General features: G+C 71.5%; 37 protein-coding genes. 10 read left to right on the plus strand and 27 right to left on the minus strand.

Annotated elements, in window-relative coordinates:
• Positions 1-1270: heavy metal translocating P-type ATPase (locus BZL64_RS01080; RefSeq protein WP_107430179.1), on the minus strand; the 1270-nt coding region annotated here is incomplete at its 3' end.
• A gap of 56 nt (positions 1271-1326) precedes the next feature.
• Here BZL64_RS01080 and BZL64_RS01085 point away from each other — a divergent pair.
• A complete protein-coding gene (locus BZL64_RS01085; protein WP_086765028.1) occupies positions 1327-1683 on the plus strand; it encodes an ArsR/SmtB family transcription factor in 357 nt (118 codons plus the stop codon).
• A gap of 92 nt (positions 1684-1775) precedes the next feature.
• On the opposite strand, the gene BZL64_RS01090 is transcribed toward BZL64_RS01085, so the two are convergent.
• The 12 genes from BZL64_RS01090 to BZL64_RS01145 form a co-directional block, all read right to left on the minus strand.
• Positions 1776-2168, minus strand: a complete 393-nt coding sequence (locus tag BZL64_RS01090; RefSeq protein WP_244205133.1) for a DUF7144 family membrane protein — start codon at positions 2166-2168, stop codon at positions 1776-1778.
• Positions 2169-2437: 269 nt separating this feature from the next.
• Positions 2438-3850, minus strand: a complete 1413-nt coding sequence (gene lpdA / locus BZL64_RS01095; RefSeq protein WP_086765031.1) for a dihydrolipoyl dehydrogenase — start codon at positions 3848-3850, stop codon at positions 2438-2440.
• A 154-nt stretch (positions 3851-4004) separates the two neighbouring features.
• Positions 4005-7907 (minus strand): glycoside hydrolase family 2 TIM barrel-domain containing protein, encoded by a 3903-nt coding sequence (locus BZL64_RS01100; protein ID WP_086765033.1) that lies wholly within the window; start codon positions 7905-7907, stop codon positions 4005-4007.
• A 162-nt stretch (positions 7908-8069) separates the two neighbouring features.
• Complete coding sequence (locus BZL64_RS01105; RefSeq protein ID WP_086765036.1) at positions 8070-12311, minus strand: bifunctional nitrate reductase/sulfite reductase flavoprotein subunit alpha; 4242 nt, start codon at positions 12309-12311, stop codon at positions 8070-8072.
• Positions 12312-12684: 373 nt separating this feature from the next.
• Positions 12685-13194: an O-acetyl-ADP-ribose deacetylase gene (locus tag BZL64_RS01110; RefSeq protein ID WP_086765039.1), complete on the minus strand. Its 510-nt coding sequence runs from the start codon at positions 13192-13194 to the stop codon at positions 12685-12687.
• Between the two features lie 107 nt (positions 13195-13301).
• Positions 13302-14714 carry a phytoene desaturase family protein gene (locus tag BZL64_RS01115; RefSeq protein ID WP_086765042.1) on the minus strand — a complete coding sequence of 471 codons (1413 nt, stop codon included), beginning with the start codon at positions 14712-14714 and terminating at the stop codon, positions 13302-13304.
• A gap of 172 nt (positions 14715-14886) precedes the next feature.
• Positions 14887-15735: an inositol monophosphatase family protein gene (locus BZL64_RS01120; RefSeq protein WP_086765045.1), complete on the minus strand. Its 849-nt coding sequence runs from the start codon at positions 15733-15735 to the stop codon at positions 14887-14889.
• Between the two features lie 106 nt (positions 15736-15841).
• Entirely contained in the window at positions 15842-17668 is a 1827-nt protein-coding gene (locus BZL64_RS01125; RefSeq protein ID WP_086765048.1) for a gamma-glutamyltransferase family protein, read from the minus strand.
• A gap of 54 nt (positions 17669-17722) precedes the next feature.
• A complete protein-coding gene (locus BZL64_RS01130; RefSeq protein ID WP_086765051.1) occupies positions 17723-18697 on the minus strand; it encodes an ArsR/SmtB family transcription factor in 975 nt (324 codons plus the stop codon).
• 150 nt (positions 18698-18847) lie between these two features.
• Positions 18848-19603 carry an N-acetylmuramoyl-L-alanine amidase gene (locus BZL64_RS01135; RefSeq protein WP_086765054.1) on the minus strand — a complete coding sequence of 252 codons (756 nt, stop codon included), beginning with the start codon at positions 19601-19603 and terminating at the stop codon, positions 18848-18850.
• A 114-nt stretch (positions 19604-19717) separates the two neighbouring features.
• Positions 19718-20116, minus strand: a complete 399-nt coding sequence (locus BZL64_RS01140) for a peptidoglycan-binding domain-containing protein (protein ID WP_158101490.1) — start codon at positions 20114-20116, stop codon at positions 19718-19720.
• Between the two features lie 300 nt (positions 20117-20416).
• A complete protein-coding gene (locus BZL64_RS01145) occupies positions 20417-20797 on the minus strand; it encodes a peptidase inhibitor family I36 protein (protein WP_086765060.1) in 381 nt (126 codons plus the stop codon).
• Between the two features lie 230 nt (positions 20798-21027).
• On the opposite strand from BZL64_RS01145, the gene BZL64_RS01150 reads away from it, so the two are divergent.
• The 4 genes from BZL64_RS01150 to BZL64_RS01165 all read left to right on the plus strand — a co-directional run bounded on the left by BZL64_RS01150 (position 21028) and on the right by BZL64_RS01165 (position 23882).
• A complete protein-coding gene (locus BZL64_RS01150) occupies positions 21028-22011 on the plus strand; it encodes an ArsR/SmtB family transcription factor (RefSeq protein WP_244205132.1) in 984 nt (327 codons plus the stop codon).
• Positions 22012-22168: 157 nt separating this feature from the next.
• The gene (locus BZL64_RS01155) at positions 22169-22363 is read left to right on the plus strand and encodes a DUF2795 domain-containing protein (RefSeq protein ID WP_086765066.1); all 195 of its coding nucleotides are present in this window, start codon (positions 22169-22171) and stop codon (positions 22361-22363) included.
• A 211-nt stretch (positions 22364-22574) separates the two neighbouring features.
• Entirely contained in the window at positions 22575-22991 is a 417-nt protein-coding gene (locus BZL64_RS01160) for an SRPBCC family protein (RefSeq protein WP_086765069.1), read from the plus strand.
• 225 nt (positions 22992-23216) lie between these two features.
• Positions 23217-23882, plus strand: a complete 666-nt coding sequence (locus BZL64_RS01165) for a hypothetical protein (protein WP_086765072.1) — start codon at positions 23217-23219, stop codon at positions 23880-23882.
• 78 nt (positions 23883-23960) lie between these two features.
• Here BZL64_RS01165 and BZL64_RS01170 read toward each other — a convergent pair whose 3' ends face one another.
• The 8 genes from BZL64_RS01170 to BZL64_RS01205 all read right to left on the minus strand — a co-directional run bounded on the left by BZL64_RS01170 (position 23961) and on the right by BZL64_RS01205 (position 34810).
• Positions 23961-25487 (minus strand): NCS1 family nucleobase:cation symporter-1, encoded by a 1527-nt coding sequence (locus tag BZL64_RS01170; RefSeq protein WP_086765075.1) that lies wholly within the window; start codon positions 25485-25487, stop codon positions 23961-23963.
• Between the two features lie 160 nt (positions 25488-25647).
• Entirely contained in the window at positions 25648-26667 is a 1020-nt protein-coding gene (locus tag BZL64_RS01175; protein WP_086765078.1) for a TIGR03842 family LLM class F420-dependent oxidoreductase, read from the minus strand.
• A gap of 11 nt (positions 26668-26678) precedes the next feature.
• Entirely contained in the window at positions 26679-28079 is a 1401-nt protein-coding gene (gene hydA / locus BZL64_RS01180; protein WP_086765081.1) for a dihydropyrimidinase, read from the minus strand.
• Positions 28080-28230: 151 nt separating this feature from the next.
• A complete protein-coding gene (locus BZL64_RS01185) occupies positions 28231-29073 on the minus strand; it encodes a nitrilase-related carbon-nitrogen hydrolase (protein ID WP_086765084.1) in 843 nt (280 codons plus the stop codon).
• Positions 29074-29341: 268 nt separating this feature from the next.
• On the minus strand, positions 29342-30928 hold the full coding sequence (locus tag BZL64_RS01190; protein ID WP_086765087.1) for a PucR family transcriptional regulator: 1587 nt from the start codon (positions 30926-30928) through the stop codon (positions 29342-29344).
• Between the two features lie 58 nt (positions 30929-30986).
• Complete coding sequence (locus BZL64_RS01195) at positions 30987-32270, minus strand: aspartate aminotransferase family protein (RefSeq protein ID WP_086765090.1); 1284 nt, start codon at positions 32268-32270, stop codon at positions 30987-30989.
• Positions 32267-33109, minus strand: a complete 843-nt coding sequence (locus BZL64_RS01200; RefSeq protein WP_086765091.1) for a nitrilase-related carbon-nitrogen hydrolase — start codon at positions 33107-33109, stop codon at positions 32267-32269. The genes BZL64_RS01195 and BZL64_RS01200 overlap by 4 nt, the downstream gene beginning before the upstream one ends.
• 183 nt (positions 33110-33292) lie before the next feature.
• Entirely contained in the window at positions 33293-34810 is a 1518-nt protein-coding gene (locus tag BZL64_RS01205) for a hypothetical protein (RefSeq protein WP_086765094.1), read from the minus strand.
• Positions 34811-35096: 286 nt separating this feature from the next.
• Here BZL64_RS01205 and BZL64_RS01210 point away from each other — a divergent pair, with 286 nt between their 5' ends.
• Positions 35097-37643 (plus strand): ATP-dependent Clp protease ATP-binding subunit, encoded by a 2547-nt coding sequence (locus BZL64_RS01210; protein ID WP_086765097.1) that lies wholly within the window; start codon positions 35097-35099, stop codon positions 37641-37643.
• 12 nt (positions 37644-37655) lie between these two features.
• Here BZL64_RS01210 and ggt read toward each other — a convergent pair whose 3' ends face one another.
• Positions 37656-39455: a gamma-glutamyltransferase gene (gene ggt, locus BZL64_RS01215; protein ID WP_086765100.1), complete on the minus strand. Its 1800-nt coding sequence runs from the start codon at positions 39453-39455 to the stop codon at positions 37656-37658.
• 143 nt (positions 39456-39598) lie between these two features.
• On the opposite strand from ggt, the gene BZL64_RS01220 reads away from it, so the two are divergent.
• Complete coding sequence (locus tag BZL64_RS01220) at positions 39599-40360, plus strand: hypothetical protein (RefSeq protein ID WP_086765103.1); 762 nt, start codon at positions 39599-39601, stop codon at positions 40358-40360.
• A 176-nt stretch (positions 40361-40536) separates the two neighbouring features.
• Positions 40537-42105, plus strand: coding sequence for a CocE/NonD family hydrolase (locus tag BZL64_RS01225; RefSeq protein WP_086765123.1), 1569 nt, complete (start codon positions 40537-40539; stop codon positions 42103-42105).
• Positions 42106-42219: 114 nt separating this feature from the next.
• Here the strand turns inward: BZL64_RS01225 and BZL64_RS01230 are convergent, their stop codons facing one another.
• The 5 genes from BZL64_RS01230 to pcaDC all read right to left on the minus strand — a co-directional run bounded on the left by BZL64_RS01230 (position 42220) and on the right by pcaDC (position 46617).
• Complete coding sequence (locus tag BZL64_RS01230; protein WP_086765106.1) at positions 42220-42963, minus strand: amino acid ABC transporter ATP-binding protein; 744 nt, start codon at positions 42961-42963, stop codon at positions 42220-42222.
• A gap of 159 nt (positions 42964-43122) precedes the next feature.
• On the minus strand, positions 43123-43545 hold the full coding sequence (locus BZL64_RS01235; protein WP_086765109.1) for a DUF6278 family protein: 423 nt from the start codon (positions 43543-43545) through the stop codon (positions 43123-43125).
• A 248-nt stretch (positions 43546-43793) separates the two neighbouring features.
• Entirely contained in the window at positions 43794-44573 is a 780-nt protein-coding gene (locus BZL64_RS01240) for an exodeoxyribonuclease III (RefSeq protein ID WP_086765112.1), read from the minus strand.
• 39 nt (positions 44574-44612) lie between these two features.
• Entirely contained in the window at positions 44613-45248 is a 636-nt protein-coding gene (locus BZL64_RS01245; RefSeq protein WP_086765125.1) for an MBL fold metallo-hydrolase, read from the minus strand.
• A gap of 67 nt (positions 45249-45315) precedes the next feature.
• Complete coding sequence (gene pcaDC, locus BZL64_RS01250) at positions 45316-46617, minus strand: bifunctional 3-oxoadipate enol-lactonase/4-carboxymuconolactone decarboxylase PcaDC (protein ID WP_086765128.1); 1302 nt, start codon at positions 46615-46617, stop codon at positions 45316-45318.
• A 291-nt stretch (positions 46618-46908) separates the two neighbouring features.
• Between pcaDC and BZL64_RS01255 the strand changes: the two genes are divergently transcribed.
• Positions 46909-48594 (plus strand): ribonuclease J, encoded by a 1686-nt coding sequence (locus tag BZL64_RS01255; protein ID WP_086765114.1) that lies wholly within the window; start codon positions 46909-46911, stop codon positions 48592-48594.
• A gap of 70 nt (positions 48595-48664) precedes the next feature.
• A partial coding sequence (locus BZL64_RS01260) for a spermidine synthase (RefSeq protein ID WP_086765117.1) occupies positions 48665-49213 on the plus strand: 549 nt, incomplete at its 3' end.

A 49213-nucleotide genomic window follows, 5' to 3' on the forward strand; every position in this document is an offset into this window, starting at 1 on the left:
CCTCCACCACGCATCCCCCGACCACCGCGCTGACCCCCCGCCCCGGCGTCGCCGCGAATCCGGTCGCCGGGGCGATCCGCAGCCCGCGGGCCCGTGCCGCCCCCACGACCGCTCGGGCCAGTGGGTGTTCGCTGGGGTGCTCGGCGGCCGCGGCGAGGGCGAGGAGGGCGTCGGCGTCGAGGCCGGAGCCTGGCAGCGGGCTCACGTCGGTGACCTCGGGGGCGCCCTCGGTCAGGGTGCCCGTCTTGTCGAGGGCGGCGGTGTCGATCTCACCGAGGCGTTCCATCGCGACGGCCGACTTGACCAGGACACCGTGCCGGCCGGCGGTGGCGATCGCGGACAGGAGCGGCGGCATGGTGGCGAGGACCACCGCGCACGGGGACGCGACGATCATGAAGGTCATCGCGCGGAGCAGGGCGTCCGTGAGGCTCTCGCCGAAGGCGAGCGGCACGGCGAAGACGGCGAGGGTGGCGGCCACGATCCCGACGGCGTAGCGCTGTTCGATCTTCTCGATGAACAGCTGGGTCGGCGCCTTGGTGCGGGAGGCGTCCTCGACGAGCGTCACGATGCGGGCGATGACGGAGTCCGCGGGGTCGCGTCCGACGCGGACACGGAGGGCGCCGGTGCCGTTGAGGGTGCCGGCGAAGACATCGTCACCCGGGCGCTTGACGACGGGGAGAGGCTCGCCGGTGATGGTCGCCTGGTCGGCCTCGCTGACACCGTCGACGACACGGCCGTCGGCGCCGATACGTTCGCCCGGACGGACCAACAGCAGGTCACCCACCGCGAGTTCGGCGGCCGGGACGGTCTCCTCGCCATGGTCGGTGAGACGCGTCGCGGTGTCGGGGGCGAGATCGAGGAGGCCGCGCACGGAGTCGGCGGTGCGCGCGGTGGCCAGCGCCTCCAGGGCACCGGAGGTGGCGAAGATGACGATCAGCAGGGCGCCGTCGAGGACCTGACCGATGGCGGCCGCGCCGAGCGCGGCGACGATCATCAGCAGGTCGACGTCGAGGGTCTTCTCGCGCAGCGCCCGCAGGCCTTCGAGTGCCGGTTCCCAGCCGCCGGCCACATAGGCGACCGCATACAGGATTCCGTACATCGGCGACGGTGCGCCGGCGAGGTCGAACCCGAGGCCGGCCAGGAAGGCGACGGTGGCCACGAGGGCCCAACGGGCTTCCGGAAGGGCGAGGACGCGGGTGCGGCGACGAGGTGGCGGTGGGCCCGTGGCGGTGAACGGCGAGGCGAAAGTCGTGGACACCCGCCTCACCATACAGGAACACATGAAGACTCGTTCATTCGTTCAATTCCGCTGAGTAGGATGCCCCCATGGGTCATGGAGCCGTCACCACCACAACCACCGACCGTGTGCGCCTGGACGCGGACAACGTGGCCAAGGTGGCCACCACCCTCCAGGCCCTTTCCACCCCCTCCCGGCTGCTGATCCTCGCCCGCCTGCGCGAAGGGCCGCTCCCCGCGACCGAGTTGGCCGCCGCGGTCGGCATGGAGCAGTCCGCGTGCTCGCACCAGCTGCGGCTGCTGCGCAACCTGGGCCTCGTGGTCGGCGAGCGGCGCGGCCGTTCGGTCGTCTACGCACTGCACGACCACCACGTCGCGGAACTCCTCGACCAGGCCGTCTACCACGTGGAACACCTGCGACTGGGCGTCAGCGACACCTCCGAGTAACGGGTTGACCCATGACGGGGTGACCCATCACATTCACCGAGCACGGCCCGGCGGCGTCCCTCCCCCGTCGCGCGGCTCCGGCCGCCAGGTCGTCAGGTCGTCAGGGCCCGGATGACGAGCACGTCGATCGCCATCACCACGACCGACCACACCGGCTCGTACGGCAGGAAGAGGAACTGGGCGACGAGGCTGAGCGAGGCGAGGAGGATGCCGGGGAGACGGGCCCCGTCCGCGCCCCTGAGGAGGCCCACGCCGGTACCGGCGGCCAGGACGCCCAGGGTGAGGTGGATCCAGCCCCAGCCGGTGAGGCCCAGCCCGTAGACGTACGAGCCGACCCGGGCGTAGATGTCGTCCTGCGCGATCGCCGCGACGCCCTGGAGAAGGGCGAGGAAGCCGCTGCACAGCATCAGCGTGCCGGCGAAGGCGACACCGCCGGTGATCCTGGCGCCCGATCCGGCCGGCGGGCGCGGTCCGCCGGGCGGCACCGACCAGGCCGTCCCGATCTCCCCGTGCGCGCTGCCGTGGGAACGCGTATCCGCGGACCGTCCGTGCGGCAGCCGTTCGTGTCCGGCCCGCTCGGCGTCCGGGCCGCCGGCACCGCCCGTGCCGCCCGTGCCGCCCGAGGGGGCGCCGCAGTCCGCCATGGTGCTCTCCCTCGTCCGCCGGCGGGTCCCCGGATGTCAGGACATCCCGGCCGTACGGCGGGGGCGAGCGCGGCGGGGCCGTCCGGGTGAACGGTCCCGCCACCGGCCGCTCACATGTTGATCATGTGTCCGGCCAGGCCGTGCACGGCTTCCTTGACGGCCTCGCTCAGGGTCGGGTGGGCGTGGACGTTGCGGGCGACCTCGTGGACGGTGAGGTCCCACTGCTGGGCCAGGGTCAGCTCGGGCAGCAGCTCGGTGACGTCGGGCCCGATGAGGTGGCCGCCGAGCAGTTCCCCGTACTTGGCGTCGCTGATCAGCTTCACGAAACCGGTGGTGTCGCCGAGACCGTGCGACTTGCCGTTGGCGGTGAAGGGGAACTTGGCGACCTTGACGTCATGACCGAGGTCGCGGGCCTGGGCCTCGGTGTAGCCGAAGCTGGCGATCTGGGGCTGGCAGAAGGTGGCACGCGGAATCATCGCGTAGTCGAGTTCCATGGTTTCCGCGCCGGCGAGGGTTTCGGCGGCGATGATGCCCATCGCCTCGGCGGCGTGCGCGAGCATCAGCTTGGCGGTGACGTCGCCGATGGCGTAGATGTGCGGGACGGAGGTGCGGCAGTGGCCGTCCACGTCGACGGCGCCGCGCTCGGTGACCGTCACGCCGGTGTTCTCCAGGCCGTAACCGGTGACGTTCGGCGCGAAGCCGATGGCCTGGAGGACCTTGTCTGCCTCCAGGACCTGCTGGGAGCCGTCCTTGCCGGTGACGGTGACCCGGACCTGCGGGCCGGACTCGTCGATCGTCTCGACGCGGGTCGAGGTGAGCACGTCGATGCCCAGCCGGCGGTACTGCTTGGCCAGTTCGGCGGAGACCTCGGCGTCCTCCAGCGGTGCCATCCGGTCCAGGAACTCGACGATCGTGACCTTCACGCCGTAGTTGTGCAGGACGTAGGCGAACTCGATGCCGATCGCGCCGGCCCCCGCGATGATGATCGACCGCGGCAGGTCCTCGGCGAGGATCTGCTCCTCGTACGTCACCACGCGTGCGCTGCGCTTGGTGCCCGGCAGCAGCCTGGGCGTGGCGCCGGTGGCGATGATGCAGTGCTCGAACCCGATGGTGCGGGTCTCCCCGTCGTAACCGGTCACCTGAAGGTTGTGCGCGTCGAGGAACGTGCCGCGGCCGTCGAACTCGGTGATCTTGTTCTTCTTCATCAGGAAGTGGACGCCCTTGACGCGGCCGTCGGCGACCTTGCGGCTGCGGCGGTAGGCCTCGCCGTAGTCGAAGGAGACCTCGCCGTCGACCTTGATCCCGAACGTCTTCGCCTCACGGGTGAAGATGTGCGCGAGTTCGGCGTTGCGCAGCAGGGCCTTGGTCGGGATGCAGCCGACGTTCAGACAGACGCCGCCCCAGTACTTCTCCTCCACGACGGCGACGCGTTTTCCCAGCTGGGCGGCGCGCACGGCGGCGACGTAGCCGCCGGGCCCGGCGCCGAGTACGACGACATCGAAGCGCTCGTCCTGCTCCACCATGGGACGTTCCTCTTCCTCGGTTGGCGTTACCCGTTCCGTGGTGGATTGTTCCGCTCCACCGCGCCCACCGCCACAGAGATCATCACGGTGTGTCCGAGATCGCCCTGGGAAGGGGCCCGCCGGCGGCTGCTCCGGCGGACCCCTCCCGATACGGCTACTCCGTCGCCGTAGGCCGCCGCGAGGCCGCCATCGCGCCGGTGACGCGCTTCAGCGGACGCAGCCGGTAGCTGTAGGCGTAGTCCCGGTCGGCGAACAGCTTGTACTCGTCGTGGGTGTGTGCCCCCCAGCTGTTGTCGCCGCCGACGCCCATCTGCCGGTGGTTCAGCCGCAGTACGACCTCGGGGCGCGGGGTGAGCTGGTAGTCGTGGCGGGCGCCGACGGACAGGTCTTCGGGCGTGAAGTGGGAGGCGTTGACCTCCAGCAGGGGCTCGCCGGTGGCGAGCAGGCCGACGCCGTCACGGTCGGTGAGGGCGACCCAGCGCACGTCGGTCCTGTTGCCGTTCTCCTGCGGGCGGATGTACGGCGTCCACTGCCCGGTGACCGTCCCCGAGTGGAGTCCCACGTCGGTGCCGTTGTTGCGGTCCCAGTGGTTCTCCTCGGGCCCGCGCCCGTAGTAGTGCACGTGCTCCAGGCGGGCCGGCAGAAACAGGATGCTCCCGACCTCCGGGAGGTACGGCAGGTTCGCGGCACCCGGGTGCAGAGTGTGGTCGACCTTGATCTCGGCGTTTCCGAAAACGGTGTAGGTGGTGGAGTACGTCGACGGTGTCGTGGTCGGCAGTGTGCCGGTGACCTTGATCTCGACGGCCCGGTCGCGCAGGGCGTGCACGCTCACACCGGTGACCGTGCGCAGGGTGCCCGCGTCGCGCCAGGTCCGGTTGCGGGTGTGCTGGCCGTTTCCGTGGTCGTTGTCGGTGGGCGCCCGCCAGAAGTTGGGCGCGGGACCCGAGGTGATGAGACGGGTGCCGCCGGCCTCGTAGGAGGTGATGACGCCGGTGCGTTTGTCGACGGTGACGGAGAAGTCCCGGCCGGTGACGGTGACCGTCGTGTCGCCTTCCTCGTGGCTGAGGGCGGGAACGTTGCGCAGGGGTACGGGAGTCACGGCCGGGCTGCCCGCGTCGAGCGGGAGCTGCTGCCGTGCCACCTCGAAGCCGGCCTCGGCCCAGAGGGTGGACTCCTTGAGGGTGAAGGACAGTTCGAGGAAGTACTCGGTGCCCGGCGCCGGGGCGGTGGGCAGCTTGAGGGGGAGGGTGATGTTCTTGGCGGACAGCGGCGGGACGTCGAGCTGGCCGCGGGTCAGCCCGCCCTTCCGGACGACCTTCCCGTCGGCGACGAGCGACCAACTGCCGTTGAAGGCGCGGAGGTTGGTGAAGAGGTGTTCGTTGGTCAGGGTGATGGCGCCTGGTGAGCCGCCGGGCACGGGTGCGGCGTTGACGGCCTGGTGGACACGCTTGACCTCGGCGGCCTTCCCGGTGTGGCCGCGGTCGGCGGTGAGGAGGCCGTCGGCGACGAAGCTGCCGTCGTTGGGGAGGTCGCCCCAGTCGCCACCGTAGGCGAGGAAGGTCTTCTCGCGCGGTTGCTTCTCGTCGACGGCGACGGTGGCCGCGTCGAACCAGAACCGCACGCCCTCGTCGCCGGGACCGCGGCCGTCGTCGGCGAGTTCGGCCGCGGTCAGCGCGCGGGCGTAGACGCGGGCGCGGCGGATGGTGCCGCTGAACTCGCGGGTGTGGTTGTCGGTGTCGTTGCCGAGCGCGAGCGGCGCGGTGTTGGGGGCGGGGCGGCGGGTGGTGGTGCGGGTGGCCCGTTGCAGGCCGTCGACGTACAGGGTGAGGGAGCCGGCGTCCGCGTCGAAGACGCCCGCGACGTGGTGTTCCCGGCCGGTCCAGTCCTCGGGGACCGCCCAGGTCGCGGAGACCCACTGGCCGCCGCCGTGGATGAAGAACTCCAGCGTCCGGTCGCTCTGCTTCAGCGCGTACTGGGTGTCGCCCTTGGCGATGATCGGCTGGTGGTAACCGGTGTAGCGGGGGGTCACCCAGGCTTCCAGGGTGAGGGAGCCGGTGAGGTCGAGGCGGGGGTCGCGGGCGAAGACGGTGGCTCCTGCGACGCCCCGGTCGCGGTCGAAGGTGCCGCTGGAGGCCATGAGTTCGCCCCGCAGCCGGGCGGGCCCGGTCTCGGTGAGCAAGGTGCGCGCGGGGGTCGGCCAGTTGAGGGACTGGTCGACGAAGTCCCAGATCCAGCCGCCCTGGAGGACGTCGTGGCGGCGGACGAGGTCCCAGTACTTCTTGAAGTTTCCGGTGGAGTTCCCCATCGCGTGGCTGTACTCGATCATGACGTACGGCCGGGTGTCGGAGGTGTCCTTCGCCCGCTGCTCGACCCGTTGGGGGGTGTCGTACATCTCGGAGCGGATGTCGCTGATGCCGGGCCGGTCGTCGCCCTCGTACTGGATGACGCGGGTGGGGTCGTAGGAGCGGATCCAGTCGTGCATGGCGGTGAAGGTGCTGCCGCCGCCGGCCTCGTTGCCGAGGGACCAGATGACCACCGAGGCGTGGTTCTTGTCGCGGTGGACCATGTTCTGGGCGCGGGCCACGCAGGCGGCCGTCCAGTCCGGGTGGTCGCCGGGATACTCGGAGCGGATGCCGTGGGTCTCCAGGTTGGTCTCGTCGACGAGGTAGAGGCCGTACTCGTCGGCGAGTTCGTACCACTGCGTGTTGTTCGGGTAGTGCGAGGTGCGGACGGAGTTCATGTTCAGCCGCTTGATGATCTTGATGTCCTGGATCATGTCGGCGCGGGTGAGGGCGGTGCCGCGGGCGGGGTGCATCTCGTGCCGGTTGGTGCCTCGGAAGGAGACGGGGCGGCCGTTGATGCGCATCAGCCCGTCCCGGAGAGCGAACTCGCGCAGGCCGACGCGGTGGGAAAGGGTTTCGATCACCTTTCCCGCGGGATCACGCAGTTGCAGGACGGCGGTGTAGAGGTAGGGGTCCTCGGCGGACCAGAGGCGAGGTGAGGGCACGGCCTTCACGGCCCGCACGGACACCTCTCCACCGGGGTTGACGTCGACGGCCTGCCGGAGCGGCCGGGGCCAGACGGGATGCCCGTCGGCGTCATACAGAAGCGTGTCGACGGTATACCGTCCACCGGATCCGCCCGCGTAGTCCCGCACGCTCGCCGTCACCGCGAGTTCCGCGGTGGTGTGGTCGGCGCCCAGCGGGGTGTCGAGCTTGAAGTCGCGCAGGTGGACGGCCGGGGTGGAGAACAGGTGGACCGAGCGGAAGATGCCGCTCAGCCGGATCATGTCCTGGTCCTCCAGCCAGTCGCCGTCGGAGTAGCGGTAGACCTCGACCGCGATCTGGTTGGTGCCCGGCTTCAGATGCTCGGTGATGTCGTACTCGGCGGGGGTGAAGGAGTCCTCGTGGTAGCCCACGAGGTGACCGTTGATCCACACGTAGTGCGCCGACTTGACGCCCTCGAAGTGCAGGAACGTCCGCCGCCCGGCCCAGTTCCGCGGGACGGTGAAGGTCCGCCGGTACTGGCCGACGGGGTTGTAGCGGGTGGGCGCGGCGGGTGGCTGCGGGTCCTCGCCGTGCCCATTGGGACCCCAGTACGGGTAGGTGATGTTGAGGTAGATCGGGCGGTCGTACCCGTGCAGTTGCCAGACGGACGGCACGGGGAGGGTGTCCCAGGCGCTGTCGTCGAGGTCGGTGCGGTGGAAGTCGGCGTCACGGTCGTCGGGGCGGTCGGTGTGCGCGAACTTCCAGGTCCCGTCCAGGCTGAGCCGGTACGGGGAGCGGGTGCGGTCGGCGGCGAGGGCCTGGGCGAGGTTCGCGTACGGCATGAGGGTGGCGTGGGGCGGTTCGGTGCCGAGCCGGAAGACGTCGAGGTGACCGTTCCATTCCGGGGTCGCCTCCGCGGCGGCGGCGCGTCGGCCGGCGACGGGACCGGAGAGGGCGAGCGCGCCGACCACGGCGGCGGATCCTTCGAGGAGACGACGACGGCTGACGACCACCCGCTGGGGGTGGTCCGGCCGGTCCATGGACGACACGTGCGGGTGCGACATGACCATGACCTTCCTCGGGGCGAACCGTGCGGCTGCACGGGACGGAGGGTGCGTCAGATCTTGTCCGTTACTGTTGAGAAACCGAACAGGGGCGCGCCGATATTGGCCGAATATCAACTCAACTCGGCGCAACGCGACTTGACGGCGATCACGGCGGGTGACCAACCGTCAGTAGACATCCCGCACATACCGTTTGTCGGCGGACAGTTGCTTGACGTAGGCCGCCGCTTCGGTCTCCCCCAGGCCGCCGTGCACGACGGCGATGTCACGCAGGGCCCGGTCGACGTCCCTGGCCATACGGGAGGCGTCCCCGCAGACGTAGAAGTGGGCCCCGTCCCGCAGCCAGGACCACAGCTGCGAGCCGTGCTCGCGCATCCTGTCCTGCACATAGATCTTGGCACGCTGGTCACGGGAGAAGGCGGTGTCCAGACGTTCCAGGGTGCCGTCGGCGAGCAGGGCGGTCAGCTCCTCCTCGTAGGAGAAATCGGTTGCCCGCCGTTGCTCGCCGAAGAACAGCCAGTTCGGGGCCCGGTGGCCGCGCGCCCGGCGCTCCTCCAGGAAACCGACAAAGGGCGCCACCCCGGTGCCGGGGCCCACCATCACCATCGGGGTCGCCGGATCGGCGGGCGGCCGGAAGTGCGGTGAGCGCTGTACGTGCACCGCAACCCCGGTGCCCGGCTCCGCATCGGCGAGGAACGGCGAACAGACACCCTGCCGGGGGCGGCCGGCCAGGTTCTCGTAACGCACCACGGAAACGGTGAGCGAGACGAGGTGCGGGTCGGTGAGCGGGCTCGACGATATGGAGTACAGACGCGGCTGGAGCCGGCCCAGCACCTCGGCCCACTCCTGCGCACCGGCCCGCACCCCGAACTCGGCGGCCACGTCCACGGCCTGTCGCCCCCAGGACCACTTCGCCAGCTCGCCCTTGTTGTCCGGGCGCAGCAGCTTGCGCAGTTCACGCGGGTCGCGGATGCGGTCGGCGGTGAAACGCAGCAGGGCGGAGGTGATCCGGGTGATGTCGAGGTGGCGCAGCAGCGCGTCGTCGAGGGCGAGTTCACCGACACCGTTCAGCCGTACCCGCGCCCCGGCGTCGAGACCGGTCACCGCAAGCCATTCCGCCACCAGTTCGGGCGAGTTGAGGGGACGGACACCGAGGGCGTCGCCGGCCTCGTAGACGAAGGGGGTCTCGCTGTCGCGGGTGTCGAAGGTGAAACGGCGTACCTCCTTGCCGGAACCGGGCAGACTCAGCAACCGGTTGCCGACCAGGCGGGCGGTCACGGTGGCGGAGCGCCCGGACCGCCGCGCGCCCGCGCCCGCGTCGGCGGGCTGCGAAAGCGTGGCCGGTGCGGCGGGCAGGACGGGGGAGAGCTGCACGGCCGCCGCCACGGGCCGTACCGGCTCCCCGGCTCCCGCCGCTCCCCCGCCGTCCTCGGGCTCCGTCTCCTTGAGCGCGATGAGCACCTGGTCCAGCCAGGCGTCCGCCTGCGGCTCGTAGTCCGGCTCGCAGTCCGTGCGGGGGGCCAGCCGTACGGCGCCCAGCTCGTCCATGCGGTGGTCGAGCCGGCGTCCGTGTCCGCAGAAGTCGTCGTAGGAGGAGTCGCCGAGGGCGAGGACGGCGTAGCGCCGGCCGGTCAGGCGCCCGGCGTCGAGGCCGGCCAGGCCGTCCCAGAAGCCGGCGCCGTTGTCCGGGGCGTCGCCGTCGCCGAAGGTGCTGGTGATCAGGAGGAGATCGGCGTCGGAGGGCAGCGCGGCGGGGTCGGCCTCGTCCATGGCGACGACGGAGGCGGTGTGGCCGCCCGCGGCGATCCGGTCGGCGGTGGCGGCGGCGACCTCCTCGGCGTTGCCGGTCTGCGAGGCCCACAGGATCACCACCCGGCGTCGCTCGGGCCTCACCGACGCGCTGCCCGTGCGGGTGTCGGTACGGGTGCCGGTGCCCGCCGCGGTACGGGAGTACATCCCCGCGAGGGTGCCGTTGACCCAGAAGGCGTGGTCGGGGCTGAAGGGCGCGTCCGGCGGCAGGACCGGCACGCCGGGGGCGCCGGCCGGTATCCCGGCGAGGAACCCGACCAGATACCGCCGTTCCGGCTCGGTGAGGACGGGTGGCGGGGCCGGTTCCAGACCGAACACGGCGGCGGCAGCGGCGGCGGGGCCGGAGACGGAGAGGGCGGACGCCGCCGTGGCGGAGCGGACCGCGGTCGGTTCCACGGCCGGCGTCCGCGCCGGGGAGGCGCCGGGCAGCTGCACGCTCACCGGCGTCGACACCCGGCTCAGCGACACCGCGCACACCTTCAGCTCCGGCTGGAAGGACAGCGGGTCGACGGCGTCGCTGGTCACGGCGTTGACGCTGAGGTACTCGCCGAACAGGTCGTTCCAGTGGAAGGGCGCGAAGCAGGAGCCGGGCAGGACCCGGTCGGTGACGACGGCGGGCAGCACGGCCCGGCCGCGCCGCGAGGCGACCTCGACCGAGTCGCCGTCGGCGATGCCGAGCCCGGCCGCGTCCTCGGGGTGCACCTCGACGAAGGGGCCCGGATCGAGCTTGTTGAGCTTGGCCACCTTCGCCGTCTTGGTCAGCGTGTGCCACTGGTGCTGGAGGCGGCCGGTGTTGAGGACGAACGGGTAGTCGTCGTCGGGCATCTCGGCGGACGGGACATGGGGGCGGGCGTGGAAGACGGCACGGCCGCTCGGGGTGGGGAAGGTGAGCGAGCCGTCCTCGTCGACGTACCGGACGGGGTTGCGGTCGGGGCCGTCGGCGGTGGCGGCCGGCCACTGCACGGGGGTGGCGCGCAGCCGCTCGTACGTCACTCCGCGCAGGTCGTAGCCGGTCTGCGGGTTGTGGAAGCGCTTGATCTCCTCGAAGATCTGCTCGGCGCTGTCGTAGGAGAAACCGTTCTCGTAACCCATGGCGCGGGCGACGGCCGCGATCAGCCGCCAGTCGGCCGTGGCCTCGCCGGGCGGGTCGGCGGCGGGCCGGGCGAGGGTGAGGTTGCGTTCGCTGTTGACCAGGACGCCCTCGGACTCGGTCCACAGCGCGGCGGGCAGGACGACGTCGGCGTAGGCGTTCGTCTCGGTTTCGGAGAAGATGTCCTGCGCGACGACGAACTCTGCGGCCTCCAGGCCCTCGATGACCGTGCGGCGGTTGGCGACGGAGGCGACGGGGTTGGTGCAGATGATCCAGCAGGCCTTGATGTCGCCGTCGGCCATCTTCCGGAACATCTCGACGGTGCCCTTGCCGACGCCGTCGGCGCGGATCGTGCCGGGCTCCAGCCCCCACACTTTCTCGACGAACGCCCGGTCGGCGTCGACCAGCACGGACCGCTGTCCGGGCAGGCCGGGCCCCATGTAGCCCATCTCCCGGCCGCCCATGGCGTTGGGCTGGCCGGTGAGGGAGAAGGGGCCGCTGCCGGGGCGGCAGATCTTGCCGGTGGCGAGGTGGAGGTTGACCAGCGCGTTGGTGTTCCAGGTGCCGTGCGTGGACTGGTTGAGGCCCATCGTCCAGCAGCTGGTCCACTCCCCCGCCTCGCCGATCAGCCGGGCCGCCTCGCGCAGGTCGGCCTCGGGGATGCCGGTGATGTCGCAGACGGTTGCCGGCGGGTAGTCGGCGAGGAACTCCGGCATCGCCTCCCAGCCCTCGGTGTACGCGGCCACGAAGGCGGGGTCGGTGTGTCCGTTCTCGTGCAGGAGGTGGAGGAGACCGTTGAGCAGGGCGAGGTCGGTGCCCGGCCTGACCTGGAGGAACAGGTCGGCCTTGGCGGCGGTGGCGGTGCGGCGCGGGTCGACGACGATCAGCCTGGCGCCCGCCTTCACCCGGTCCATCATCCGCAGGAAGAGGATGGGGTGGCAGTCGGCCATGTTGGAACCGATGACGAGGAAGACGTCCGCCCTGTCGAGGTCCTCGTACGAGCCCGGCGGACCGTCCGCGCCCAGAGACAGCTTGTAACCGGTTCCCGCGCTTGCCATGCACAGCCGTGAGTTGGACTCGATCTGGTTGCTGCGCAGGTAGCCCTTGACGAGTTTGTTCGCGAGGTACTGCGCTTCCAGGCTCATCTGGCCGGACACGTAGAGGGCGACCGCGTCGGGGCCGTGCTCGTCGACGATTGCCCGCAGCCGGCGGGCGGTCTCGGCGACCGCCTCGTCGACGGGTGCCGGCCGGGGTTCCTCGCCGCGGTCGCGGCGGACCAGGGCGGTGGTGAGCCGGCCCGGTGCGGCGAGCAGGTCGGCGGTGGTGGCGCCCTTGGTGCACAGCCTGCCGAGGTTCGCCGGGTGCTCCTTGTCGCCGGACGCCTTCAGGACCGTGCGGCGTCCGTCCGGGCCGCGGCCGATGTCGAGGACGAGGCCGCAGCCGACACCGCAGTACGAGCAGACCGTACGCACCTTCGTCGTGCTGTCGGTCCGCGGGTCCGGCAGGGCCACGGGCGCCCCCTTCCTTCTGACGATCGGCCTGGTGAGAGCCACTGCGAGCCTTCTGCGACGGTACGAACCGTGCATTACACAGGTGTCTCCCGGACCGGCCGCCGGGAGTTAATCCCGGCGCACAGCGGTCGCAGGGCGCATGTGAGCGGGTGGCCGTACGGCGGCCTGCACGGGCCTCCTCGCCGGGTGCGCCGGACTCGGTCCGCGCGAGCCCGGCACGCGCTCGGGGCGCCGTACCGAGTCACCGCAAGGGTACGCACCACGGCCGGTGGCGAGCCCGCGGCGCGGACGATCATGGTCCGCACGTGGATCAGGTACGCGGAGCGGGGCGACACCGGCCGCGGGAGGCGAGGCCCCGGGGAGCGGCCTCCCGTCAGACCGGGCGTGCGGCGAACGCCGTGTACGCCTGCTCGTCGAAGAGGACGAACCTGATCTCCTCGACGGCCGTCGGCGTCGCCCGTACGGTCTCCACGGCGATCCGTGCGGCGTCGTCCATGGGCCAGCCGTAGATGCCGGCGGACACGGCGGGGAAGGCGACCGTGCGGGCCCCCAGCTCGTCGGCGACCCGCAGCGACTCGCGGTAGCAGGAGGCCAGCAGCTCCGAGCGGTCCTCCTCGGCGCTGTGGCGGGGGCCTACGGTGTGGATCACCCAGCGGGCGGGAAGCCGGCCGGCGGTGGTGGCGACCGCCTGGCCGGTGCGCAGGCCCTTGCCGTAGTGGGAGGCGCGCAGCTTTCGGCAGTCGTCGAGGATGGCAGGTCCGCCGCGTCGGTGGATGGCGCCGTCGACCCCGCCGCCACCCAGCAATGAGGAGTTCGCGGCGTTGACGACGGCGTCCACGGCCTGCGCGGTGATGTCGCCCCGCACGAAGGTGATGGCGGTCATGACGGTTGCCTCTCTCGGCGAACCAGGGTTTGCGGCGCTGCGGCCCCGCGGCCCTGTGCCCGCGTTCCTGTGTGCCCGTGTGCCTGTGTTCCCTTGTGACGCCGCCGCTACGGCTGCTGCCGCAGTTTCCGCCAGACCGCCTTCGCCGCGTTGTGTCCCGACATGCCGTGGACGCCGGGGCCGGGCGGGGTGGCCGAGGAGCAGATGAAGACGGCCGGATGCGGGGTGGAGTACGGGTGGAGGGAGAGCCTGGGCCGCAGCAGGAGCTGGAGGCCGGAGGCCGCGCCGGTGCCGATGTCGCCGCCGACGTAGTTGGCGTTGCGGGCGGCGAGTTCGGCGGGGCCGGCGACGGCGCGGGCCAGGACGCGGTCGCGGAACCCCGGTGCGAAGCGCTCCAGTTGGCGTTCCATGGTGTCGGTGAGGTCGCCGGTCCAGCCGTTGGGCACATGGGCGTACGCCCAGAAGACGTGCTTGCCGGCCGGGGCGCGGGTGGGGTCGACGACACCCGGCTGCACCGTGATCATGAAGGGTTTCTCCGGTGGGCGGCCCTCTCGCGATGCGGCGCGCAGGGCGGCGCCGATCTCCGCGCTGTCGGCGCCGACCTGGACCGTGGTGGCACGGCGGGCCTCCTCGGCGGTCCAGGGGACCGGGCCGTCGAGCGCGTAGTCGATCTTGTAGACGCCGGCGCCGTACCGGTAGCGCTCGTAGAAGCGGCCGAGGCCGGCGATGCGGGCGAGGGCCGTGGGCGAGGTGTCGAAGACGTAGGCGCGGGCCGGCGGCAGGTCGTCGAGGCGCTTGACCTCGTAGTCGGTGTGCAGGGCGCCGCCCAGGTCCTTCAGGTAGGCGGCCAGGGCGTCCGAGATGGCCTGGGAGCCGCCGCGGGCCACCGGCCAGCCGCGGGCGTGCCCGGCGAGCGCGAAGACGAGGCCGACCGCGCCGGTGGCGAGGCCGCCGAGGGGGGCCATGACGTGGGCGACGAGTCCGGCGAAGAGGGTCTTGGCCTTCTCGTCGCGAAAGCGGCGGGTCAGCCAGGTGGACGGGGGCAGTCCGACGAGGCCGAACCGGGCGAGGGTGACCGGGTCGCGGGGCAGCGCTGTCAGCGGCAGGGACATGAAGTCGCGGGCCAGTACGTCCCACTTGGGCAGGAAGGGTTCGACGAGCCTGCGGTACGCCCCCGCGTCACGGGGGCCGAAGGAGGCGGCCGTCTCGGCGACCGAACGGGACAGCACGGCCGCACTGCCGTCGGGGAAGGGATGTGCCATGGCCAGCTCGGAGTGCAGCCATTCGAGGCCGTACCGCTCCAGGGGCAGGGCGCGGAAGGCGGGTGAGTTGATGCCCAGGGGGTGGGCGGCTGAGCACGGGTCGTGGCGGAAGCCGGGGAGGGTGAGTTCCTCGGTGCGGGCGCCCCCGCCCACCGTGTCCCTGGCCTCGAAGAGAGCCACGGAGAAGCCGCGGCGGGCCAGCTCCACGGCGGCGGTCAGGCCGTTCGGCCCCGCTCCCACCACGACGACATCGAGCATCGACGACACCTGGACCCCTTCGTCAGCCGGCGGCCTCCGGGCTCAGGATATGCCGGGGGTAGGACACGGTCGGCGGCGCGGTGGAACGTGGGCGTGGGACGCGCCCCCCGGAGCACGGTGTGGGCGTCGGACGTGCCGTGGGGCACGGGGTTGGGCGTGAACGGGGGCGCGGTCAGGGGCGGGTGCCGGACAGGAGGCCGGTCACCAGCCGTGCCGTCGCCGCGTCCCGGGCGGCCGTGAACGGCAGGGTGTTGTCGCCCGTGATCCTGAACGGCTCGCCGGTGAGGGTGAGATGGGCGCCGCCCGCCTCCTCGACCAGCAGCAGCCCCGCCGCGTGGTCCCAGGCCGCCTCCCAGGAGAAGGCGGTGGCGTCCAACGCGCCCCTGGCTACGGCGAGATACTCCAGGCCCGCCGAGCCGCACGGGCGCGGGGCGACGCCGTCCGTCCACACGCCGAGCAGGGCGCGCTTCTGGTCGTCGGTGGTGTAGTCGGGGTGGGAGGTCGCCACCGTGAGGTCGCGGCCCGGCGCGGGCGGACCGGCGAACAGCCGCTCGCCGTCCAGGAAGGCGCCGCCACCGCGCACGGCTGTGGCGAGTTGGTCGCGGGCGGGGGCGTAGGTCCAGGAGGCCCGCACGACCCCGTGCAGGGCGAGCGCGACCAGGGTGCAGAAGCCCTCGTCGCCGTGCACGAACTGCCGTGTGCCGTCGACCGGGTCGACGATCCACACCGGGGCGTCGCCCTGTATCGCCTGGTAGGTGGCCGGGTTGGCGTGCACCGCTTCCTCCCCGACGACGACCGAGCCGGGCAGCAGGGCGGCGAGGGCCTCGGTGAGATACAGCTCCGCGTTGCGGTCGGCGTCGGTGACCAGGTCGTGCGGGCCGGCCTTCTGATCCACCTCGTGCGCGGCGAGCTGCCGGAAGCGCGGCATGATCTCCGCGGCGGCGGCCTTGCGGACCGCTTCCTCCACGTCAGCGGCGTGGCGGGCGAGAAACTCGTCGATGGTTTCCGTATTTCCGATCATGTCTCCATGAGAACACGCCCCACTGACAATCCCCTCCCCGCCGGTGCACACCGGGTGGAATCGGGATGAAGAGGAGACGGAAGCCCCCCTTCCGGGCTCCCTTTCCTCAGCGTCCGACCGCGTACCCCTGCATCCCCCGTGGGTTCGCCGCCGCGGAGAGGATTCCCGTCTCCGGGTCGCGGGCGACCGCGCACAGGCGGCCCTCGGACCACGCGTCGGCGACGGTCACCTCGTGGCCGCGCCCGCGCAGCTCCTCGATGACGGCACGGGGCATGCGGGACTCCACGGTCACGCTGCCCGGCCGCATGCCGCGCGGGTAGAAGGAGCCGGGGAAGGCGTCGTTGTGCCAGTTCGGTGCGTCGATCGCGCCTTGCAGGTCGAGGCCGCCCCGCACACGCGCGCGTGCGGCGACGGCGAGGAAGAAGTGCAGCTGCCACTGGTCCTGCTGGTCGCCGCCGGGGGTGCCGAAGGCGAGGACCGGGATGCCGTCGCGCAGGGCGAGCGACGGCGTGAGGGTGGTGCGGGGGCGGCGGCCGGGGGTGAGGGAGTTCGGCAGGCCCTCCTCCAGCCAGGTCATCTGCAGCCGGGTGCCGAGCGGGAAGCCCAGTTCGGGCACGACCGGGTTGGACTGGAGCCAGCCGCCGCTGGGCGTGGCCGCGACCATGTTGCCCCAGCGGTCGACGACGTCGAGATGGCAGGTGTCGCCGCGGGTGGCCCCGTCCGCGGCGGTCTCGGGCTCGCCCGGCACCGGCGACGTCGGCCGCTTCGCGACGGTCGGCTCACCGGCGCCCATCGGGCTGGAACCGGGCTCGTCCGTGGCCACCACGCGCGCGTGGGCGCTCAGCCGGGGCTCGCGTCCGCCAGGACTGCCCGGCCGCAGCTCGTAGGACGCCCGGTCGCCGATCAGCGCGCGCCGGCCGGCGTTGTACGGCGCCGAGAGCAGCTCGGCGAGCGGAACCGGGGCCGCGTCGCCGTACCAGGCCTCACGGTCGGCCATGGCGAGCTTGCAGCCCTCCACGAGGAGGTGGACGTGGTCGGCGGAGCCGTGTTCGGGCAGCTCGGGCGGGAGGAGGGCGAGCTGCTGGAGGAGGACCGGGCCCTGGCTCCAGGGGCCCGCCTTGCAGACGGTCCAGCCGTTGTGGTCGTACGTCGCCGGCGCCTCGTAGGTCGCGGACCAGGCGGCGAGGTCGGCGGCCGTGAGCGTGCCGGTGTGGTGCGTGCCGCTGGTGTCCAGGGTGGGTCGCTGTGCCTGGCGGACGAGTGCGTCGGCGATGAATCCGGTCCGCCAGACCTCTCGTGCGGCCTCGATACGTGCCTCCCGTCCCCCCGCGCCGGCGGTCTCGGCGAGGAGCCGCTTCCAGGTGGCGGCGAGAGCGGGGTTGCGCAGCAGGCGGCCGGGGCGGGGTGCTTCGCCGCCGGGCAGGTAGAGGTCCGCCGAGGACGTCCACTCGGTCTCGAACAGCTCGCGTACGGTCTCGACGGTGGCGCCGATGTTCTCCACGGGCGGGTGCCCGTGCTCGGCGTAGCCGATGGCGTACTTCAGGACGTCGTCGAGGGGCTTGGTGCCGTGGTCGCGGAGCAGCAGCATCCAGGCGTCGAAGGCGCCGGGGACGGCCGCCGCCAGGGGGCCGGTGCCGGGGACCAGGTCCAGTCCGAGGCCCCGGTAGTGGGCGACGGTCGCGCCGGCCGGGGCGACGCCCTGCCCGCACAGCACCCGCACCTCGCCGCCCGCGGGGGCGACCAGGACGGGGACCTCGCCGGCGGGGCCGTTGAGGTGGGGTTCGACGACGTGCAGCACGAAGGCTCCGGCCACGGCGGCGTCGTAGGCGTTGCCGCCGTCCTCCAGGACGGCCATCGCCGCCTGTGAGGCCAGCCAGTGGGTGGAGGACACCATGCCGAAGGTGCCCTGGAGGGTGGGTCTGGTCGTGAACACAGGCCTCTGTCTCCTTCTCCCGTTGCCCCGAAGGCACCTCGCTCGCCGCGAAGGCTATCGAGGGTGAGGGCGGAGCAGGGCCGCGCCGGCCGGCGTGAGGGTGTGCAGGACCGTGTTGGCGTGGCGCTGGCTCTCGATGAGGCCGGCGTCGCGCAGGACGGTCGTGTGGTGGGTCGCGGTGGCCGGGGAGACACTGACCGCACGGGCGAGTTCCGCGTTGGTGGCGCCGTTGGCGACGACGTTCAGTACGGCGGCACGGGTGCGCCCGAGCAGCGCGGTCAGCGGCGCGTCGGTCCGGTCGGGCGACGGCCGGGGATCCGGGCGGCTCACGGGGTACACGAGGACCGGCGGCAGGCCGGGGTCGGCGAGGGAGACCGGGGTGCGCCAGCAGAAGTACGACGGGACGAACAGCAGGCCCCGGCCGTCGAGATGGAGATCGCGGGTCTGGCGGTAGTCGACCTCCAGGACAGGAGGGCGCCAGCGCATGACCGGCGGCAGGCTGCGGAGCATGCTGTCGGTACCGCCGTCGAGGAACGCCCGCGCCAGCCGGCCGCGTTCGGCGTCGACGCAGGCCTGCATACGGTCACGGTAGGGAGCGACGACAGCGTCGTCGTAGGCCCGCAGGACGCGCACCAGGTCTTCGCGGGCGGCCTTGTCCACCAGGGCGAAGACGGCTGACGGCGCGTCGGTGACCTGGACCAGCCGCCGGAGTTCGTGCCGGACCCGGGTGGGCGGCGTGGCCAGGATCGCCGCGAGTCCGTGTTCCAGGCCCTCCTCAGCCTCGGGCGGGGTCAGGAAGTCGGGAAAGTAGGCCGCGCGGGGGTACAGCGTCGACAGGTCGAGCAGGGCCGTACCGAGCCGGTGGCCGGACAGGGCGGCACGAGCCTCCCGGTACCAGCCGGCGTGCGCCCGGCGTCCGCTCTGGGTCTGGAAGCGGTGCAGGCTGAGGGCGATCTCCCACAAGGGGTCGGGCGCCGCCGCGATCCTGGTGCGTACAAGATCGTCCGGTCTGAAATGGATGCGCAACATCTGTTCCCCCGGTCCCCCCGGAAGCAGCGGCCTCCTGCGGGCGGCTGCGTCACCGGCTTCGACCATGCCGGACGGTCTCGGCGACGGACAACCTCAAGACCGGCCATGTACGGCCATGTACACGCTAAGGGAACATACGGGCGCGAAGGATCACTGGGCGATCAGGCCGGCGACGGCGGCGCGGATCGCGGCCAGTTGGGAGTACAGCGTGCCGCCGGGACAGTCGGTGGCCGCCCAGTCGCGGTGTCCGGAGATGGAGTGCCCGTCCCACATGACGCCGCTGACCGGATTGACGTAGATCGTCTTCTCGCGCTGAGGATCGATGGAATGCCGCACGGAGAGTTCCGCGAGCAGTTGGACGAGCGCGGTACGCGCGGCGGCCGTCGGCGCGGTGCCGGCCAGGTTCCCCAGCAGGGCGATCCCGACGTTTCCGGCGTTGTACCCGCCGATGTGGGCACCGGTGACGAGCCGTCCCGCGGCGTCGTGTGCGGCGTTCCCGTCGGTGCCGGACCAGCGCCCCTCGTACACCAGTCCGCCTGCGTCGACGAGGTAGTTGTACCCGATGTCGCCCCATCCCTGGGCGACCGCCTGATCGCGGTAGATGGTGCGGACTCTGGACGCGGGGTCGGCCTCGCCGTTGGGGCTGCCGGTGTGGTGAACGGACAGGGTCTGCACGGGGTGGTACTCGGGTGACCAGGTCTCGGTGCCGTCGGCACCGAAGCGGAGGCGCTCGTCCGCACCCCACGCCTGTCGCGACACCAGTACGTAGCCGGCCGCGGCCGGCGACACGGCGTCGGCCGGTGAGGAGGCGGCGGCCGTGGCAGGACGGGACGCGGCCCCGGTCACGGCGGCGGCGCCCAGGACCCCCAGCAGTGTGCGCCGGGACAACGATGCTCCGGAATTCATGTCAGCCCTTCTGTCGCGGTGGTGCCTTCCGTGCGAACGGGACGCGCGTCCCACGCGGTCGGGCCGCGGTGGACGCGCGTCGCCGTCGCCGTCGTCGTCGTTCTTCCGTTCAGGTCACAGGTTGAGACTGCACGCGTAGTTCGGGCTGTTCGCCCAGTAGCGCAGGCTGTTCCAGGTGTTGGGGCCGACGTACCCGTCGACGGTGAGACCGCCGGCGCAGGACTGGAATCGCCGGGCCGCGGTGTTGGACTGCGGTCCGAACATGCCGTCGACCGTCAGGTTGTCGCCCGACATGGAGAGGTTGAGATAACACTGGGCGAGCTTGACGGCGGACGGGTTCGACGTGTCGACGGACCCCTGACTGACCGTGGGCGGGGGCCAGCTCGTGCCCCAGTAGGAGCCGCAGACACCGTCGATGGTGGGTGCGGCGCTCGCGGTCTGCAGACCGCCGATGCCCCCGGCCAGCAGCATGGCCACGGCGGTGACGAGCACCGCGATCCGGTTCCTTCTCATACGCATGTCACTCCAAGGCTCAGTCCGCATACGCGGAGCCGTTCTGGCGCGTGCCCCGATGCTCTCGGCCGGGCGCGGCCCCTGTCACGCTCGTTCGAAGGTGGCGAAAAGACGCAGGCGGAGGCGCGGGACGACGCAGGAAAGGGATGCTCCGCTTCCCTGCGAGCGCCTCCCTGCGACCGCCTCCCTGCGACCGCCTCCCTGCGACCGCCTCCCTGCGACCGCCTCCCTGCGACCGCCTCCCTGCGACGGCCGCCTTGCGACGGCCACCTTGCGACCGCTGGGGGCGGCGACGAGGGATCAGCACTCGCCGCGCCACCGCACGGACAGCGCGGTGATCGCGCCGTCGGGTGCGTTCCACTTGTACGCCCCCGGTCCGGGGTTGAAGTGCATGCACCGTGAGCCGGCGACACCGTTGTCGCTGTAGCCGAACTGGACATGGTCCACGCCCGGGTCGACAAGGCCGTTGTTGAACACGGAGCCGACCGCGTAGTAGGTGCCCGACCAGTTGCCGACGGTGCGGAACACCAGGCTTCCGGTCTGGTTGGGGCCCGAGTAGGCACAGAAGTAGCCCCTCGGGCAGTTGGGCGGGCTGGCCTCCGCCGACGCCGTGGGCGCCGTGGCGAGGGTGGCGCCGAAGGCCGCCGTGGCCGCCAGGGTGACGATGAGACGCTTGCGCATGATTCTTCCCCCAGTCGTGTGCGAGTGGTCGCTCAAGTGGTGTGTGCCGAGCAGCTGTTGCCGCGGCGCGTGGGCAACCGCGCGACACGAGAGTGGCCGTTCGCCGGACCGCCGCGCGAGGTGATTCGAGTACGGCCGAATGACGCCGTTCATCCGGTGTGTACCGCTGCGAAACTGTGCGGGAAGGCAGGTGCCTGCGCAGGGGGGACACGGGGATCATGGGGCTCCGGGTGCACTTCACAGCCGCCGATCTGGCGTGCGTGCGGATGGCCCAGGGGCCCGACCCGGCATGGGAGACCGTGCTGAGCGCGCATCTGCTGAGGAAGACCGAGGGCCGGGGCGCGTTCGACGTCTGGCGCAGGCAGGCCAGGGTCCGGTTGCGGCACCTGCCCCCTCGGCAGCTCCGGCTGATCCGTCAGCTGGCTCCGCCGTTCGGTCCGACTCCCGACTTCCTCACCCCCGTACAGGCGGGACCCGATCTCGACTCCGGTATCGAGACGATCCTGTCGACGCCGAAGCACCGGCTGCGCGCCGAACTCTCGGTCCTGGAGGACGGACCCGGCGTCGCCCGGGACCTGTTCGACGGCACACCGTCCGCCGTCGCCGAACTGGGCGAGGCGCTGCGCGGCTACCACCGTGCTGCGGTCGCCCCGAGCTGGTCACAGATCCACGCCCTGGTCGACGCCGAACGGGCGGAAGGGTCCCGCGGCCTCCTCGACCAGGGCGTCGACGGGCTGCTGCACAGCCTCAGGCCCACGTTCCGCTGGTCCCCTCCGGTGCTGGAGGCGGACTATCCGTACGACCGTGACCTGTACCTGAACGGGCGCGGTGTCCTGCTGATTCCGTCCATGTTCTGCTGGCGCACACCCGTCACGTATGTCGACCCGGAGCTGCCTCCCGTGCTGGTCTATCCGGTCGCCCCCGGAATCGGCTGGTGGACCACCCCCTCCGGGACACCGGACACCAAGCCGGGAGACGCGCTCGCCCGGCTCCTCGGAGCGACCAGGGCGGCCGCTCTGCGGGTCATCGAGGACGGCTGCAACACCGCGGAACTCGCCCGCCGCATCGGCGTCAGCCCACCCACCGCCAGCCAGCACGCCGCCGTGCTGCGCGAGGCGCGCCTCATCGCCTCGGTCCGGCGCGGCAACAGAATGCTCCACACCCTCACCCCCCTCGGGACCGGGCTGCTGCACACGCACGCGAACGCGTCCTGAAGGGCGGCGACGGCGCGTGCGGCACGCTTGCGGCGCCCTGCCGCTGCCGACCGCCGCACTGCCGCCCGACCGCCGGGCCGATTTCCGCTCCGGCCGGTGGGTACCCGAGGCATCCACGCGCGGGTCCGCCTGCGCCGACGTACGTCAGGAGGCTGCCATGGCCGACATGAGCCCGATCGATGTGCAGAAGGCACTGAAGGGCGCCGACTACCCCGCCAGCCGCGACGACCTCGTCTCGCTGGCCCGCAGCAACGGCGCCGACGAGAAGGTCGTCGACAAGCTGTCGCACGCGGGGACGAAGAAGTTCGACGGTCCCAACGACGTGCAGAAGGCCATCTTCGGCAACGCCTAGCGGCAACGACCGAGCGGCGACGACCGAGCGGCGACGACCGACGGCCACCGCATCGACACGCCCGCCGAGGCCGCGGACCGCCCAGCGGCTCGCCGCGCGGCCCCGGCGGGACGGCGTCGCGGTGGCGCGGCGTCGCCCGGCCTCGCGTCCGCGCCGGCCGGCCCGGACGCGCGATCCGCCGTACCGACACGAGCCGAGGACGGTACCGACCATGACCGAGTACGAACGTTCCCGCACCATGCCCGCGCCCCCCGAGCGCGTCTTCGACCGGGCAGCCGACCTCGGCCGGATGGACGCCTGGCTGCCGGACGCCCTGCATGTCGACGCCGCCGGGGACCTGCCCGCCGTCACGGTGCACGAGGACCGCACCGACGAGGACACCGCGGCCCTGCTGCGCCCGCGGCGCGAGCAGATGCGGCTGGAATGGGGCACCCGGGAGGGGGGCGGCTACACGGGCTGGCTCCAGGTGGCCGGCATCGGCGGCGACACCAGCGAGGTGACCGTGCATCTGTCGTTCTTCGACACCGGGCACGACCCGGGCGAGAAGGCGGTGAGCGAGGCCCTGGACACCAGCCTGCGACGTCTGGAGGAACAGGTACGGCCGCCCGCGCACGGCGCTGGCGCCTGAACGCCGGCCGAGACACCGGTCGGCCGGTGTCTCGGCCTGTGCCTCGGCCCGTAGCGGCCACCGCGGGCGGGGCGTGCCGCCCGCCCTGGCGGGAAATCCGCGCTCTCCTGTCACCGCGCCACCACGGAGCGAGTTCGCCCTTTCGCCCCACAGGCAGTCGTGTGAAACTGGCGTCCCCGTCCGCATCGTGGACCTCGTCCGCACCGTCCCCCACGAAAGTGCGCCGTGCGTTCTCTCCCACTGCCGCTCGCCCTCACCGCGCGACTGACCCCGGTGATCGTGCTCGCCTGCGCGGGCTGGGCGATGTCGTCCGGTCCGACCGACCCAGCGAAGGACACCGCGGCCAAGGACACGCAGAAACCCCGTTCCGAGTCGTCCGCGCCGTCCTCGACGGCGGTGACGAAGACGTACGGCGCCGCCCCCGCACCGTGCACGAGTGTGGCCGCCAAGACGGTGAGTTCGCTGGTGCCGGCCGCGAAGACAGCCGGCAAGGAGATCCCGTCGACGGACACCTCCCTGCGCCGCACCTGCTCCTGGAACGCCCTCAAGGGGTACGACTACCGGTGGCTGGACATCTCGTTCGAGCTGGCGGAGTCCGACGACGACGCGGCGGCCTCGTTCAAGGACCGCACCACGGAGAAGGCCGGCGGCGGAGCCGTTCCGGGGCTCGGGGACGAGGCCTACTCGGTGGTGAACCTGACCACGGAGGACAAGCAGCAGACCCGTGAGGGCACCGTCCTCGCGCGTGTCGCGAACGCGCTTGTCGTCGTCACCTACAACGGCAGCGACTTCGAGTCGAAGAAGGCTCCCGGCACCGACGAGATCAACAAGGGCGCGATCAAGGCGGCGAAGGAAGCGGTCGCCTCGCTGAAGGCCGCCGCGGTCAACTGAGGCCGCCCAGAAACCCGAACGAGGGCGCCGGCGGGGTTCTTCCACCCGCCGCCGCCCTCACCCGTGATCCCGCCCGCGTCACACGGCGGTCCTGTCACGTCCTCTCAGCAGCATCAACGCCAGGTAGAGCGCCATCGAGGTGCCCAGGCCCACCGCCCAGCCGTAGTCGGCCAGCGGCTCCAGCGCCGCGACGGGACGGCCGTCGATCAGCGGCTTGAAGCTCGCGCCGCCGACGGCGAGGACACCGCCCACCACGAAGGCCACGACCGCCCGCCAGTTCCAGCCGGCGTTGTACCAGTAACGGCCGCCCGTCCGGTACAGGTCGGTCAGGTCGAGCTTGCCGCGGCGCAGGATCCAGTAGTCGGCGATGAGGATGCCGGCGACCGTGCCGAGGAGCCCGCCGACCAGGCCGAGCCAGGTGAAGATGTAGCCCTCCGGGTCGGAATACAGCTTCCACGGGAAGATCAGCACGCCGAGGACGCAGGTGACGAGCGCACCGGTGCGGAAACTGATCTTCCGGGGCGCGATGTTGGAGAAGTCGAAGGCGGGCGAGACCAGGTTGGCGGCGATGTTGACGGACAGGGTCGCCACCAGCACGGTCACCAGCGCGAACAGCAGGCCCACGACGTTGTCCGTCTTCGCCGCGAGCTGTACCGGGTCCCAGATCGTCTCGCCGTACACGGCCTGCGAACCCGAGGTGACCATCACCGACAGCAGCGCGAACAATGTCATGGTCGTGGGCAGACCGAGGGCCTGTCCCCAGGTCTGCGCCTTCTGCGACTTTCCGTACCGGGTGAAGTCGGGGATGTTCAGCGACAGCGTCGACCAGAAGCCGATCATGCCCATGAGGGACGGCCAGAACAGCTTCCAGAAGTCGGCACCCCAGCCGAGCTTGGAGGGCTGGTCGAGCAACGGGCCGAAACCGCCCGCCTTGTTGCTCATCCAGATCAGCATCACGAGCGCGCCGACGAGGACGAAGGGCGCCGCCCAGTTCTCGAAGCGGCGGATCGTCTCCATGCCCCGGTAGATGATCGCCACCTGAAGCGCCCAGAAGATCGCGAAGGACAGCCACATGGTCCAGGGGTGGCCGCCGAACTCACCGGCCTCGCTCCAGCCGTTGCCGATCAGCTTTCCGGCCAGGAAGAAGATCGCCTCGCCGCCGATCCAGGTCTGGATGCCGAACCAGCCACAGGCCACCAACGCCCGTACGACAGCGGGGAGGTTGGCGCCGCGGATGCCGAAGGAGGCACGGGCGAAGACCGGGAAGGGGATGCCGTACTTCGGTCCCGCGTGCCCGGTGAGCAGCATCGGCACCAGCACGATCAGGTTGGCGAGGGCGATGGTGAACACCGCCTGCTTCCAGTCCATGCCGACGGCGATCAGACCGGAGGCGAGGGTCCACGAGGCCGTGTTGTGGGCCATGCCGACCCAGAGCGCGGAGAAGTTGTACGTGGTCCAGGTGCGCTTCTCGACGGGGACCGGCAGCAGGTCCTCGTTGGCGTAGGGGCCGCTGGGCAGCGGCGAACCAGGGGCAATCTCCACCCGGCCGTCGGCGAGGGTGACTTGAGAGGTCGGCGGTATGGCCGGGGAAGCGGTGTCGGTCATGGGCAGGCCAATCGAACGAGGGTGGGACGGGAGAGGCCGTGCGGGCGGTGCCGAGGGGGGTGCGCGGGGAGGGCGCCCTGGGCCCCCTTCCCGAGAACGGCGGGAAGGGGGAGCATGGGAGGCGTCGGCGACCGGCGGTGAGCCGGGCTCCGTTGCCGGTTCAGCCGTTGAGCGCGGGAATCACCGTGGTGCCGTAGGCGTCGATGGTGGCCTCCTGCGCGTCGTGCATGTCGTAGACGGCGAACTGGTCGACGCCCAGCCCACGCAGCGCGTTCAGCTTCTCGATGTGCTTCTCGACCGGCCCGATGAGGCAGAACCGGTCGACGATCTCGTCGGGCACGAACTGGGTGTCCGGGTTGTCGGCGCGGCCGTGGTGCGAGTAGTCGTAGCCCTCGCGCGCCTTGATGTAGTCGGTGAGTTCGTCCGGTACGGCGGCGGAGTGCTCTCCGTACTTGGAGACCAGGTCGGCCACGTGGTTGCCGACCATGCCGCCGAACCAGCGGCACTGGTCCCGGGCGTGGGCGAGCGCCTCGGGCGAGTCGTCCTCGGTGACGTACGCCGGGGCGGCGACGCAGATCTTCACCTCGCCGGGGTCACGCCCGGCGGCGACGGCGGCGTCTTTGACGGCCTTGACCATGTACTCGGTGAGGTACAGGTCGGCGAGCTGGAGGATGAAGCCGTCGGCCTCCTCGCCGGTCATCTTCAGCGCCTTGGGCCCGTACGCGGCCATCCAGACCGGGAGTTCGGCGCCCGGCTTGATCCACGGGAACCTGATCACCGTGCCGCCGAGGTCGGCCTCGTCACCGCGGCCGAGGGCGCGGATGACCTTCATTGCCTCGCTGATCCGGGCCAGGGTGTTGGGCTTGCGGCCCGCGACCCGCATCGCGGAGTCGCCGCGGCCGATGCCGCACACGGTGCGGTTGCCGAACATGTCGTTGAGGGTGGCGAAGGTGGAGGCGGTGACCTCCCAGGTGCGGGTGCCCGGGTTGGTGACCATCGGGCCGACCGTCAGCTTGCTGGTGCTCGACAGGATCTGACTGTAGATCACGAACGGCTCCTGCCAGAGCACGGCCGAGTCGAAGGTCCATCCGTAGGTGAAGCCGTTGCGCTCGGCCCGCTGCATCAGGCTGATGACCTTCGAGGCCGGCGGGTCGGTCTGCAGGACGAGTCCGAAGTCCATTGGCGCCACTCCTAGTTGAGGTACTGACAGGTGGAGCGCGGGGTGTAGACACCGTGACCGGCGCGCCCGGTGTACTCCCGCTCGGTGATGACGGGTACGCCGCGCGAGAGGACCGTCTCGACGCGGCCGGTGATCCGCTTGCCCTCGTACGCCGAGTAGTCGACGTTCATGTGGTGGGTGTCGGCGGAGACGGTCTGCTCGGCGTGCGGGTCGTAGATGACGACGTCCGCGTCGGCGCCCGGGGTGATGGTGCCCTTCTTCGGGTACATGCCGAACATGCGCGCAGGGGTGGCGCACGCGATCTCGATCCAGCGGCGGCGCGAGATGTGTCCGTCGACGACGGCCTGGTGGAGAAGGTCCATACGGTTCTCGACGCCCGGCAGACCGTTGGGGATCTTGGAGAAGTCGCCCCAGCCCAGTTCCTTCTGGCCCACGAAGCAGAAGGGGCAGTGGTCCGTCGACACCACCTGGAGGTCGTTGGTCCGCAGGCCCTGCCACAGCTTGGCCTGGTGCTCCCTGGGGCGCAGCGGCGTGCTGCACACGTACTTGGAGCCCTCGAAGCCGGGCTCGGCCAGGTTGTCGGTGGACAGGAACAGGTACTGCGGACAGGTCTCGCCGAAGACGTTCAGTCCCTCGTCCCGCGCCCTGGCCAGTTCCGCGACCGCTTCCATCGCCGATACGTGCACCACGTAGAGGGGCGCTCCGGCGACCTGCGCGAGCTTGATGGCGCGGTGGGTGGCCTCGGCCTCCAGCAGTGCCTTGCGTACCTCGCCGTGGTAGCGGGGGTCGGTCTCACCGCGGGCCAGCGCCTGCTCGACCAGGACGTCGATGGCGATCCCGTTCTCCGCGTGCATCATGATCAGGCCGCCGTTCTCGGCGGAGCGCTGCATGGCGCGCAGGATCTGGCCGTCGTCGCTGTAGAAGACGCCCGGATAGGCCATGAACTGCTTGAAGGAGGTCACGCCCTCCTCCACCAGCAGGTCCATCTCCTTGAGCGTCTCCTGGTTCACATCGGAGACGATCATGTGGAAGGCGTAGTCGATGGCACAGTTGCCCTCGGCCTTGGCGTGCCAGGCGTCCAGGCCCTCGCGCAGAGTGTGGCCGACGCTCTGTACGGCGAAGTCGACGATCGTCGTCGTACCGCCCCAGGCGGCGGCGCGCGTGCCGGTCTCGAAGGTGTCGGAGGCGAAGGTGCCGCCGAACGGCAGCTCCATGTGGGTGTGGGCGTCGACCCCGCCCGGGATGACGTACTTCCCGGTGGCGTCGATGGCCTTCTCGGCGGTCCAGGCCTCGGCGGCCGGGGTACCGGAGGCGGCGAGGGCGGCGATACGGCCGTCCTCGATCAGGACGTCGGCGTGGATCTCGTCGGACGCGGTGATGACGAGGCCACCACGGATGACGGTTCGGCTCATGCGTTGACGCTCCGCTGGGTTGTGGTCGGCAGATACGGGTCGTGAGCGGGTCGCGTCCCGGCGCGGGGCCGCACCGGGCTCACGGGGACCCCGCCCCGCGCCCCCTGACGAGGGCTTCGCCCCGCAGGGGGGACGCGGGGAGCCGCACCGGTCAGGGCGCGGTCAGCGGGGGGTAGGCGTCGGGACGGCGGTCCCGGTAGAACTGCCAGCGGTCGCGGACCTCGCGCAGCTTGGCCATGTCCAGGTCGCGGACGACGAGTTCGCTCTCCTTGTCGCTCGCCACCTCGCCGACGAACTGGGCCTCCGGGTCCACGAAGTACGAGGTTCCGTAGAAGTCGTTCTCGCCCAGTTCCTCGACGCCGACCCGGTTGATCGCGCCGATGAAGTACTCGTTGGCGACGGCCGCCGCCGGCTGCTCCAGCTGCCACAGATAGGCGGACAGGCCGCGGGAGGTGGCCGACGGGTTGAAGACGATCTCGGCGCCTTCCAGGCCCAGGGCGCGCCAGCCCTCGGGGAAGTGGCGGTCGTAGCAGATGTAGACGCCGATCCTGCCGACGGCGGTGTCGAAGACGGGCCAGCCCACGTTGCCGGGACGGAAGTAGAACTTCTCCCAGAAACCCTTCACCTGCGGGATGTGGTGCTTGCGGTACTTGCCGAGGTAGCTGCCGTCCGCGTCGATCACCGCGGCGGTGTTGTAGAGGACGCCCGGCTGCTCCTCCTCGTACATCGGCAGCACCAGGACGATGCCGTGCTCCCTGGCGAGTGCCTGGAAGCGCTTGACGATCGGTCCGTCGGGGACCTGCTCGGCGTACTCGTAGAACGCCGGGTCCTGGACCTGGCAGAAGTACGGTCCGTAGAACAGTTCCTGGAAGCACAGGACCTGTGCACCCTGGGCGGCCGCGTCGCGCACCGCCTGCTCGTGCACCTGGATCATCGACTCCTTGTCGCCGGTCCACGCGGTCTGGAAGACGGCGGCTCGGATCACTCTGCTCATCGGGACCTCCGGTCGCTGGGTGTGCGAGGAGCCTAGGAAGTCCGAAAGCGGGCTTTGAGGTGCACCGTGTCACGTCTGGGGGCGTTGGACGTGCCACGGTGTCACGACTTCGTCGACGCATGTTTCACCACCGTTTTCCCAGGTCGTCGCATGTTTCACTCCTGTTGCGCACCGGACGTGCCGACCGGATTCCCCGTGTGGTGTGCGACGCTCTCCGGCCCGTCGCCGGCCGGCGCCGTGCCGTCGGCGCCGGCCGCACCGGCGCGCCTCATGCCTGTTGCGCGTCGTGCGCGAGGAGGGCGATGTGCACCGACGCGGCCTGTTCGAAGTCGTCGAGGTCCACCCCGAGCCGGCCCTGGATCGCCTCGAGCCGCCGGTACAGCGCGGGCCGTGAGACGTGGTGGAGCTGGGCGGTGCGGGACTTGTTGCGGCCGGTGGCGAGGTAGGTGCGCAGGACGGCCAGCAGATCCTCTCCGGCCGCGGACAGCAGCCCGTCCAGTTCCCGCTCGGCGAAGGCCTGCACATGCGGGTCGTCCCTCAACAGCCGTATCAGGCCCCGCAGATGGACGTCCTTGAGGCGGACGACGGCCGGGAGGTCGAGGACCGGGGAGGAGTCGGCGACGGCGTCCGCGACGTGCTGGGCCTCGCGCAGTCCCGCGGGTACGTCGTCCCAGGCGACGCGGGGCGCGGCGGCGGCCACGACGGTGCCGCTCTCCCCGGACTCGGTGCGCAGCCGGGCGGCGAAGTGCGCGGTGAGCGCGTCGGCGTCCTGGTCCCGGGCGAGGCTGAGCAGCACCGCGGTGGCCCCGTCGGCGAGTTCGGCGACCAGCCCGGCCATGCCCAGCAGGCGGAGCATTCTCTCCAGTTGGGCGCAGTCGCCGTCCCGGACGACCAGCGGGACGAAGGTGCGCCGGTTGACCGGCAGTCCGGCGGCCCGCGCGCGGGGCAGCAGTTGGCGGGCCGCCACGACGCCGGAGACCAGGTCGGTGAGCAGGCCCTGAGTGGACTGCTCCTCCCAGGAGTGGGCGGTGGCGCCGCCGAGCATGCGGTGCAGGACGAGGGCCTCGGCGGCCCGGTCGGCGAGCAGCCGCCCGCCCGCGGTGTCGCCGCGGTAGCCGCAGAGCATGATCTGGCCCCAGCGTTCACCGCGTCCGCCCAGTTCGGCGCGGATCCAGCCGTCGCCCTCGCTGCCGCCCGCCTGGCGGGCGATGCGTTCCCAGTCACGCAGCACGTCGTCGACCGCGGACCGCTCCCCGGCCGTGGCCAGGACCCGGTGGGCGAGGTTGGTGACGACGACGGGACAGCCGGTGTGGTGGGCGATCTCGTCGAGCAGGTGCTGCAGGGGCGCACCGGTGGTGATGAGTCCGGTGAGCGCGGTGCGTACGGCCTCGGAGAGGCTGACGGCGGCGAACTTGCGCCGCACGAGCCGCGACTGGACCTCCTCGGTCAGTTCCGCGAAGGGGAAGGGGCGGTGCAGGACGACCATGGGCAGTCCGCACCGCTCGGCGGCGCGCCGCATCGTGTCCGGCGGGGCGGGGAAGGCCCGGCCGAGGCCCAGGACGACGGCGGCGGCCTCCGCGCGGTGCAGCGAGCGGATGTACTCGGCCTGCGCGTTCTCGTCGCCGGCGAGCAGTACTCCGGTGGTGAGGACCATCTCGCCGCCGCTGAGCATCACGCCGACGTCGGCGGCCTCGGCGACGTGCACCCAGCGCACGGGCCTGTCGAGCTGGGCCGCGCCGGCCACCACCTCGGGTTCCCCGGCCAGCACGCGTTCCAGCGCGAGGACCTGACGGACCGACAGGGCCGGCTCCAGGGGCTCGACGGGCCCCCGGTACTCCCGGATGGTGGTGGTCATGGCGTGGTTCCCTTGCTCGGGCGCCGCGTGCGCTCAGGCACCGCGGTGCGCTCAGGCGTTACTGCGTGCTTCTGAGCGCGCTTTCGAGGATCGCGGCGCCCTCCTCGGCCTCCGCGACGGTCAGGGACAGGGGCGGGGCGACACGCAGGGCGCTGGTGCTGTGGCCGCCGCCCTTGCCGATCAGCAGTCCCCCGGCGCGGGCGGCCTCCAGGACTGCGGCGGCCCGGTCGGGGTCGGCCTCGTCGGTGCCGGGCCTGGTCAGCTCGACGCCGATCATCAGCCCGCGCCCGCGTACCTCCCGTACGCCCGGGTCCTGGGCGGCGACGGCCCGCAGCCGTTCGATGAGGAGTCCGCCGACCCGCCGGGCGTTGCCCTGGAGGTCGTGCTCCAGCAGGTGGGAGAGGTTGGCGAGGCCGGCGGCCATGGTGACCTGGGTGCCGCCGAAGGTGGAGATGCTGTTGGCGTCCAGGCAGTTCATGATCTCGGAGCGGGCGACGACCCCGCCGATGGACATGCCGTTGCCGATGCCCTTGGCGAAGGTGACGATGTCGGGCGGGCCGTTGCGGTCGTGTGCCTGCCAACCCCAGAAGTGGTCGCCGGTGCGGCCCCAGCCGGTCTGCACCTCGTCGGCGATCCACAGGATCCCGTGTGCGTTCAGCACTTCTCGGAATGCCGCATACAGTCCGTCCGGCGGGGACGTGAAGCCGCCGACACCCTGGACCGGCTCGGCGATCAGGGCGGCGGGCGGGCGGGTGTGGCCGAGCAGGTCCTTCAGGTCCTCGACGCAGGCCGCGATGAACGCGCTGTCGTCGAGTGACGCGTACGGACCGCGGGTGCGCACGCCTCCGTGGACGTACAGCGTCTGGAGCGGGGACAGGGAGGTGGGTGACCAGCCGCGGTTGCCGGTGATGCCGACGGCGCTGAAGGAACGGCCGTGGTAGCTGTTGCGCATCGCCAGGATCGTGTTGCTGCGCCGGTGGGCGGTGGCGAGCAGCAGCGCGGTGTCGTTGGCCTCGGTGCCGGAGGTGGTGAAGAAGACGCGGGCGTCCGGGATGGCGCTCAGGTGGGCGATGCGCTCGGCGAGTTCGACCATCGGGCGGTTGAGGTAGAGCGTGGAGGAATGGATGATCCGTCCGGCCTGCTCGCTCACCGCCTTCGTGACCTCGGGCAGCGCGTGCGCGGTCATGGTCGTGAGGATGCCGCCGAAGAAGTCCAGGTACTTGTTTCCCTGGGCGTCCCATACGTGGCGGCCCTCGCCGTGGGTGATCTCCAGCGGCCGGTCGTAGTAGAGGGCGAGCCAGTCCGGCAGGACCCGGCGGTGACGGGCGTAGAGGTCGTTCACGGCTGGACCAGCCCTTCGTAGGCGTCGGGGCGGCGGTCGCGGTAGAAGGCCCAGGTCTGCCGTACCTCCTCGACCAGGTCGAGGTCGAGGTCGCGGACGAGGAGTTCCTCGTCCTTGTCGCCGGCCGTCCCGCCGACGAACTGTCCGCGCGGGTCCACGAAGTAGGACGTGCCGTAGAAGTCGTTGTCGCCGTATTCCTCGACGCCGACCCGGTTGATGGCGGCGACGAAGTACTCGTTGGCGACGGCGGCGGCGGGCTGTTCGAGCTGCCAGAGGTGGGAGGAGAGCCCCCGGTGGGTGGCCGACGGGTTGTAGACCAGCTGGGCGCCGTTGAGGCCGAGCTGGCGCCAGCCCTCCGGGAAGTGGCGGTCGTAGCAGATGTAGACGCCGACCTTGCCGACGGCCGTGTCGAAGACCGGCCAGCCGAGGTTGCCCGGCTTGAAGTAGTACTTCTCCCAGAATCCCTTCACCTGCGGGATGTGGTGCTTGCGGTACTTGCCGAGGTAGCTGCCGTCGGCGTCGATCACGGCGGCGGTGTTGTAGTAGAAACCGGACTGCTCGATCTCGAAGACGGGGACGACGATCACCATGCCCGTCTCGCGGGCCAGCTCCTGCATACGGCGCACGGTCGGTCCGTCGGGGACCGGCTCGGCCCAGCGGTAGTGCTCCGGCTCCTGGACCTGACAGAAGTACGGGGCGTTGAAGACCTCCTGGAACCCGATGATCTTCGCGCCCTGCCGGGCCGCCTCGCGGGCGTGCTCCTCGTGTTTCGCCACCATGGACTCGGTGTCGCCGGTCCAGGTGGCCTGGACCAGAGCGGCACGTACGACGTTGGCCATGAGCTGCTCCTTCGACGGGAAACGTCAGGGCCCTCTACGCCCGTAGACACTGGTCGTAGAGGGACGAACGTAAGCCTCGGGGACGGGCTTGCCAAGACCATCGTCGTTAACCCGCTGAGTCGATCGCGTTTCACACTCCGGTGGGTGAGCCGCGGGCGGACGGCCTACGCGCGGGCGTGCGGGTCAGGTGGTGAAGCCTGCGACGCGCAGCGCGTGGACCAGGTCCCAGTGGCGCTCGTCCGAGACGCCGCGGGCGGCCTCCAGCAGCAGCGGGACCAGGAGCTGCGGGTCGGGGGCGACGCTGCGGGCCGCCTCCTCGGGGGTGCGGACGCGGACGTAGGCGTCGAGCAGCGCGCGCACCTCGCGGCGGCGTCCGTCGGCCACCAGGGCGCCGACGGCCTCCCCGATCTCCTCGGCCGGGCGGGCGACGCCCTGGCGCAGGATCTGTTCCCCGTCGGCGGTGCGGCCCGCCTCTGCCAGGGCGTCCGCCGCGGCGACGAGACGGTCGGCGGGCAGCGAGGCGGCCTCCCACAGCAGGGTCGTCCAGTCGGCGGTGAGACCCGAACGCTGCAGGCCGGCGGCGAGCAGCGGGATGCGCGCGGCGGGCCAGTAGGCGAACTCGACGAGCAGCGCGTGCGCCTCGCCGCTGCGGCCCTCGCTGCGGAGCCTGACCAGCCGCTCCACCGCTTCGGCGGTCTCGCGCCGGTCCGCCGCGTCCATCGGCGGGGCCGAAGGCTCCGGCCGCTGCCGCGGTTCCTCGGCGGCCCCGGCGAAGCGGGCACCGCGCGGCGTACGGCGCGTGCTCGGCGCGGGCGCAGGCAGCGCCACGGCCTCGTCGACGGGCGGTACGGCGAGGGGGGCGGCCTCCTCCTCGGCCATCCCGGCGAACCGCGCACCGCCCCGACGGCGCTTGCGCTGCTTGGGCACGGAGGCGGGGGCGGCGTCGTCAGGGGCGTGCCGGCCGGCGTCTTCCGGGTTCCGGGCGTCCGGGGCGGTCGCCGCCGCCTCGGCGTACGGGGATGCCGGGGACGTACGGGTGTCGGCGTACGGGGAGACCTGGGGGGTGTGCGGGTCGCCGTGGGCGGGAGCCGTGGCCGGCCGGGCGTAACCGTGTGCGGCTGTTTCCGCCCGCTGGACCGGCACGACTCCCTCGGTCCGGCCGCCACCACCGGCACCTTCACCGGCACCACCAGCCAGCCGGTCCAACTCGGCGATGCGATAACGGAGTTCGGCGCAGCGAGCGGTGGCACGTTCGTGGTCGTCGTGGGCCCAGGCGAGGTCGAGGCGGATGGCCTCGGCCTCCTCGCGGGTGGTCGCGGCGGCGAGCAGGCGGCCCAGTTCGGCCTGCCGGTCGACGGCGTAGCGCTGCTCGCGGAGCATGACGTCGAGACGGTCCCCGAGGGCGTCACGGGCGCCGGGTCCGGCGTCGTGGGCGGCGAGGGCGGCGATGTGCAGGGGCCGGGCCCGTTGCGCCTGCTGAGCGGCGACGGGGGTGCCGTAGTTCGCGGCGAGGTCCTGGAGCAGGGCCTCCACCACGTCCCAGGGCGGCACCTCACGGCCGTCGAGGCAGGCCCGCATCCCGTCCGGGTCGCGCTGCCAGAAGACCGCGCACCAACCGGCACCCTGATCCAGGCGCGCCAGCAGTCCGTCCAGGTAGTTCGCGAACTCCCGCAGTTGCCCTGGGAGTTGATCCAAAGCCATCGCCCAACTCCTGCCGACCGGAACACTCCGGTCCGTAGAAAACACCATACGTGTTACGGCGCGGATACAGGGAGTTTTCCTCGGGGACGCGAGGGTCTCCCGACGCCGTCCCGGCGGATGAGCGGAACCGGATTTCCGGCCCTCGCCCGCCTCCGCCCGGCTCCGCCGGCCCATGGCCGGACGCGTGCGGACATGCCACCCCAAAAGGAACGTGTCATCGTGGTGTAGCCCGACCCGGACAGGAAACCCGTCCGCACCGGCAACGCAGTCGAGGGAACGGAATGCCATGACCAGCGGCTACATCGGCCCTGAGGGCGACCCCTTCGGTGAATTCCTGGCGCGCTTCTTCGGCGGGCCCCGCCCCGGCCCCCGCCAGATCAACATCGGCCAGCTCCTCAGCCAGCCGGCGAGGGAGCTGGTCCGCGGCGCCGCCCAGTACGCCGCCGAGCACGGCAGCCGCGATCTGGACACCGAGCACCTGCTGCGGGCCGCCCTCACGGCGGAGCCGACCCGCAGCCTGCTCAGCCGGGCCGGCGCGGACCCCGACTCCCTCGCGACGGAGATCGACGAGCGCTCCGGCCCGGCGCAGCACCCGCCGGGCGAGGTGCCGCCGCCCACCTCGCTGTCGCTGACGCCGGCCGCCAAACGGGCCCTGCTGGACGCCCACGACCTGGCGCGCTCGCGCGGGGCGGGCTATATCGGCCCCGAGCACGTGCTGAGCGCCCTGGCGGCGAACCCGGACTCCGCGGCCGGGCACATCCTCAACGCGGCCCGCTTCGCGCCGCCCGCGGGCCCCTCCGAGCCCGCGGACACGCTGCCGCCGCAGACCGGCCAGGAGCGGCAGCGGCCCAGCTCCACGCCGACGCTGGACAAGTACGGCCGCGATCTCACCGACCTGGCGCGCAAGGGCCGTATCGACCCGGTGATCGGCCGGGACGACGAGATCGAGCAGACGATCGAGGTGCTGTCGCGGCGCGGCAAGAACAACCCCGTGCTGATCGGTGACGCGGGTGTGGGCAAGACCGCCATCGTGGAGGGGCTGGCGCAGCGCATCGCGGACGGTGACGTGCCGGACGTGCTGACCGGCCGCCGGGTCGTCGCCCTGGACCTGTCCGGAGTGGTTGCGGGAACCCGTTACCGAGGCGACTTCGAGGAGCGCCTCAACGCGATCGTGAACGAGATCCGCGAGCACTCCGGCGAACTCATCGTCTTCATCGACGAGTTGCACACGGTGGTCGGTGCGGGCGGCGGCGGCGAGGGTGGCTCGATGGACGCCGGGAACATCCTCAAGCCGGCGCTGGCCCGCGGTGAGCTGCACATCGTGGGTGCCAGCACCCTGGAGGAGTACCGCAGGATCGAGAAGGACGCGGCGCTGGCCCGGCGGTTCCAGCCGATCCTGGTGCCCGAGCCGTCGGCCCCGGACGCGATCGAGATCCTGCGCGGTCTGCGCGACCGGTACGAGGCCCACCACCAGGTCCGCTACACCGACGAGGCGCTGGTGGCGGCGGTGGGGCTGTCCGACCGCTATCTCACCGACCGGCGGCTGCCCGACAAGGCCATCGACCTGATCGACCAGGCGGGCGCCCGGGTGCGTCTCGGCGCCCGCACCAAGGGCACCGACGTACGGGCCATGGAGCGCGAGGTCGAGCAGCTGACCCGCGACAAGGACCAGGCCGTCGCCGACGAGCAGTACGAGCAGGCCACCCAACTGCGGGACCGGATCGTGGAGTTGAAGGGGCGGATCGCGGACGCGGCCGGGGACGGCGAGGCCGACGAGGGCCAGCATCTGGAGGTCACCGCGGAGGCCATCGCCGAGGTCGTCTCCCGCCAGACCGGCATCCCCGTCGCGAGCCTCACCCAGGAGGAGAAGGACCGGCTGCTCGGCCTGGAACAGCATCTGCACGAGCGGGTCGTCGGGCAGGACGAGGCCGTGCGGGTCGTCTCGGACGCCGTGCTGCGCTCGCGCGCCGGACTGTCGAGCCCGGACCGGCCGATCGGCAGTTTCCTGTTCCTGGGCCCGACCGGGGTGGGCAAGACCGAGCTGGCCCGCGCGCTCGCCGAGGCGCTGTTCGGCAGCGAGGAGCGCATGGTCCGCCTGGACATGAGCGAGTACCAGGAGCGGCACACGGTGAGCCGCCTGGTGGGCGCACCGCCCGGCTACGTGGGCCATGAGGAGGCCGGCCAGCTCACCGAGGCGGTCCGCCGTCACCCGTACTCGCTGCTGCTGCTCGACGAGGTGGAGAAAGCGCATCCGGACGTCTTCAACATCCTGCTGCAGGTGCTCGACGACGGGCGGCTGACCGACGCGCAGGGCCGCACGGTCGACTTCACCAACACGGTGATCGTGATGACCAGCAACCTGGGTTCGGAGGCGATCACGCGGCGCGGCGCGGGAATCGGTTTCGGCGCGGGCGGCGCCGAGGCCGACGAGGAGGCGCGGCGGGAGCAGATCCTGCGACCGCTGCGCGACCACTTCCGGCCGGAGTTCCTCAACCGCATCGACGAGATCGTCGTCTTCCGCCAGCTCAGCGGTGACCAACTGCGGCGGATCACCGATCTGTTGCTGGACGGGACCCGTCGGCTGGTGCACTCGCAGGGGATCGCGGTGGAGTTCTCCGAAGCGGCCGTCGACTGGCTTGCCGAACGCGGTTACCAGCCCGAGTACGGTGCCCGCCCGCTGCGCCGCACCATCCAGCGCGAGGTCGACAACCAGCTGTCCCGGCTGCTGCTCGACGGGCGGGTCCAGGAGGGCGCCCGCGTGACGGTCGACGTCCAGGACGGGCGGCTCGCGTTCCGTACGGTCCGCGACGAGCCGCCCGCTCCCGAGCTGTGAACTCCCGGCGTCCTACGACGCCGGCAGCACCACCTGCGCCGAGCCGCCGCCCCGCCGTACGGTCTCGGCCGCCGCGAGCCACTTCCCGCCGGGCAGCCGCTGTACGGCGGTCGCGGCGCCGATCTCCGGGTTGAGCCGGAAGGAGTGCCCGATCGCCGCCAGTTCCGCGGCCGAGCCGCTGCCGTAGAGGCCGGGTTCGAGTTCCGTCTGGGCGGCGTTGCGCTGGCTGGCGCGGGGAGCGGCGATGGCGTCCACGAGCGGCAGCCCGCGGTCGAGGAATTGGGTGAGGGTCTGCAGGACGGTGGTGATGATGGTGGCGCCGCCGGGTGAACCGAGGGCCACCACCGGCTGGTTGTGCCGGTCGAGGACGATGGTCGGCGCGATCGAGGACCGCGGCCGCTTGCCCGGACCGGGCAGGTTGGGGTCGTGCACGGCCGGGTTGGCCGGGGCGAAGGAGAAGTCCGTCAGCTCGTTGTTGAGGATGAATCCGCGTCCGGGGACGGTGATGCCGCTGCCGCCGGTCTGCTCGATGGTGAGCGTGTAGGCAACGACGTTCCCCCACTTGTCGGCGACGGTCAGGTGCGTGGTGCTGTCGCCCTCGTACGTCGTCGGCGCCGCCGTGCCCGCCGTGGCGCAGGCCGCCGGGTTGCGGGGGTCTCCGGGCGCGACCGGGCTGGTGAGCACCGCGTCGTCCTTGATCAGGCACTCCCGCGAGTCGGCGTACCGCTGCGAGAGCAGTTCCCCGGCCGGTACGTCCTCGAAGGCCGGGTCGCCGACCCAGCGCCCGCGGTCGGCGAAGGCGATGCGGCTGGCCTCGATGTACCGGTGCAGGTACTGGGCCTGGCTCGCCTTGGACAGATCGGTCCGCTCCAGGATGTTGAGGGCCTCGCCGACGGTCGTGCCACCGGAGGAGGAGGGCGCGATGGAGTACACGCCGAGGCCTCGGTAGGTGGTCCTGGTGGGTGCCTGGAGCTTGGCGCGGTAGGCGGCGAGGTCCTTCGCGGACAGCTCGCCGGGCCGGGCGTTCCAGCCCGAAGCCGGGTCCACCGGCGGCTTGTTCACGGTGTCGACGATGTCCTCGGCGAGGTCGCCCCGGTAGAGCGTGCCGACCCCCTTGCGGCCCAGCTCGGCGTAGGTGCGGGCGAGGTCGGGGTTCTTGAAGGTGGAGCCGACGGCCGGGAGCTGTCCGCCGGGCAGGAACAGCTCGGTGGTGTCGGGGAAGTAGCGGAAGCGGGTCTCGTTGGCGGCGGTCTGGCTGCGGAAGGTGGCGTCGACGGTGAAGCCGTCGCGGGCCAGGCGCTCGGCGGGCTTGAGCAGCGTGCCGAGCTTCCTGCTGCCCCAGCGGTCTAGGGCCGTCGCCCAGGTGGCGGGCGTGCCGGGGGTGCCGACGCCGAGGCCGCTGCTGACGGCGTCGGCGAAGGCGAGGGGCTTGCCGTTCTCGAGGAACAGGTTCGCGTCGGCGGTGAGCGGGGCGGTCTCGCGGCCGTCGATCGTGCGCACCGTACGGGACTTGGCGTCGTAGTAGACGAAGTAGCCGCCTCCGCCGATGCCCGCGGAGTAGGGCTCGGTGACGCCGAGGGCGGCGGCGGTCGCGACGGCCGCGTCCACCGCGTTGCCGCCCTTGCGCAGGATCTCGATGCCGGCGGCGGAGGCGTCCGCGTCGACGCTGGCCACGGCACCGCCGTAGCCGACGGCGACGGGTGTCTTCTCGGCGGCGGTCCCGCCGGCGGCGGGTGGCGCCGCCGCTCCCACCGAGACCACGGCGGCGGAAACCGCCAGGACGAGCAGTTTCCGCGCGACAGAGCGGCGCATCCGTACCTCCAGTCCGGGAACGTCCGCGCAGCGTAACCACAACGCGGGGCCCCCGACAGCCCCCTTCCGGGCAGTGTCATGCGACTGGCACACATCGAACACGGGTACGTTCCGGCCATGGGACCCCACTACTATGCGCGCCCATGAATGACGACGTGCGCAACATCGTTCTGGGTCTGGTCGCGGCCGGTATCAGTGCCGCCCTGGGCTGGGTCGCCCGTACCTACCTCTGGCGACGCAGGCTACGGCGCAAGCAGGCCTTCTTCGGGCTGCCGAACAACTCGGAGTGCCTGCTCGTCGTCAACCGCGACCCGGCGACCTCGGAACCGGCGGTGCACCGCTTCGACGTCTTCGCGCTCCTTGAGCTGTCCGCGCTGATCAAGGACTGCGGGGCCAACATCCAGGTGGTCACCCAGGACACGGCCCAGCAGGGCTTCGGCGAACGCACCGAGTTCTGCGTGGGCGGCCCGGCCTCCAACCGGCGGATGATGGCGCACATGGCGGCGATGCTGCCCGGCGTGCGGGTCAACGTCGACGCCGAACCGGGCCCGGACCGGGGGGCGTTCCAGATCGGCAGCGAACGGCACCGCCTGGAGGCGGGCGTCACCGAGTACGTGCTGCTGGCCCGGCTGACCGCCGCCCAGCGCCGCGACGCCCGGCCGGTGTTCCTCTTCTGCGGCCAGCGCGCGATCACCAACCAGGCCGCCACGCGCTATCTGGCCCGCAACCACGAGCGCCTCCACCGCAAGCACGGAAACAACTCCTTCGTGCTGCTGCTGAAGGTCGTCAACTCCCAGGCGTACGGCCCGGACGTGGTGGAACTGGTCGCCGATGTGACACGGGCCGCCCAGACGCCGCTCCCCGCGCAGGCCGTCTCCACCCCAGCCTCGCACCGCGCGTCCTGACCGCCGGCCCACAGCCTCCTCCCCAACTCCTCGCGTTCCGGCCCCGGATGCCCCGCACCCGGTTCCTCACCCGCTCAACAATCGTTACTGGCACGTAACTTACCGGCGGGTTACTTACGGTAAGAGCGAGAGGTTACCGTCGGGTCACTTTGCACCGGAACGACTGAGGAGTGACCGTGGGACACCACCGCACGGCCCTGCGTACGACCGCCGTGGGCGCCGTCTCCGCGACCCTGGTCGCCGGTGGCGTCCTCGGTCTCGCCCCCGCCGCGCAGGCCGCCACGAGCGGCATCCGCTTCGTCGACATCCGGAGCGCGGACGGCACCGTACTGAAGGCCAACGTCGTCACGCCCGCGGACACCGACGGCACCGGCCGCCACCCCCTGATCGTGTTCCCGACGAGCTGGTCCTTCCCCCAGGTCGAGTACCTCGCCCAGGCCAGGCGGCTCGCCGACTCGGGCTACATCGTGCTCACGTACAACGTGCGCGGCTTCTGGCAGTCCGGCGGCGAGATCGAGGTGGCGGGCCCGCCCGACGTGGCCGACGCGTCCACGGTGGTCGACTGGGCGCTCGCGCACACCGCCGCCGACCCGCGCAACATCGGCATCGGAGGCGTCTCCTACGGCGCCGGCATCAGCCTGCTCGCCGCCGCGCACGACCCGCGCATCAAGGCCGTCGCGGCGCTCAGCGGCTGGGCGGACCTGACCGGGTCGATCTACTCCGGCCGCACCGAACACGTCCAGGCCGCCGCCCTGCTGGACGCCACGGGCACGGTCACCGGCCGCCACAGCGCCGAGACCCGCCGGGCCTTCGACGACTTCTACTCCGCCGACCTGGCCAAGGAGCAGGACCTGATCGCCTGGGGGAAGAAACGTTCCCCCGGAACCTACCTGGACCAGCTCAACGACAACGGCGCGGCGGTCATGCTCGCCAACACCTGGGGCGACACGATCTTCCCGCCCAACCAGTACGCGGACTTCTACGAGAAGCTGACCGGCCCCAAGCGGCTGGCTTTCCGGCCCGGCGACCACGCGACGGCCGAACTCACCGGCCTGTTCGGACTGCCCAACGACGTGTGGACCGACACCGTGCGCTGGTTCGACCACCACCTCCGGGGTGTGGACAACGGCATCGACCGTGAGCAGCCGGTGCGCATCAAGTCCCGTTCCACAAGCGGTTACGAGGGCTATCCGGACTGGAAATCGGTCACCGCGACCACCCGCAAGGTGAACCTCGCCGGCACCACCACCATCCGGACCGGCGTCAACTCGGGTGCGGACGGCGGAATCGTGTTCCTGTCGAGCATCCTCGACCAGATCGCCCGGCTTCCCCCGGTGGCCTCGATGCCCCTGCTCCCCCGCCGCTGGGCCGCCGTCTGGCAGTCGCAGACGTACGCCAGGACCCAACAGGTGCGCGGCACCGCGAGGTTGCACACCACGGTGACGCCCACCGAGGAGAGCGGCACCCTCGTGGCCTACCTCTACGACGTGGGGCCGCTCGGCCTCGGCAAGCTGGTCACCAACGCGCCGTACACCTTCCACGGGCGCACCCCGGGCGAGCCGTTCGGCGTGGACCTGGAGCTGTTCTCCACGGCCTACGACGTCCCGGCGGGGCACCGGCTGGCGCTGGTCGTCGACACGGTCGACCCGCTCTACATCGAGCACAACCCGACCGGCGCGCGGCTGACCTTCTCCTCGCCGCCGAACGACCCGTCCTACGTGTCGATTCCGCTGCGCGAACAGTGATCTCCGGCCGCCGCCGGGCGGGTATGGCTCCTGTGGATCTGCCCCTACGGCCCAGATGAACGACCCATCCTAGACGAGGTTCCGTCCGGGGGGTCATGTCGGGCGCGTACTCGGCTAGTGCTTGAGGATCTTGGAGAGGAAGTCCTTGGCCCGGTCGCTGCGCGGATCGGTGAAGAACTCGTCCGGGCTGCGGTCCTCGACGATGCGGCCGTCGGCCATGAACACCACACGGTTGGCGGCCGAGCGGGCGAAGCCCATCTCGTGGGTGACGACGACCATCGTCATGCCGTCCCGGGCGAGCTGCCGCATGACCTCCAGCACCTCGTTGATCATCTCCGGGTCCAGAGCGGAGGTCGGCTCGTCGAACAGCAGCGCCTTGGGCTCCATCGCGAGGGCCCGAGCGATGGCCACACGCTGCTGCTGGCCGCCGGAGAGCTGTGCGGGGTACTTGTCGGCCTGGCCGGCCACGCCGACGCGGTCGAGCAGGGCCAGCGCCTTCTCCTGGGCCTTCGCCTTGTCGGTCCTGCGGACCTTGACCTGCCCCAGCGTCACGTTCTGGAGCACGGTCTTGTGCGCGAACAGGTTGAAGGACTGGAACACCATGCCGACGTCGGCGCGCAGCCGGGCCAGTTCCCTGCCCTCGTCCGGGAGCGGTCTGCCGTCCAGCAGGATGGTGCCCGAGCGGATCGTCTCCAGCCGGTTGATGGCCCGGCAGAGGGTCGACTTGCCCGACCCCGAAGGGCCGATGACCACGACCACCTCCCCCTTGCCGACGGTGAGGTCGATGTCCTGGAGGACATGCAGTTCCCCGTAGTACTTGTTGACGTCACGCAGCTCGATCAACGGATCGGCGGCCATGCGCAGCCCTACTCACTCTCAGCTGTCCCGTGCAGCCGCAAACTATCCAGAGAGAACTTGCCCAAAGAGTCGACACGCACTTGTCCCGCATTAGCCGTATTTAAGCCCCCTGCAAACCTGTGGTCGAACCGGGGCTCCGACCTGCACCCGAGCCGCCGCTCAGACCTCCGCCACCTCGCCGTAGCGCTGCGACAGCTCAGGAACGCCGTTGGCCGCCCACTCCTGCCCAGCCGTCACCACGTCGAACTCCCGGCCCGACGCGAGCCGCACGACGGGCTGGCCGCCGGGCCAGACCTTCCAGACGGCGCCGGGGACGGTGCGCACGATGACGGTGCCGAGGTAGAGGCCGGCGTCGTTGCCGAGCCAGGGCAGGTTCTCCTCGTCGTCGCGCCAGCGCGGCAGCAACTGGTCGAGCGCCTCCAGCGAGGCCGGTGTGTCGTCGAGCCGGATACCCTCCCGCTCCGCAAGAGTGCGCAGCAGCTCGCACTCGGAGAGGAGTTCGGCGACCCCTTCGGGGTCGGCGGCGGTCAGCGTCGCCTCGGCGTGCTTCTTGCGCCTGCTGCCCAGGAAAGGGATGTTCATACGCCCAGCGTGACATTCACACCGGCGTGCGCACCACAGGCGCGCGGGCAGCCGCGGGCGGCCGGATCCCCCTGTCCCACCCGCACGCCGAATTGACCGGTACGCGGCGTTTTCGCCGCCGTCGCGATGCCCCAATGATCGACCGGATGTACGGGACGGGTCGGTACGTGCGCCGGCCCGTACCCGGGGTTTCCGCGGTGGCCCCTGCCAGCGCTGTCCACTAGGGGCCGCGGGGTGTCCGCCGGGTCCTACACGTCCAGGTCGACGACGACCGGCGCGTGGTCCGAGGCGCCCTTGCCCTTGCGCTCCTCACGGTCGACGTAGGAGTCCTTGACGGCCTTGGCGAAGGGCGCGTTGCCGTAGACCAGGTCGATGCGCATGCCGCGGTTCTTGGGGAAGCAGAGCTGGCGGTAGTCCCAGTAGGTGAAGGGGTGCTCGTACTTCAGGGGGCGCGGGACGACGTCGGAGAGGCCGGCGCCGCGCAGGGAGGCGAGGGCGGCGCGCTCGGCGGGGGTGACATGCGTGGAGCCCTCGAAGGCGGCCACGTCGTAGACGTCGTCGTCGGTCGGCGCCACGTTGTAGTCGCCCAGCACCGCGAAGGGGCGGCTGCCTCCCGCGTCACCGGCGACGGCGGCCCTGAGGGCCTCGAACCACTGGAGCTTGTACGCGTAGTGCGGGTGCTCCACCTCGCGGCCGTTGGGCACGTAGACCGACCAGACGCGGACCGGGCCGCAGGTCGCCGCGATCGCGCGGGGCTCCGGGGCGCCGTCGTAGCCCGGATCGCCGGGCAGGCCCTTGACGACGTCCTCGATGCCCACGCGGGAGAGCACCGCCACACCGTTCCACCTGCCGGTGGCGTGGACCGCCGCCTCGTAGCCCAGCTCGCGCAGCTGGTCGAGCGGGAACTGGTCCTCGGCGACCTTGGCCTCCTGGAGGCAGAGCACGTCGGTGCCGCTGCTCTCCAGCCAGGCCAGGAGCCTCGGCAGGCGGGCGGTGATCGAGTTCACGTTCCAGGTCGCGATGCGCATGCCCGACAACCTACCCGCAGGGTCCGACAACGCCCTCGCTCAGATCCGCGCCGAGGCCCCCGGCGCCAGCCGCCCGTGCTCGGCGCCGCCCAGGTTGCCCAGGTGCATGTCGTAGATCGGGCGGGCGAGGTCGGTGAGGAGGGCGTCGTGGATGTCGTAGACCCGCCGCGGCCCGACCTCCCTCACGTACTCGATGACCTCGGCGATCTTGTTCCAGGGGGCCTGGACGGGGGCGAGGAGGGTCTCCACCGGCCGGTCGGGGACGGTGAGGGCGTCGCCCGGATGGAAGACCCGGCCGTCGTCGACCAGGAAGCCCACGTTGGTGACGCGCGGCAGGTCCGGGTGGATCACGGCGTGCAGCTCGCCGTGGACCTGGATGTCGAAGCCCGCAGCGGTGAAGGCGTCACCGTGGCCGACGGTGTGGACGCGGCCCGGAAAGGCTCCCGCGATCTTCTCGGCCACCGACGCGAGGGTCCAGATCTCGGCGGCCGGGTCGGCCTCCAGGGCCGCCCGCAGCCGCTCCTCGCTGAAGTGGTCGGGATGCTCGTGCGTGACCAGGATCGCCTCCGCGCCGAGCGCCGCATCCTCCTCGGTGAACGCGCCCGGATCGAGCACGAGCGTGCGGCCCTCCTTCTCCAGGCGAACACAGGCATGCGCCTTCTTCGTGAGCTTCAGGGGCGTCACGGGCGTCTCGGGAGTCATGGCCGTCATGGTTCCATCCTGCCTCCGCCGGGCGGCCCGCTCACTCGGAGGGCGTCGTCTCCTCCCGGATGACCTGCTGCGCCACCCGGAACGCGCTGTTCGCGGCCGGTACGCCACAGTAGACCGCCGCCTGGAGCAGGACCTCCTTGATCTCGTCCGGGGTGAGGCCGTTGCGCAGGGCGGCGCGGGTGTGGAAGGCCAGCTCGTCGAGGTGCCCGCCGGCCACCAGCGCGGTGAGCGTCACGCAGGAGCGCGAACGCCGGTCGAGGCCGGGGCGGTCCCAGATCTCCCCCCACGCGTAGCGGGTGACCAGTTCCTGGAAGTCGCCGGAGAAGTCGTCGGCCTGTGCCAGCGCCCGGTCCACATGGGCGTCCCCGAGGACCTCGCGGCGCACCTTCAGCCCGGCGTCGTACGGGTCGGGGCGGCCCATGACCTGCGACGGCGCGATCATGGGGGCGGGGGCGATCTCCGCGATCGGCGCGGCCTGCGGGGACACGGCCTGCACCGGCCTGAGGGAGACGCCGGGGACGGCGGTCTGGCCCGTGCTGTGCTCGTGGGCGGGCTGCCAGGCGGTCGAGAAGTGCCGGACCAGGAGGTCGGTGACGGCGGCGGGCTGCTCGACCGGGACCAGGTGGGAGGCGCCCGGGACGACGGCGAGACGGGCGTCGGGGATGCCGGCGACCAGCGTGCGGGCCTCGGCGGGGCCGGTGACCTGGTCGTCCGAGCCGACGAGGACCAGCGTCGGCACGCCGACCATGCCGAGTTCGGGCCGCACGTCGAAGGAGGCGAGCGCCTCGCAGGCCGCGATGTAGCAGCCGGGGTCGGTGGTGCGCACCATCTGTACGGCCCACTCGGTGATCGCGGGCTGCGCGGCGGCGAAGCCGGTGGAGAACCAACGGTCGGGCGAGGTACGGGCGATGGGGTCGAGACCGTGCGTCCGGACGATCACGCCGCGCTGACGGAACTCGTCCGCCGTGCCGAACCGCGGCGAGGCCGCGATGAGCGCGAGCGAGGCCACCCGCTCGGGGTGACGCAGTGCCAGCTCCACACCCACCGCACCGCCGAGCGCACAGCCCGCGTAGCCGAAACGCTGCACCCCGAGTGCGTCGAGTGTGGCCAGCAGCCGCTCGGCGAGGTCGCTGACGGAGCCCGCCGGATAGGCCGGGGACCCGCCGTGACCGGGCAGGTCGAACCGGAAGATCCGCCACTGCTGCGCCAGCTCGGGAACCTGCCGGTCCCACATGTGCCAGGTGGTACCCAGTGAGGGACCGAGGATCAGGACAGGTGCGTCTTCTGGCCCGTCAAAGCGGTATTGCAGGGTGTTCATCGGTGTCTCACTCACGCCCTGCACGGTCTCACATCTCACGATTTCTCACGTGCGGGGGTCCAACCCCGTACAAGGCGTCCCAGGTTGTGACGGCCTCGGGGAGACCCTTCACGACCGGCCACGGTGCCCGGTCCCCCGCGGTGATCGGTGAGGCGGGAGGCAAGGGCGCACGGGCCGGCGCGGGCCCTTGTCGTGGTCCGGGGGCTGACCAGCGCGGACTTCGCGGTGGCCGCTCGCCGGGCGGCGGGCGGGCGGCTGCGGTGGCGGGGTCACGTCACGGGCTCCGGTCTCCGGTAACGTCAAGGTATGAGTCATCCGCATCCTGGCCTGAAGACCGCCCCGCCGCTGCCCGCCAAAGGTTTGAGGGTCGTCGCCCTGGGCGGCCTGGGCGAGATCGGCCGCAACATGACCGTCTTCGAGTACGCCGGCAAACTCCTCATCGTGGACTGCGGGGTGCTGTTCCCCGAGGAGACGCAGCCCGGGGTGGACGTGATCCTTCCCGACTTCACCTCGATCAGGGACCGCCTGGACGACATCGTGGCCGTCGTCCTGACCCACGGGCACGAGGACCACATCGGCGGCGTGCCCTACCTGCTGCGCGAGCGGTCCGACATTCCCGTCGTCGGGTCGAAGCTGACGCTGGCGTTCCTGGAGGCCAAGCTCAAGGAGCACGGCATCCGCCCGCGGACAGTGCGGGTGAAGGAGGACGACAAGCGTAAGTTCGGCCCCTTCGAGTGCGAGTTCGTCGCGGTCAACCACTCCATCCCGGACGGTCTCGCCGTGGCGATCCGGACCGGAGCCGGACTGGTGCTGCACACCGGCGACTTCAAGATGGACCAGTTCCCCCTCGACGATCGCATCACCGACCTGCGTGCCTTCGCGCGGCTCGGCGAGGAGGGTGTGGACCTGTTCCTCACCGACTCCACCAACGCCGAGGTACCCGGCTTCACCACGTCGGAACGCGAGCTGAACCCGGCGATCGAGCAGGTGATGCGTACGGCTCCGCGCCGGGTCATCGTCTCCAGCTTCGCCAGCCATGTGCACCGCATCCAGCAGGTCCTGGACGCCGCCCATCAGCACGGCCGCAAGGTCGCCTTCGTCGGCCGCTCGATGGTCCGCAACATGGGCATCGCCCGCGAGCTGGGCTATCTGAAGGTCCCGTCCGGCCTGGTCGTGACGACCAGGGAGCTGGAGAAGCTCCCCGACCACCGGATCACGCTGGTGTGCACCGGTTCCCAGGGCGAGCCGATGGCCGCGCTGTCCCGGATGGCCAACCGCGACCACATGATCCGTATCGGCGAGGGCGACACCGTACTGCTCGCCAGCTCCCTGATCCCCGGCAACGAGAACGCCATCTACCGGGTGATCAACGGGCTGACCCGGTGGGGTGCCCACGTCGTCCACAAGGGCAACGCCAAGGTGCACGTCTCCGGGCACGCCAGCGCCGGCGAACTCGTCTACTGCTACAACATCGTCAAGCCGCGCAACGTGATGCCGGTCCACGGCGAGTTCCGCCACCTGCGGGCCAACGGCGACCTCGCCATCCGTACGGGTCTCGACCCCGACCGGGTCGTCATCGCCGAGGACGGCGTCGTCGTCGACCTCGTCGACGGGCGCGCGTCCATCACCGGCAAGGTGCCCGCGGGCAACGTGTACGTGGACGGCATGGAGGTCGGCGGCGTCACCGAGGCGTCCCTCAAGGACCGCCTCACCCTGGCCGAGGAGGGCGTGGTCACCGTCGTGGCCCTCGTCGACGCCGACACCGGCGCGCTGGCGGAGGCGCCCGACTTCCTGGCCCGCGGCTTCGTCCATGACGAGACGACGTTCGAATCCGTCATCCCGGTCATCGAGAAGACGCTGGCCACCGCCGCCGAGGAAGGCGTGGGCGACTCACGTCAGCTCGAACAGCTGATCGCCCGTTCGGTGGCCAACTGGGCCTTCCGCACCTATCGCCGCAAGCCGCTCATCATCCCCGTCATCATCGACGCCTGACCCTGATCCGGGCCGAACCCCCCGGCCGCCGGCCCACCGCCGGCGGCCGGGACAGAGACGAGGAACACCGATGAGCGCGCGCTTCGACGAGATCGACTGGCGTCCGACGCCGCTGGGGGACATCAGCCTGCGGCGGCGCAGGTATCCCGGGTCGGACGACGACGTGTACGAGGTGAAACTGGGCGACGAGTTCCTGATGTCCAGCCTCTTCACGGCCGGCGAGATCGCGCTGACGGAGCTGGGGCTGGCACGCCTGCCGGGCGACGCCGAGCTGGACGTCGCGGTGGGCGGGCTCGGCCTCGGGTACACCGCGCGGGCCGCTCTGGAGGACCCACGGGTGCGTTCCCTGATCGTGGTGGACGCGCTCGCCGAGGTCATCGACTGGCACGAGCGCCACCTCGTGCCCCTCGGCGCCCGGCTGACCGGCGATCCCCGGTGCCGTCTGGTGCACGCCGACTTCTTCGAGGCGGCCGGGGGCCCGGCGGGTCTGGACCCGCGGTCACCAGGGCGCCGTTTCCACGCGATCCTGCTGGACATCGACCATTCACCGCGCCATGTGCTGAACCCCCGCCATGCCGCCCTGTACCGCCCGGAAGGGCTGCGCGCCCTCGCCGGGCAC

The organism is Streptomyces bobili (genome assembly GCF_002154575.1).
GTDB lineage: Bacteria > Actinomycetota > Actinomycetes > Streptomycetales > Streptomycetaceae > Streptomyces > Streptomyces bobili.

Coding starts and splice junctions, on each gene's coding strand:
- BZL64_RS01240 (WP_086765112.1), bottom strand. CDS start 44,573: ATGCGCATCGCGACCTGGAACGTGAACTCGATCACCGCCCGCCTGCCG.
- BZL64_RS01255 (WP_086765114.1), top strand. CDS start 46,909: ATGAGTCATCCGCATCCTGGCCTGAAGACCGCCCCGCCGCTGCCCGCC.
- BZL64_RS01230 (WP_086765106.1), bottom strand. CDS start 42,963: ATGGCCGCCGATCCGTTGATCGAGCTGCGTGACGTCAACAAGTACTAC.
- BZL64_RS01200 (WP_086765091.1), bottom strand. CDS start 33,109: ATGGCCAACGTCGTACGTGCCGCTCTGGTCCAGGCCACCTGGACCGGC.
- hydA (WP_086765081.1), bottom strand. CDS start 28,079: ATGAGCCGAACCGTCATCCGTGGTGGCCTCGTCATCACCGCGTCCGAC.
- BZL64_RS01220 (WP_086765103.1), top strand. CDS start 39,599: ATGAATGACGACGTGCGCAACATCGTTCTGGGTCTGGTCGCGGCCGGT.
- BZL64_RS01235 (WP_086765109.1), bottom strand. CDS start 43,545: ATGAACATCCCTTTCCTGGGCAGCAGGCGCAAGAAGCACGCCGAGGCG.
- BZL64_RS01110 (WP_086765039.1), bottom strand. CDS start 13,194: ATGACCGCCATCACCTTCGTGCGGGGCGACATCACCGCGCAGGCCGTG.
- BZL64_RS01115 (WP_086765042.1), bottom strand. CDS start 14,714: ATGCTCGATGTCGTCGTGGTGGGAGCGGGGCCGAACGGCCTGACCGCC.
- BZL64_RS01130 (WP_086765051.1), bottom strand. CDS start 18,697: ATGTTGCGCATCCATTTCAGACCGGACGATCTTGTACGCACCAGGATC.
- lpdA (WP_086765031.1), bottom strand. CDS start 3,850: ATGGTGGAGCAGGACGAGCGCTTCGATGTCGTCGTACTCGGCGCCGGG.
- BZL64_RS01205 (WP_086765094.1), bottom strand. CDS start 34,810: ATGGCTTTGGATCAACTCCCAGGGCAACTGCGGGAGTTCGCGAACTAC.
- BZL64_RS01100 (WP_086765033.1), bottom strand. CDS start 7,907: ATGGTCATGTCGCACCCGCACGTGTCGTCCATGGACCGGCCGGACCAC.
- BZL64_RS01135 (WP_086765054.1), bottom strand. CDS start 19,603: ATGAATTCCGGAGCATCGTTGTCCCGGCGCACACTGCTGGGGGTCCTG.
- BZL64_RS01210 (WP_086765097.1), top strand. CDS start 35,097: ATGACCAGCGGCTACATCGGCCCTGAGGGCGACCCCTTCGGTGAATTC.
- BZL64_RS01145 (WP_086765060.1), bottom strand. CDS start 20,797: ATGCGCAAGCGTCTCATCGTCACCCTGGCGGCCACGGCGGCCTTCGGC.
- BZL64_RS01120 (WP_086765045.1), bottom strand. CDS start 15,735: ATGATCGGAAATACGGAAACCATCGACGAGTTTCTCGCCCGCCACGCC.
- BZL64_RS01175 (WP_086765078.1), bottom strand. CDS start 26,667: ATGGACTTCGGACTCGTCCTGCAGACCGACCCGCCGGCCTCGAAGGTC.
- BZL64_RS01160 (WP_086765069.1), top strand. CDS start 22,575: ATGACCGAGTACGAACGTTCCCGCACCATGCCCGCGCCCCCCGAGCGC.
- BZL64_RS01190 (WP_086765087.1), bottom strand. CDS start 30,928: ATGACCACCACCATCCGGGAGTACCGGGGGCCCGTCGAGCCCCTGGAG.
- BZL64_RS01155 (WP_086765066.1), top strand. CDS start 22,169: ATGGCCGACATGAGCCCGATCGATGTGCAGAAGGCACTGAAGGGCGCC.
- BZL64_RS01085 (WP_086765028.1), top strand. CDS start 1,327: ATGGGTCATGGAGCCGTCACCACCACAACCACCGACCGTGTGCGCCTG.
- BZL64_RS01185 (WP_086765084.1), bottom strand. CDS start 29,073: ATGAGCAGAGTGATCCGAGCCGCCGTCTTCCAGACCGCGTGGACCGGC.
- BZL64_RS01140 (WP_158101490.1), bottom strand. CDS start 20,116: ATGAGAAGGAACCGGATCGCGGTGCTCGTCACCGCCGTGGCCATGCTG.
- ggt (WP_086765100.1), bottom strand. CDS start 39,455: ATGCGCCGCTCTGTCGCGCGGAAACTGCTCGTCCTGGCGGTTTCCGCC.
- BZL64_RS01170 (WP_086765075.1), bottom strand. CDS start 25,487: ATGACCGACACCGCTTCCCCGGCCATACCGCCGACCTCTCAAGTCACC.